General features: G+C 40.6%; 41 protein-coding genes and 1 pseudogene (2 of these 42 cut by a window edge). 24 read left to right on the forward strand and 18 right to left on the reverse strand.

The window, feature by feature from the left end:
* The 7 genes and pseudogenes from Q0R88_RS06030 to Q0R88_RS06060 form a co-directional block, all read left to right on the forward strand.
* A pseudogene (locus Q0R88_RS06030) lies at positions 1–495 on the forward strand (TonB-dependent receptor) (it extends 2,904 nt beyond the left edge of the window).
* A gap of 13 nt (positions 496–508) precedes the next feature.
* A complete protein-coding gene (locus Q0R88_RS06035) occupies positions 509–2,425 on the forward strand; it encodes a RagB/SusD family nutrient uptake outer membrane protein (protein WP_295713683.1) in 1,917 nt (638 codons plus the stop codon).
* Positions 2,426–2,472: 47 nt separating this feature from the next.
* Positions 2,473–3,708 (forward strand): DUF4959 domain-containing protein, encoded by a 1,236-nt coding sequence (locus tag Q0R88_RS06040; protein WP_295713687.1) that lies wholly within the window; start codon positions 2,473–2,475, stop codon positions 3,706–3,708.
* Between the two features lie 19 nt (positions 3,709–3,727).
* Complete coding sequence (locus tag Q0R88_RS06045) at positions 3,728–4,957, forward strand: DUF4998 domain-containing protein (protein ID WP_295713690.1); 1,230 nt, start codon at positions 3,728–3,730, stop codon at positions 4,955–4,957.
* A 109-nt stretch (positions 4,958–5,066) separates the two neighbouring features.
* Complete coding sequence (locus Q0R88_RS06050; RefSeq protein WP_295713692.1) at positions 5,067–8,027, forward strand: discoidin domain-containing protein; 2,961 nt, start codon at positions 5,067–5,069, stop codon at positions 8,025–8,027.
* A gap of 81 nt (positions 8,028–8,108) precedes the next feature.
* Positions 8,109–10,385, forward strand: a complete 2,277-nt coding sequence (locus Q0R88_RS06055) for a glycoside hydrolase family 3 N-terminal domain-containing protein (RefSeq protein WP_295713694.1) — start codon at positions 8,109–8,111, stop codon at positions 10,383–10,385.
* Between the two features lie 14 nt (positions 10,386–10,399).
* Positions 10,400–11,998 (forward strand): glycoside hydrolase 43 family protein, encoded by a 1,599-nt coding sequence (locus tag Q0R88_RS06060; protein WP_295713697.1) that lies wholly within the window; start codon positions 10,400–10,402, stop codon positions 11,996–11,998.
* Between the two features lie 129 nt (positions 11,999–12,127).
* On the opposite strand, the gene Q0R88_RS06065 is transcribed toward Q0R88_RS06060, so the two are convergent.
* From Q0R88_RS06065 to Q0R88_RS06100, 8 genes are all read right to left on the reverse strand, one after another.
* Complete coding sequence (locus Q0R88_RS06065; RefSeq protein WP_295713700.1) at positions 12,128–13,105, reverse strand: helix-turn-helix domain-containing protein; 978 nt, start codon at positions 13,103–13,105, stop codon at positions 12,128–12,130.
* Between the two features lie 252 nt (positions 13,106–13,357).
* Positions 13,358–13,864, reverse strand: a complete 507-nt coding sequence (locus Q0R88_RS06070; RefSeq protein WP_295713703.1) for an RICIN domain-containing protein — start codon at positions 13,862–13,864, stop codon at positions 13,358–13,360.
* A gap of 1,251 nt (positions 13,865–15,115) precedes the next feature.
* A complete protein-coding gene (locus Q0R88_RS06075) occupies positions 15,116–15,640 on the reverse strand; it encodes a hypothetical protein (RefSeq protein WP_295713705.1) in 525 nt (174 codons plus the stop codon).
* A gap of 14 nt (positions 15,641–15,654) precedes the next feature.
* Positions 15,655–16,026: a GntR family transcriptional regulator gene (locus tag Q0R88_RS06080; RefSeq protein WP_295713707.1), complete on the reverse strand. Its 372-nt coding sequence runs from the start codon at positions 16,024–16,026 to the stop codon at positions 15,655–15,657.
* A gap of 23 nt (positions 16,027–16,049) precedes the next feature.
* A complete protein-coding gene (locus tag Q0R88_RS06085; RefSeq protein WP_295713710.1) occupies positions 16,050–16,946 on the reverse strand; it encodes a hypothetical protein in 897 nt (298 codons plus the stop codon).
* A 7-nt stretch (positions 16,947–16,953) separates the two neighbouring features.
* Positions 16,954–17,787 (reverse strand): ABC transporter ATP-binding protein, encoded by an 834-nt coding sequence (locus tag Q0R88_RS06090; protein WP_295713712.1) that lies wholly within the window; start codon positions 17,785–17,787, stop codon positions 16,954–16,956.
* 215 nt (positions 17,788–18,002) lie between these two features.
* The gene (locus tag Q0R88_RS06095; RefSeq protein ID WP_295713715.1) at positions 18,003–19,877 is read right to left on the reverse strand and encodes a CocE/NonD family hydrolase; all 1,875 of its coding nucleotides are present in this window, start codon (positions 19,875–19,877) and stop codon (positions 18,003–18,005) included.
* Between the two features lie 151 nt (positions 19,878–20,028).
* The gene (locus Q0R88_RS06100) at positions 20,029–20,511 is read right to left on the reverse strand and encodes a VOC family protein (RefSeq protein ID WP_295713718.1); all 483 of its coding nucleotides are present in this window, start codon (positions 20,509–20,511) and stop codon (positions 20,029–20,031) included.
* A 164-nt stretch (positions 20,512–20,675) separates the two neighbouring features.
* Here Q0R88_RS06100 and Q0R88_RS06105 point away from each other — a divergent pair, with 164 nt between their 5' ends.
* Entirely contained in the window at positions 20,676–21,731 is a 1,056-nt protein-coding gene (locus Q0R88_RS06105) for a proline iminopeptidase-family hydrolase (RefSeq protein ID WP_295713721.1), read from the forward strand.
* A 222-nt stretch (positions 21,732–21,953) separates the two neighbouring features.
* Positions 21,954–24,248 (forward strand): GH92 family glycosyl hydrolase, encoded by a 2,295-nt coding sequence (locus tag Q0R88_RS06110; protein ID WP_295713724.1) that lies wholly within the window; start codon positions 21,954–21,956, stop codon positions 24,246–24,248.
* A 97-nt stretch (positions 24,249–24,345) separates the two neighbouring features.
* On the opposite strand, the gene Q0R88_RS06115 is transcribed toward Q0R88_RS06110, so the two are convergent.
* The gene (locus Q0R88_RS06115; protein ID WP_295713726.1) at positions 24,346–25,377 is read right to left on the reverse strand and encodes a LacI family DNA-binding transcriptional regulator; all 1,032 of its coding nucleotides are present in this window, start codon (positions 25,375–25,377) and stop codon (positions 24,346–24,348) included.
* A 171-nt stretch (positions 25,378–25,548) separates the two neighbouring features.
* Between Q0R88_RS06115 and Q0R88_RS06120 the strand changes: the two genes are divergently transcribed.
* Positions 25,549–26,430: an inositol oxygenase family protein gene (locus Q0R88_RS06120; protein ID WP_295713730.1), complete on the forward strand. Its 882-nt coding sequence runs from the start codon at positions 25,549–25,551 to the stop codon at positions 26,428–26,430.
* Positions 26,431–26,704: 274 nt separating this feature from the next.
* On the forward strand, positions 26,705–28,396 hold the full coding sequence (locus Q0R88_RS06125; RefSeq protein ID WP_295713732.1) for a sodium/solute symporter: 1,692 nt from the start codon (positions 26,705–26,707) through the stop codon (positions 28,394–28,396).
* 70 nt (positions 28,397–28,466) lie between these two features.
* Here Q0R88_RS06125 and Q0R88_RS06130 read toward each other — a convergent pair whose 3' ends face one another.
* The 3 genes from Q0R88_RS06130 to Q0R88_RS06140 all read right to left on the reverse strand — a co-directional run bounded on the left by Q0R88_RS06130 (position 28,467) and on the right by Q0R88_RS06140 (position 31,749).
* Positions 28,467–29,804 carry a TldD/PmbA family protein gene (locus Q0R88_RS06130; protein WP_295713734.1) on the reverse strand — a complete coding sequence of 446 codons (1,338 nt, stop codon included), beginning with the start codon at positions 29,802–29,804 and terminating at the stop codon, positions 28,467–28,469.
* Positions 29,805–29,809: 5 nt separating this feature from the next.
* Positions 29,810–31,444: a TldD/PmbA family protein gene (locus tag Q0R88_RS06135; protein WP_295713737.1), complete on the reverse strand. Its 1,635-nt coding sequence runs from the start codon at positions 31,442–31,444 to the stop codon at positions 29,810–29,812.
* Between the two features lie 110 nt (positions 31,445–31,554).
* On the reverse strand, positions 31,555–31,749 hold the full coding sequence (locus tag Q0R88_RS06140; protein WP_295713739.1) for an RDD family protein: 195 nt from the start codon (positions 31,747–31,749) through the stop codon (positions 31,555–31,557).
* A gap of 96 nt (positions 31,750–31,845) precedes the next feature.
* On the opposite strand from Q0R88_RS06140, the gene Q0R88_RS06145 reads away from it, so the two are divergent.
* From Q0R88_RS06145 to Q0R88_RS06155, 3 genes are all read left to right on the forward strand, one after another.
* A complete protein-coding gene (locus Q0R88_RS06145) occupies positions 31,846–32,052 on the forward strand; it encodes a hypothetical protein (protein WP_295713740.1) in 207 nt (68 codons plus the stop codon).
* Between the two features lie 395 nt (positions 32,053–32,447).
* Entirely contained in the window at positions 32,448–32,810 is a 363-nt protein-coding gene (locus Q0R88_RS06150) for a hypothetical protein (protein ID WP_295713742.1), read from the forward strand.
* Complete coding sequence (locus tag Q0R88_RS06155) at positions 32,807–33,118, forward strand: hypothetical protein (protein ID WP_295713745.1); 312 nt, start codon at positions 32,807–32,809, stop codon at positions 33,116–33,118. Before Q0R88_RS06150 ends, Q0R88_RS06155 begins: the two co-directional genes overlap by 4 nt.
* Here Q0R88_RS06155 and Q0R88_RS06160 read toward each other — a convergent pair.
* From Q0R88_RS06160 to Q0R88_RS06175, 4 genes are all read right to left on the reverse strand, one after another.
* Complete coding sequence (locus Q0R88_RS06160; RefSeq protein ID WP_295713747.1) at positions 33,110–33,262, reverse strand: hypothetical protein; 153 nt, start codon at positions 33,260–33,262, stop codon at positions 33,110–33,112. The genes Q0R88_RS06155 and Q0R88_RS06160 overlap by 9 nt on opposite strands.
* A gap of 51 nt (positions 33,263–33,313) precedes the next feature.
* Positions 33,314–34,318, reverse strand: coding sequence for an IS1595 family transposase (locus Q0R88_RS06165; protein ID WP_295713755.1), 1,005 nt, complete (start codon positions 34,316–34,318; stop codon positions 33,314–33,316).
* 288 nt (positions 34,319–34,606) lie between these two features.
* Positions 34,607–35,080 carry an RDD family protein gene (locus Q0R88_RS06170; protein WP_295713757.1) on the reverse strand — a complete coding sequence of 158 codons (474 nt, stop codon included), beginning with the start codon at positions 35,078–35,080 and terminating at the stop codon, positions 34,607–34,609.
* A gap of 63 nt (positions 35,081–35,143) precedes the next feature.
* Positions 35,144–35,770 (reverse strand): DUF4159 domain-containing protein, encoded by a 627-nt coding sequence (locus tag Q0R88_RS06175; RefSeq protein ID WP_295713760.1) that lies wholly within the window; start codon positions 35,768–35,770, stop codon positions 35,144–35,146.
* Between the two features lie 163 nt (positions 35,771–35,933).
* Here Q0R88_RS06175 and Q0R88_RS06180 point away from each other — a divergent pair, with 163 nt between their 5' ends.
* From Q0R88_RS06180 to Q0R88_RS06210, 7 genes are all read left to right on the forward strand, one after another.
* Positions 35,934–36,929, forward strand: a complete 996-nt coding sequence (locus Q0R88_RS06180; protein WP_295713762.1) for a MoxR family ATPase — start codon at positions 35,934–35,936, stop codon at positions 36,927–36,929.
* Between the two features lie 306 nt (positions 36,930–37,235).
* Positions 37,236–38,111: a DUF58 domain-containing protein gene (locus tag Q0R88_RS06185; protein WP_295713765.1), complete on the forward strand. Its 876-nt coding sequence runs from the start codon at positions 37,236–37,238 to the stop codon at positions 38,109–38,111.
* A 45-nt stretch (positions 38,112–38,156) separates the two neighbouring features.
* Positions 38,157–39,677: a BatA domain-containing protein gene (locus Q0R88_RS06190; RefSeq protein WP_295713768.1), complete on the forward strand. Its 1,521-nt coding sequence runs from the start codon at positions 38,157–38,159 to the stop codon at positions 39,675–39,677.
* Positions 39,670–41,796 (forward strand): DUF4175 family protein, encoded by a 2,127-nt coding sequence (locus Q0R88_RS06195; RefSeq protein ID WP_295713770.1) that lies wholly within the window; start codon positions 39,670–39,672, stop codon positions 41,794–41,796. Before Q0R88_RS06190 ends, Q0R88_RS06195 begins: the two co-directional genes overlap by 8 nt.
* Before the next feature lie 6 nt (positions 41,797–41,802).
* Positions 41,803–43,593 (forward strand): hypothetical protein, encoded by a 1,791-nt coding sequence (locus Q0R88_RS06200; RefSeq protein ID WP_295713773.1) that lies wholly within the window; start codon positions 41,803–41,805, stop codon positions 43,591–43,593.
* A 29-nt stretch (positions 43,594–43,622) separates the two neighbouring features.
* A complete protein-coding gene (locus tag Q0R88_RS06205; RefSeq protein WP_295713776.1) occupies positions 43,623–45,260 on the forward strand; it encodes a TldD/PmbA family protein in 1,638 nt (545 codons plus the stop codon).
* A 7-nt stretch (positions 45,261–45,267) separates the two neighbouring features.
* On the forward strand, positions 45,268–46,599 hold the full coding sequence (locus tag Q0R88_RS06210) for a TldD/PmbA family protein (RefSeq protein ID WP_295713779.1): 1,332 nt from the start codon (positions 45,268–45,270) through the stop codon (positions 46,597–46,599).
* 71 nt (positions 46,600–46,670) lie between these two features.
* Here the strand turns inward: Q0R88_RS06210 and Q0R88_RS06215 are convergent, their stop codons facing one another.
* A complete protein-coding gene (locus tag Q0R88_RS06215; protein WP_295713782.1) occupies positions 46,671–47,540 on the reverse strand; it encodes an alpha/beta hydrolase in 870 nt (289 codons plus the stop codon).
* A gap of 187 nt (positions 47,541–47,727) precedes the next feature.
* Between Q0R88_RS06215 and Q0R88_RS06220 the strand changes: the two genes are divergently transcribed.
* The 3 genes from Q0R88_RS06220 (at position 47,728) to Q0R88_RS06230 (ending at position 55,219) form a co-directional block, all read left to right on the forward strand.
* The gene (locus tag Q0R88_RS06220) at positions 47,728–48,591 is read left to right on the forward strand and encodes a LysR family transcriptional regulator (protein WP_295713785.1); all 864 of its coding nucleotides are present in this window, start codon (positions 47,728–47,730) and stop codon (positions 48,589–48,591) included.
* Between the two features lie 140 nt (positions 48,592–48,731).
* Complete coding sequence (locus Q0R88_RS06225) at positions 48,732–49,595, forward strand: glycoside hydrolase family 16 protein (protein WP_295713788.1); 864 nt, start codon at positions 48,732–48,734, stop codon at positions 49,593–49,595.
* 290 nt (positions 49,596–49,885) lie between these two features.
* Positions 49,886–55,219 carry a PKD-like domain-containing protein gene (locus Q0R88_RS06230; protein WP_295713791.1) on the forward strand — a complete coding sequence of 1,778 codons (5,334 nt, stop codon included), beginning with the start codon at positions 49,886–49,888 and terminating at the stop codon, positions 55,217–55,219.
* A 25-nt stretch (positions 55,220–55,244) separates the two neighbouring features.
* Here the strand turns inward: Q0R88_RS06230 and Q0R88_RS06235 are convergent, their stop codons facing one another.
* A protein-coding gene (locus Q0R88_RS06235; RefSeq protein WP_295713795.1) for a DEAD/DEAH box helicase crosses the window boundary here: on the reverse strand, positions 55,245–57,671 show its 3' portion. It continues 966 nt past the right edge of the window; the window shows 2,427 of its 3,393 coding nt (coding positions 967–3,393); its start codon lies beyond the right edge, outside the window; it ends in the stop codon at positions 55,245–55,247.

Raw genomic sequence — 57,671 nt, forward strand, 5'->3', positions numbered from 1 at the left:
TATGGTTACGGACTATCTGTACAATATAAAAACTTTGACCTATCCGCTTTTTTCCAGGGACAGGCAAGAGTATCATTTTTTATAGACCCCAACCAGGTTAGCCCGTTTGTACCAAGCCAGGAAGCTTATGTATACGGTAATACGCAATTGGTAAAACAATTTGCGGATGATCATTGGTCAGAAGGTAACCAGAACTTGTATGCAACATACCCAAGGTTAGGAACAACCAGGAGCGATATTGAAAACAACCTGCAGGCCAGTACGTGGTGGCTGCGCGATGGGTCTTTTATGCGGCTTAAATCGGCAGAAGTGGGCTTCTCTTTACCTGCATCAGTATCAAAAGCATTGGGTATAAAAAGCTTAAGGGTTTACTTCAACGGTTTAAACCTCATTACATGGAGCTCATTTAAACTATGGGACCCCGAACTTGGTGGTAACGGTTTTAACTATCCGATACAAAAAGTATACAATATTGGTGTAAATGTTAATTTATAAAATGAACATGATTATGAAATTTAATTATAGATATTTCTGCCTTTTAGTATTGATGTTATCAGGCACTTCCTGTAAAAAATACCTTGATGTGGTGCCGCCGAATGTGGGTACAATTGATTACGCTTTCAGAAGCAGAAATGAGGCCGAAAATTATCTTTTTACCTGTTATTCGGCATTGCAGCAGCAACTTAATGATTTGAACAGAAGCCCTGGTAATACCACATCTTCCGAAATTATTTTTCCGCTTGACCTGCCAAGCAACCCGATTGATATCACTGGTTATACCTTAATAACCGGTACGCAAAACGTAGGCAACCCCGGGTTGAATTTCTGGGATGGTTCTGGCAATGGTACGGCACTGTTCCAGGCTATCAGGAAATGTAACACCATGTTGGAGAACATTGATAAGCCCTTGGATCTTACTGCTGCAGAAAAGAAAAGGTGGATTGCGGAAACAAAATTCCTCAAAGCTTATTACAATTATAGCCTTTTCAGGCTGTATGGCCCCATTCCGCTTATTGATGTGAATTTGCCTGTTGAAGCGTCAACTGCCCAGGTTAAGTACAAGCGTCAATCTGTTGATGAGGTAGTGAATTATATAATTGCACTATTTGATCAGGCCATTCCCGATCTTCCGTTGACGATTGAAAACCCGGCGAAAGAACTTGGAAGGATAACCAAACCGGCGGCTGAAGCTATTAAAGCTGAGGTATTGATGACTGCTGCCAGCCCGCTTTTTAACGGTAATCCCGACTATGCTAACTTTAAGGATAAAAGCGGCAAGGCATTGTTCCCTGCTGCTTATGATGCCACCAAATGGCAAAAAGCGCTTGATGCCTGTAAAACAGCTATAGCCGATTGCCAGGCAGCCGGCCTGCATTTGAATACCAACTTTATTCCTGCAGGTGGGGTTACCAATCTCCCTGATTCTTTAAAGAGGGTATTGACCTTTCAGAATGCACTCACGGAGAAATGGGATACGAACCCCGAACTAATTTATGCCCTAAGTAACGACTGGCATGGACAGGAATATTGTATCCCGAGGTTAACGCAAAAGGCCAATCAAAATGAGGGACAAAACCCGGCTTATTTTGCTGTGCCAATTTCTACCACCGAACTCTTCTACACCAATAAAGGAGTTCCCATTGACGAAGATAAAACCTGGGATTATGCCAACCGTAACCAGTTAAGAACAGGCGATGCAGCCAATTTCTTTTATATAAAACAAGGATATCAAACTATAAAGGCCCATTTTGATCGTGAGCCAAGATTTTATGGCAGTATAGGCTTTGATGGCGGTATTTGGTTTGGCGATGGTGTTTTAGATGCCAAACAAGCCCGTTTTGTACCAGCCAGGGGGATAACCGCAGTTGCAGGGCCCAAGAACCCGCAAAAAACAAATATTACCGGCTACTGGCCCAAAAAGCTCGCCAATTATCTTACGGTGTATGATGATGGTTTTAACTGGGTAACCTATTCAATGCCGGTAATGCGTATGGGAGGCTTGTACCTGTTATATGCAGAAGCACTGAATGAAGTAAACGGACCTACATCAGAAGCCATATCATACGTTGACCAGGTACGTGCACGGGCGGGTTTAGATGGTGTAGTTAGCTCATGGGCAAATTATTCTAGAACTCCCTCAAAACCAGAATCTAAAGAAGGCTTAAGAGCAATTATTCACCAGGAAAGAAGGATAGAGCTTTGTTTTGAAGGACAGAGTGGCTGGGACTTACGCCGGTGGAAAGAGCTTCAATCTGTTTTGAGCGCGCCGTTAAGAGGCTGGAGCATACAGGAGGATCAGGCGATCAATTATTATCGTGCCCGCAATGTGGAAATACCTGTTTTTAATACCAGGGATTACCTGTGGCCAATTTCAAGTACTGCTCTTGTGGTAAATGATAACCTGGTGCAAAATCCTTTCTGGTAGAGCCGGGTGTATGTTTTCAAATAGTATAAATCATTAAAAAGAAAATCATGAGCGATATTAATATAAAGCATATATACATTTTTTGTTGTATGCTTATGCTTTCGGCAACATGTTTGGTTTCGTGTAAAAAGAGCGATAACTATAAAGTTCCCGGAACAACAGATAAGACAAAGCCCGGCATTGTTACCAATGTTAAGGTGAAGAATTTTAAAGGCGGAGCGGTTTTAACTTACGCTTTGCCGGCAAATGATAACCTGTTATATGTAGTTGCCGATTATAAGATTAACGGTAAGGTGGCCAGGCAAACCAAATCAAGTTTTTTCCTGGATACGATCAGGGTAGACGGTTTTCAATTCAGTAAGGAATATACGGTTACATTGCATGCGGTAACCCGGGCCAATATACAATCAGATCCAGTTACTGTTACCGTTCATCCGGATACGCCATATTATCAGTCTATCCGTAAATCATTGAAGCTTGCAGCAGATTTTGGAGGTATCAATATCCAGGCCTTTAATCTCGACAAAAGATCGGTAGGGATTAACCTGGTGACTATAGACCCGGTAGATAACAAATTTGTGATCAGCGATCAGCACTTTACATTTTCGGATACCATTAACTATGCGGTAAGGGGATATTCTACAAAACCAGCAAAATTTGGCGTGTACGTAACAGATCAGTTTGGCAATGTTTCCGATACTTCAATAGTTACCCTTACGCCATTATATGAAGAGTTGCTGGATAAAAAGAAGTTTTTTACCTACCCCATGTTTAGTGATGGTTACATTGGCTACGGCGGTATACTTCCATATTTATGGGATGGCTTGATAAAAGAAGGTCCCGGCTCTTCGCCATGGCAAACTACTGTAGGTGCCACTTACAAAAGGTCGCAAGGTACTTTTGGCGTAGGGCGAACCTATAAACTGAGCCACTTTGTAATGTGGACAAGAGGTTACGGTTACGCAAACGCCAAAGTTTTTACCATATGGGGCTCAAATAAGGATAATCCCCAGGATGCAGAAACAGTTAAAGGCAATAAACCCGGTGCGGTTATAGGCGATTGGACTGTTTTGGGCACTTATCGCTTCCCTGATCCGCCATCAGGTCTTCCACAAGGGCAAACTAACGATGCCGACCAGGCATTTATTGACAAGGGAGTAAGTTTTGATGTGCCTTTCAGTGCCCCAAGTGTGAAATACATCCGGGTTGTTGTAGACGAAACCTGGTTTGGCCTTGAATATACCTATATGCAGGAATTATCTTTTTATGGAATTCCACAGTAATTTTTAAACCATAATAGACATGAAGATCAGTTTTAAAAATATAATATGGTTGCTTTTACCGGTGATCATATCGGGGTGCTCAAAAAAGAATGAGAACTATAAAGCCCTTATAAAAAATGGTGAAATCCATTATCCTGGTGTAATTGCCAATACAAATTACAGGGCCGGAAATTTACGTACCATGCTGTTATGGAACCCCAGCCCCGATCCTAAAATTGCCAAGTATGTAGTTTATTGGAACAATAAGCAGGATTCACTTACAGTTTCGGCAACAAGCCATGATCCTTTAGATACTGTTAAAACGCTGGTTTCTAATTTAAAGGAGGGTACCTATAATTTCAACGTGTATTCTATAGATAGCGAAGGCCATGTTTCCATATCTACCAGTATAAATGGGGTAAGGGTGTACGGGCCTATTTACCTCAGCGGGATTTTTAACAGGGGATATAATGCTGATACCCCTTTTCTCGTAAATCCTTTGGCTGGCTCTGTTAAGCTAAAATTCAATGCACCGGATTCTATCAATTTGAAAACAGTTATCAAATATGTTAGCAATACCGGGAAGACTAACACGGTGATATTAAAACCGGATAGTAATACCATAACGCTAAACGATTTTAAGTTTGGAACCGATATTACTTACCAGTCAAGTTATTTTCCGCTTAAAGGTGCAATAGATACCTTTACGGTAGCCAATGCCGGTACTTATCCATTTGTAAGACTTTACGGGGATGTATCAAGCGCTTACATTAAAAATCCGGGTTATCCTTTTATAAGGGGCGATAACGGTCGTAACAAATGGGGAACACCCAAAGACTGGCAGTGGACGCCTAACGTTGTAAATCAAACCAACAACGGTAACGGTGGTGGATGGTCCAGCGACTATGGCGGCGTTGTACACGTTGAAGCTAAAGATTATAGTGGCGATCCTGTTGTTAACGGCAAAGTTTATCAAAGTTTCACCATACTACCGGGAAGTTATGAACTTGATTTTTCAACTGCGGGCTATGGCGGTACTATAGACGCGAACGAAATGGTTGCTTTGGGATCAACATTACCTGATATTGATAAATTAAAAGGTAACGCCAACGTGCTTGCCATATTTAACGGAAATCAAAACAACTTAGGCGGCAAACACACGCTTTCATTTACAATTACGCAAAAAACTACCATTTGCATAGGCTGGGTTATAACAACGGGCTCATATACCTATATGCAGTTTACCGGAGTAGCCTTGCGCATTTTATAATATATCAGCTTAATATCTATTTGTATTCATAATCCTTCAGTATGTAACAGTGCTGAAGGGTTATATAATGAATATCAGTTTCAAGTTTCTTATGAAACAAACCCTAACTATGATAAAATCTTACCAGTATTATTCAAAACTCGTAGCCATCATATTGATGGTTATAGGTAGTTGCCAAAAACTAATTGCCCAATCCAATATTGTTTATCTTAACAGTTCAAAAGACCGGTTATGGAAAGTAAAACCCCAGGCCGATGCTGCGGGCGATGAAGACAAAATAAAATCAGTTGGTTATAATACCGATAACTGGGTTCCTGCAATAGTGCCGGGAACAACCTTTGCTTCATATGTTGCTGCCGGGTTAGAGAAAGACCCCAATTTTGGCGATAATATTTACAAAGTTGATAAAGCTAAATACGACCGAAACTTTTGGTATCGTACCGAATTTAAAATACCGGCCACATATTCTAAAAAAAATATCTGGCTAAATTTTAAAGGCGTAAACCGCAAGGCGGATATCTACCTGAACGGAACACTGCTTGGCAGCCTTGACGGTTTTATGCAACGCGGACACTATGACATCAGTGGGTTGGTAAAAGGCAATGAAAAAAATGTGCTGGCGGTATTAGTTTATCTGCCAAAACAACCATTGGCAAACGTGGGTAGTCCCAACTATGTTTCAAGCGCGGGCTGGGATTGGATGCCTTACGTCCCCGGACTAAATTCGGGGATCACTGACAATGTTTACCTGAGTAATACAGGTGACGTAACAATCAAAGACCCATGGATCCAGGCCAAACTACCAACCAATGCACGGGCTGACTTGTCAATCGCTTTAGAGGTTAACAACAATGCGGCTACCTCACAGGCTGCAATCATCAAAGGTGTGATTACGCCCGGAAATATTGAATTTTCAAAAAAAGTATATATTGATGCCCATGGAACCACAGATGTTAAGTTGAACAAACGCGATTTTGAGCAACTGATGATCAACAGTCCTAAACTGTGGTGGCCAAATGGCTATGGGGAGCCCAATCTATACAATTGCAAACTGAGCGTATCAGTCGGCGATGAGGTTTCTGATCTGCAGAACATCAAATTCGGGATAAAAAGATATAGTTATGATACACTGGGTCACGTGTTGCACCTGGCCATCAATGGTGTTAAAGTATTTATTAAAGGCGGCGACTGGGGCATGTCAGAATATATGCTGCGCTGCCGTGGCGCGGCGTATGATACCCGGGTGAGGTTGCACAAAGAAATGAATTTTAACATGATCCGTAACTGGATAGGTTCTGTTACAGACGACGAGTTTTACGATGCCTGCGATAAATACGGTATCATGGTATGGGATGATTTTTGGCTGAACGCCAATCCAAACCTACCTGCCGACATCAATGTGTTTAATGCCAATGCCATTGAGAAAATAAAACGTTTCCGCAATCATCCGGCCATTGCGGTATGGTGTGCAGAAAATGAAGGCTGGCCCGAAGCCCCGCTAAGTAACTGGCTCAAGGAAGATCTGGCTACTTTTGACGGCGGCGATCGCTACTACCAGCCCAACTCGCATGCTGAAAACCTGACAGGCAGCGGTCCCTGGGCGAGTAAAGATCCACGGTATTATTTCACAGCTTACCCAACTGGGCTCGGTGGCAATAAAGGCTGGGGCTTACGTACCGAACTGGGCACTGCCGTTTTTACCAACTTTGACAGCTTTAAAAAATTTATGCCAAAGGATAAATGGTGGCCACGTAATGAAATGTGGAACCAGCACTTTTTTGGCCCGCTGGCTTTTAATGCCGGTCCGGATCAGTATGATGAAAGCGTAAACAGCTATGGCGCGCCAAAGGGTATTGAAGATTATTGCCGCAAGGCCCAGTTTGTAAACATCGAAACTAATAAAGCCATGTTTGAGGGCTGGCAGGATGCTATGGGCGAAGATGCTTCGGGGTTGATGACCTGGATGAGTCAATCGGCATACCCATCAATGGTATGGCAAACTTATGATTATTACTATGACCTTACCGGTGCTTTCTGGGGAGCCAAAAAGGCCTGTGAGCCATTGCACATCCAGTGGAACCCGGTAACCAACGCCATCAAGATCATCAATACTACCCGTGCCGATGTGGAAGGTTTAACAGCCACAGCCGATGTATACAACCTGGATGGACAAGTGGTTAAACAATATAGCATTTCAAAATCAGCAGATGCACCGGCTAATAGTGCCGGAGAAGTTTTTGATATCAAATTTAATCCCTATAAAGCCGATCTGGCTAAAGGTAAAAAAGTGTATGCTTCATCATCAACCAATGGCGATGCCGGAGCGGTTAATGATGGCAACATCAGCACCCGCTGGGCCAGCGAATACAGGGATGGCGAGTGGATTACTATCGATTTGGGTAAAGATGAAGTAGTAAACGGTGTTGGTCTTACCTGGGAAGATGCTTATGCCAAAGCATTCAAGATCCAGGTATCCAATGATGGCAACCACTGGCACGATGTATACAGCACGGATGACGGACGACAGGGAGAGCAAAAGATCATGTTCCCGGAGGTAACCGCAAGGTATGTAAGAATGCAGGGGGTAGAAAGGGCTACTTACTGGGGTTATTCGCTTTACAATTTTGAAGTTTACCAGGGCGATGTAGCCAGTGAAGGGTTATCAGGTGTACATTTTATCAAGCTAAAACTAACGGACAAAGCAGGCAAACTGGTATCAGATAACTTTTACTGGAGAGGGAACAAGCGCAAGGATTATACCGCTTTAAACACGCTACCTAAAGTGGATTTAAAGGTTACCTATAAAACGGTTAAGGCCAATGGCAAATACTTTATCACAGCTCAGGTTACCAATCCGGCATCATCAAAGGCAGTAGCATTTGGGGTTAGGGTGCAAGCCCTAAGGGCGTCAAACGGGGAGCAGATATTACCGGCTATTGCGAATGATAACTATTTCAGCCTGATGCCGGGCGAAACCAAAACTGTGAAAATTGAATTTGATGCCGATGTTTTGGGCGATGACAGTATCAAGCTTACCGCCGATCCTTATAATAACAATATAAACCGCTAAGCATTTTAACTAATTGATATACGGTGGGGCAATTAGCCTCATCGTGTATCTTTTTAAATGTTGATTTATAATATAGATAGTATGAAGAAGTTTTTTTTGGGTTTTACATCCATTGTTTTGATAACAACAGCATCTTTTGGTGCTGTGAATAAAGATCCCGATAAGCCCTTATACAAGGAAAAAAATGCGGCCATTAAAGATCGTGTTGAAGATTTGTTGAAAAGGATGACCTTAAAGGAAAAGATAGCGCAGTTGCAAAATAGGGCTTCGGGAAAATCTGATGAGATCGAAAATATTTTTAAAGGTGAAAGTTATGGGTGCACTCATGAAATGAGCATGAACGCCACGGATTGTGCAGAGATGTATCAAAAACTGCAAGCTTATATGCTTACAAAAACGCGGTTGGGTATTCCTATCCTCACCGCTGCCGAGGGGATTGAAGGGATACTGCAAAACAATTGCACTTTGTTTCCGCAGGCTTTGGCACAGGGCAGCACGTTTAATCCAGCGTTGATTGGCAGGATGACGACGGCCGCAGGCGAGGAGGCAAAGGTGATAGGGATACATCAAATTCTATCTCCTGTACTTGATATTGCCCGTGAGCTCCGCTGGGGCAGGGTAGAGGAGACTTTTGGAGAAGATCCTTACCTCATAGCCCAAATGGGTGTGGCTTTTGTAAATGGTTACCAAAAGTATAATATTACTTGTACCCCCAAGCACTTTATGGCCCACGGCTCTCCCTCGGGCGGGCTAAACTGTGCTAATGTGAGCGGCGGCGAACGCGAATTGAGGAGCTTGTATATGTACCCTTTTAAAAGGGTGATTGCCGAAACCAATCCCTGGTCCATAATGTCGTGCTACAGTTCATATGATGGAGTGGCGCTATCAGGGTCACATTACTACATGACTGATATTTTACGCGGCGAACTGGGCTTTAAAGGCTATGTATATTCGGACTGGGGATCAGTTGACCGCTTGCAAACCTTTCACCATGCAGTGGATACACAGGAAGACGCCGCCAGGATGTCTTTAATAGCTGGTGTAGACTTTGATGTCGATGGTGCTTACGGAACACTGGAAAAAATGGTTGGGAACGGTAAGCTCGATCTGAAATTTATTGACCAGGCCGTACGGAGGGTGTTAACCGCTAAATTTACGCTCGGCCTGTTTGATAACTCATATGGCGATCCGGCTAAAGTGGCTAAAGTAGTTCGCAATGCAGATCATATAGCCCTAAGTAAAGAAGTGGCTGATGAAAGCGCTGTTTTACTTAAAAACAACAACAATATTCTCCCTTTAAATTTATCAAAAATACAATCGATTGCAGTTATTGGTCCCAATAGTGATCAAACTGTATTTGGAGATTACGCATGGACAAACCGGGACACCAAGGAGGGGGTTAGTTTATTGCAGGGCCTTGAAGAGGTTGTTGGTGATAAAATTATATTACGCCATGCGGAAGGCTGTGATTGGTGGAGCCAAAACAAGGCAGGTATTCCTGAGGCTGTTAAAGCAGCCGAGGCAAGTGACCTGGTTATTGTTGCCATCGGTACACGCAGTACATTTCTGGGGCGCAGTCCTCAAAATTCCACAGCGGGGGAAGGGTTCGATCTTTCCTCTCTTGAACTACCGGGTGCCCAGGAAGACTTGTTAAAAGCAATTAAGGCCACTGGTAAACCTATGGTTGTGGTATTTATTGCGGGTAAGCCACTGGCTATGCCTTGGGTAAAAGATAACGCCGATGCCGTGCTCGTTCAATGGTATGGTGGCGAAAAACAAGGCAGAACACTGGCAGATATTCTGACAGGTTCAATAAATCCTTCGGGGCGGTTAAATGTTTCATTTCCCCGTAGTACAGGCAACAGCCCCAGTTATTATAATCACTTCATAACAGACCGGAATGAACCTTTTGATCGTCCCGGTAGCCCTGAAGAGCCGAAAGGGCATTATATTTTTGATAAACCAGACCCGCTTTGGGATTTCGGCTATGGTTTAAGCTACACTACATTCAAATACCAGAGTTGTACCTTAAAAGATTCTGTTTTTAGCCCGACAGGTACGATTAAAGTTGATGTGGAAGTTGAAAATACAGGCATTCGGGATGGTAAAGAGGTTGTGCAGCTTTATGTGAGGGATAAGGTGAGTTCTGTTGCTACGCCAGTGCAACAACTTAAGGCATTCAAAAAAGAACTCATCAAAGCCGGCAAGCGGACAAAAATAACACTCGAAGTTCCTGTTTCAGAATTAGGCTTATATAACGATAAAATGCAGTACGTGGTTGAGCCTGGCGAATTTGATATCCAGGTGGGTAGTGCTGCAGATAACATATACTTTCATAAAACCATCACTGTAAAATAATCAAAAATAACCTGATGTTGATTTCCTTAAAACTATATTTAATTACAGCCTTAACTTTTTTAATCCTGCTGTTTAACGGGCTAACTACCTGCGCCCAAAAAAAATCGGCAAAGGCTGGCGCCTGGGGCGATCAGTTAAACGGTACTTTTAAAAACCCGATACTTAATGCCGACTACTCCGACCCCGATGTGATCAGGGTTGGCGATAGCTTTTACATGGTTTGTTCAGATTTTCATTTTATGGGGATGCCAGTTTTAATATCAAAAGACCTGGTTAACTGGAGTATTGTAGGTCGGGTTTACGACAGGCTCGATATTGATGATAAGTATAACACGATGGATAAATACGGCAGCGGCAGCTGGGCGCCATCAATCCGCTACCACAATGGTAAGTTTTATGTTTATTTCTGTACGCCGGATGAAGGCCTGTACATGAGCACCGCTACAGATCCAGCGGGTAAATGGGCTCCTTTGCACGAAGTTAAAAGAACAGGTGGGTGGGAAGACCCCTGCCCGTTTTGGGATAGCGACGGGCAGGCTTACCTTGGGCATAGCAAGCTGGGCGCTGGTCCGATTATTATGCATAAAATGACCACCGATGGCAAACAGTTGCTTGATGAGGGTACAACTGTTTATGAAGGCCCAACATCAGAAGGTACCAAGATTTACAAGCGAAACGGTTATTATTATATTATTATTCCTGAGGGAGGTGTGGGTATCGGGTACGAAACCGCTTTGCGATCAAAAAACATCTACGGTCCATATGAAAGAAAGATTGTATTGGAGCAGGGCAAAACCGGGATAAATGGCCCGCATCAGGGAGGCCTGGTAGAATTAAGATCGGGCGAATCATGGTTTATACACTTCCAGGGTGTGGGTGCCTTAGGCAGGGTTTGCCACCTTGAACCAGTTAAATGGGTGGACGATTGGCCTTTAATGGGCATTGACAACGACAAAAACGGTGTAGGTGAACCAGTAAGCATATATCCCAAACCCAATACCGGTAAGCAAGCAATAATAAGTGCCCCACAAACGTCCGATGAATTCAATAGCAATAAACTGGGGCTGCAATGGCAGTGGAATCATAATCCGGTTAACAACAAATGGTCGGTTAACCACCCTAAAGGTTTTCTATCGCTTTCGGCAATGAAAGCGGGTGATAACAAGCATGCTAAAAATACAATAACCCAGAAGCTAATGGGTAAATCAGGCAAAATAACTACCCTGCTGAAATTAGACGAAATGGCTGTTGGTCAAAAGGCTGGATTATGTCTGTTAGGTGGAAATATACAGGAGATAGGTTTGATTAAAACAGATAGTACTGTGAATATTTACGCAGATAATAATGGGAAAATAACCATGGGCGCAATTATTAAACAAAACCATGTTTATTTACGGGTGATTCTTGATTTATATACAAAGCACACATTTTTGCAATATAGTACAGATGGTAAAGTGTTTACCCGGTTGGGTGATGAGTGTAGTTTGTCTGATTACAATTATTGGAAAGCGGTAAGGCCTGGATTGTTTTCTTACAACACGGTTCGGGATTTAGGTAATGCGAAGTTTGATTGGTTTCATTATGAATACGATGGCCCCAATGGAGAGCTGTAATGAACAGCTTTGCACTTCAATAGGCTACTGAACAAAATAGTCATGTTTAGTTCAACAAATTGAATTGTTTCCAGGTCTCTAACTTTTAAGGAAAGTTAGAGACCTGGAAACTCCTGTAATAAGGTTGTATCAGTTCAAATACTCGCGCTGGTATTTATTTCTGTAATCAATAGGCGAGAGGCCCGTTATTCGTTTAAATGTGGTACGAAAAGCTTTATTATCAGTATAACCCACATTATACATCACTTCGTTCACATTATCGCGGGATGTTTCCAGGCTTACTTTTGCTGCTTCGATCTTTACCCGCTGAATATATTCAGCAACAGTATTAGCTGTAGCTTTTTTAAAGCGGCGTTCCAGGTTTCTTCTCCCTAAAGCAAACATAGATGCCAGTTGTTCTACACTTATTTTTTCCTGGTAATTCTTTTCAATAAATTCCTGCGCCTTTTTTATGGGATCATCCGCATGATCTTTTTGTCCCTGGAAAATGATAAATGACGACTGGCTGGTACGTTCCATTTCAATGGCGAAAACTTTGGAGCTCAAAATAGCCATGTCTCTACCAGCAAATTTCTCTATCAGGTATAAAATAAGATTGAGATAGGAGAAGGCCCCGCCACTGGAATAAATACCTTGTTCGTCGGTAATTATCTTTTCAGTAACCAGGTTAACATCCGGGAACATTGTTCTGAATTGATTGGCGGCCATCCAATGAGTAGCACACCTTTTGCCCTTCAATAAGCCGGTTGAAGCCAATAGGAATGCCCCCATGCACAGGCTGGCTACCTCGGCGCCATTGTTATATTGCTCAATTATCCATGGAATAAAGGCTTTGTTATTTTCAATTGCCGCAGTTATTTCTCCATCAAGAGCAGGGATGATGATGAGGTTGGTTTCCTTTACATCTCCAAATAAAACATCGGCATTGGCTGTAAAGCAGCCGCCGCTAACAGGTGTTTCTTTTTCCAGGCCAACCAATTCAACCTTAAAAATAGGGTCTTTGCCCATTGCCAGGAAAAATTGGTTTACTTGTGTAAATAACTGTCGCGAACCTTCAAGGCTTCCTAAAATGGCACCTTTGGGCACTAAGATGGATATATGCTTCATATATCAAAAATAAAATAAAGAGCTATTGTAAACAAGATTTATTATTAACTCCAATCTTACTTATAATTAACATCTTTCCTCGTTTTTATAAAAAAATTAATTTGCAATTATTTCAATATCAGCGCTATTGATGTCCGTGCCTTGATGTCATACCCTGATTTGTTTTATTGCCCGTGATATTATTCATAAAGATACCTGTGTCATCATAAGTAAACGTATTAACAACAAGTCAATTCACAATTTTGGAGGTATTTACATAGTAGGTGCCTGTTCGTAGATGTACCATGTCTGTTCGGGTGTGGGCCTTTTAGCGGCCAATATAATGGCTGAGTTTGCTTTCCCTTTAATATCGGCGGGAGTAACGTAAAGTTCGGTTCCTTTTAATTTAATAAGATAGGTGTCTTTTTTTACCCCGATAAATTCATATTGCTGATTGGGCGATCCCTTTACAAATGGCTGCTCTTCGAACGGAATATCAGCATTAATTTGCTGGCTCGCGGGTTGAAAGGTTTTGTTGGTTAGCAGGTTTTGCAATTGGTAAGTATTTGCTCCTATATTTTTAAAACTCCAGGTCATGCACTTCCAGTTTTCGGGATAATACATAACCAATGGCGTGCCGTTGGCTGATGCTGCATCTTTTACACGTAAAAGCATCCCTGTTTGTACATTTTTAATAGCGTAGTTTCCTTTAATGTCCTGCGAAAACGCAAGGAGCGAAGGGAGCATAAACACAATTAATAACTGAAGTGATTTTTTCATAGGTATTTAAATGAGGTTAGTTTTTATTCAAACGGTTAGTTTATTTTAATTGTTTCGTAATTGAGCGCAATATAGTTTTTGGCATGCTCACTATTAACTATTTAAGCAGATTTTATTGAGTAAAGCAAGGGGTGTCATGTGTTTTGTCATGGTTTATGGTGATTTTTTGTCAGTTTATTTGCTGTGTGTCATGTGGGGTGACAAATTGACAAAAAAAATTACAAAAGGCTAAGGGTATTAAAATTGCTTAATTCAAGGCTTGTTTTTCTGTTACAATTCTTATTTCAGCTTTATTTTTATCTAAAAAGAGCTTTCAAGTCACTATTTTTTTATTTTTTGGGTATTAAAGCCTTGATTTTTCATTATGTCAGGTTTTTGTATCATTAATTTGTAAGTTTTTTAGGATCTGAATTTTTACCTCATAAAAATGGACTTTATTTTTTTTTATAAAAAAAAAGCACCGCTAATTTTTTCAAAACCTACAACAATTTTTGTGAAACATTTTTTTTGACGAATTTAATTTTTAGCCTTTTGAGAGGCAATATCTCCGCATTTTTTGTGGCATGTTTTTAGTCGAATTACGTTCAGGAAACCGAAAATGTTTATCACTTAAACCCATTAAAATAAGGGAATTATAGGGTAAATAATAGTGCTTCCGCAAGCTATTAAAAATATAAAATCACTTTAAAAATTAAAACTATGTTAATCGTATTAGAAGTTGCAGCATTTTTAGCAGTTATCATTTTACCTTTAATTCCAGCTAAAAAAGTTGCGAAATAAATAAGGTATCAGGTAACCATCAATAATTCAACAATCACTTAAAAAATTAAAACTATGTTAATCGTATTAGAAGTTGCGGCATTTTTGGCAATTATCATTTTGCCTTTAATTCCAGCTAAAAAAGTTGCAAAATAATTAGGGTATTACATTCAGTTGTAAACAAAAGATGGATAGCACTTGGGCTACCCGTCTTTTTTTGTTTATAGGTTTAGGTAAATTTTTAATGCAGCTGTTTTTGTAAATAGCTTGCTTTATCGGTTATCTCCATTGTAGCTGTGCCGTCAACTTTGCCGGCATAAAATTGCTGCACCGGGTGCTCCTCCAGGTTGAGGCGGCTTTTGTCAAGTAGCGAATAGTTGAGGCTCTTAATTTTATTATTTTTGTAAATGGCAAAATAGGAACTGTCTTTCGCCGCCAGGCTTAGTTTGTTAACATCTAAATTATTGATATCATAGTGGCCTCCTCCTGTAACTATAAATTCAGGGAATCAATGTTTGATGGCTTATCCCTAATCATTACATCTGCAGAATTTGCGTTTACAGATAGGACATGATCGCCTTCTATCTCTACCAAATTGCCACTTGGTGCATAATCGTTAAAATCGCCAAGATTACTGTGTTTAGTCATTATTTCAAAGGAAATAAAAAGCGTATCGTTTTTCACTGTCGCCTTCACATTCTCCTTATACCGTTTAATAACATTTACATAGTTACCAGGCTGATGATCTGCACTCCCGATATTAATAAAATTGCCAATAGATAATCTTGGTCTCCAGTAGGTAATGCTTCTGCGTTGTATCGTACCCCCAAAGCCACTAATCACAATTTGCTTAAACGGCGCCATTTTTTGTCTTACCAGCGTGTTGGACTCGTCAAGGTAATAGTCGCGGGCAAAATTGCCACTTTTAAATTCATTTCTTAACAAAACGTTGTATGCCACTAATGATATTGGGATACATGAAAAAAATATGATGAGTAATTTGGTGCTTGTTTTCATATGTGAAAAAAGGTTTAGTTGTTTTTCTGATTTATAAATTGTTCATACCTGTTCTGCAATTCGGTAACCGGGATGCTGAGCAATTGCATTTTTTTGAATAGCAAGGGCAACTCCTCGTTCATAAATTGTTGTTGCCGTGTTTTTAAAATGCTTTTTGCAGCATTAGCTTGCGCAAAATAACCCATGCCACGTTTAGTATAAATTATTTCCTGGTGCTGCAAATATTCGTATGAACGCATTACAGTATTGGGGTTTACCTCCAGCATAACGGCAAGCTCACGTACAGAGGGGATCTTTTCATCCTCCTTCCATACTTTTAATTGTATTTTGTCGCAAACATAATCTGCTATTTGCAGGTATATGGCTTGTGTGTTATTGAAATCCATGAGTTTATTTAACCGTTATAGGTTTACAATTCTTTTTCTTTGAGCCTGAGCCAGGTAATTATCCATAAAAAGGGCATTCCCAGGTAAAGCAATATCAAAAACAAGGTATTATATTGATGATGCAACTTTGTTTGAGAAGTTGAATAGCTAGCCCCCTTTACATATTTGTTGTAACCGCCATAATGTACTACCATATCTGCGTAGGGATAAGCATCAACGTTGGGCTGAATGTAATGTGCCTTTACTGTTTCCTTATATATAGGTTTATTAGCCTCATTGTAAACGGTTTCACGCACCTTGACATCAAATCCTGTCTTAACATCAGTATCTATTATATACTTTGCTGCTATTGGGTTTATAATGCGTAATCCAAAAAATACCACTATCACCATAATCAGCGATTTTATAAACACGTAGCGCTTAAACAATACCGAGCCTAAAAGCGCCACAGTTTGCAGCATAAAATAAGTGACAAAAAGATCATTAGCGTTATCATCCCATTCCAGCTTATACAAGGTATTAGGTTGGTGGGCAATGTTATTATCAATGTAATGCCCAATCATAATCAATGGATAAACCATCACAAAGTAAACAATGGGAAATATCACCATACAGTAAATTACGGCAACGGTAAGTTTTTCCAGGGCCGATGCAGGCAGGGTTAAAGCCTGGATGCCTTTTACTTTTTCGTTAAACTGGCTTAAAATGGTGGATGTAAATACACCTCCTGTGGCTATTGCGCCCCCAAATAATATAAATTGTTGTGTGCGTGTTTCTAAGCCCAGGCGCGACGACATGTTAAATACAATGATTGCTCCCATAATGCCTGCTATAGCCAGTGTGCCTAAAATATATAATTGCTGGTTCTCCGCCCATTGTTTACGGATTAGTAACCATATCCTGTGTATTGAAAATTGCATGTTTGTATTAATTAAATTGTGAAAGCACCAGTTGTTTCTCGCTGAGCAGGGCATTGAAAAACATTTCCATATCCAGCCTTGAGTTCTCCTTTTTATGATTGATAGCTACAACCGCATAGCCTTTTAAAGCGCCTTCATTGTAAATAGGAGAGGCAACCTCATCAAGGTTGATCACTTGTTTAAAGGCCAGCTTTTCGGTGATGTTTTCAACAGGTTGATTAAGGATGATCTGTTTATCTTCCAGTATCAATACATAATCAATTAAGCTATCCAGATCTTTTACCTGGTGTGTGCTGATGATGATCAGCTGGTCATCTTTAATAACGCCGGCGATGATCTTTCTAAATTGCTTTTTTGAGGGGATATCCAGTCCGTTTGTTGGCTCATCCATAAGTAGTACTTTTGCCTGTGTAGCCAATGCAAAACTTATCATCACTTTCTTTTTTTGACCATAGCTCATATCCTGAAGTTTGTGTTCCTTCGGGATATCAAACTCTAATATAAAGCGGTAAAACATATCCCGATCAAATGCCGGATAAAATGGCGCGTAAATATCGAGGTAGCTTTTTATGGATACGTTTGGGAGGTAAATTTCCTCTGGCAGTAAGTAAACCTGTTGCAAAAATTTAGGATCTCTGCCTGCAGGTATTTCGCCGGATACCTGGCATGTACCGCTAACAGGGAAAAGTAATCCGCATATATTATGCGATAAGCTTGATTTGCCTGCTCCGTTGCGACCAAGCAAACCATAAATGTGGCCCGGCTTAATCTGCAGGTTTAAATTTTCAAGTACCATCTGTTTTGGACGGTACCCAAAGGTTAGGTTTTTAATATTAATCATGATGGTTTGTGTTTCAGTGTACTACTATATTAGTACACTGCAATAATAGATTCTATTTTTTATAATTCCAAATATTTACTGGAATTATTATTAGGTTAAAAGAGGTGGACAGGGGCGGGGATGGCCGGGAGAGTAAAGGATGAAAGCAGCTATAATAGAAAAGGGTTAGTGAAGATATTTTCACTAACCCTTTTTACTACTGGAGTTATAATCAATTACTCAAGCACTGTAATTTTTACTGATGATTTATTTTGAGCATCATGGTAAATACGGTTGGTTGCTTTTTGAAAATCAGCATCTGTGGCCTGGTATATATCAACAAACTTTTGGGGGTTACGGTCAACCAGCGGGAACCATGAGTTTTGTACCTGGATCATGATCCGGTGCCCTTTCCTGAAAGTGTGGCCAACATCAGGCAACGCGTATTTTACTTCGGTTACTTTACCTGGTACAAAAGCCTCGGGTTTCTCAAACGAGTTGCGGAAACGGCCTCTGAAAACTTCACCCCTTATTAGCATTTGATAGCCTGCAAGGGTTACATTTTTAGGGTTGAGTATAGGATTGGGGTAAGTATCCGGAAAAACGTCAATTAGTTTCACAACATAATCAGCATCGGTTCCTGTGGTTGATGCAAACAGATCGGCCATTACCGGGCCGGTAAGGGTCATATCTTCGGTAAGTGTATCTGTTTGGTAAACCTTAACATCCGGCCGACGGCCGGCAAAGCGTTGATCATCCAGCATGTACTCTCTTGTACGGCCTTTTTGAATGCCATCCTGGTAAGGAACCGGTGCATTCGGATCGCTTACATATTCATCAAAGCTATCGGTTGTAGCCGGAGCGCTGAACGATAGTTTGCCATCGGCTTGAAAGTATAGCGTTTTTTCTGTTGTGTTTTTTGGTGGCCAGGTATCAAATTTTTTCCATTGATTGCTACCTGTAATAAATATAGTGGCTTCGGGTAGGTCCATAGTACCTTCATCCTTTAGGTAGTAATTAAAGAAAGGTAATTCTACATTTTCCCTAAACCACTGGCTGGTGTTTGATCCAAAGTTTTGGTCGGCAAAAAGAGTTCCGTCTTTACTTTCCCAACCGCCATGGAACCATGGGCCCATAACCAGCATGTTTTTGTGGCTTTGCGGGTTTTGTTTTTCTAAGGCGTCGTAAACATGTAAAGCACCAAAACAATCTTCGGCATCAAAAAAACCGCCAACAGTCATGGTGGCCGGTGTGATGTTCTTTAAATGTGGACGGATGTTCATGGCCTTCCAAAACTCATCATAATTTGGATGCGCCATCAGGTCGTTCCAGAATTTGATAGAGTCGCCCATGTAATGTTTTTTGAAGTTTGGCAAAGCGCCCATCTCCAGGTAAAACTTGTAATTGTCTTTAAATACGGGTTTAATATTGCTTTTAAACTGTTTTGGGGTAATTGGTTTAGGGCGTGGTACGCCAAAGCCGGTGTAAAAGTTAAATGCATCCATCATCATGAATGCGCCATTATGGTGAAAATCATCGCCAAGAAACCAATCTGTTACCGGCGCCTGGGGCGATACTGCCTTTAATGCAGGGTGCGCATTGGGCAATGAAGCGGTTGAATAAAAGCCGGGGTAAGAAATACCTTCAATGCCAACCTTGCCATTGTTGTTAGGTACATTTTTTACCAGCCAGTCTATCGTATCATAAGTATCGCTGCTTTCGTCGATATCAGTTTTCTTTTTCTTTTTATCGTTAATGGGGCGCACATCTACGTAATCGCCTTCGCTCATCCACTTTCCGCGAACATCCTGGTAAACAAAAATAAAGCCTGATCTGGCAAACAGCATGTTTTGACCTAAAGTGCGCCTGTACTCGTTTTCGCCATATGGCGCAACGGTGTAAGGCGTACGCGTCATCATGATAGGATATTTTTTAGATTGATCTTTTGGAGTGTAAATGGAAGTGAAAAGTTTTTTACCGTCGCGCATGGTAATATACTTTTCCACTTTGGTATAGTTTTGCCTGATGTAAGTGGAATCTTCAGATGATGATTGTGCCCGGGCGAAGGAAAAATACATAGAAAGCCCTAAAAGAAGTAGCATTTGTTTCATAAGTCAGTCAGTTAATTTACCCGCAATTTAACAAATTGACAGAATTTTGGCTAAATGTTACCTTATTGTTACAAGAATACTATAAAATTGTAAAAAAGCCACCCGCATATGTTTCGGGTGGCTTGATTTCATCACGAGGTTATTACCAAAACTATTTGCCCTCCGCAGCATCCCTTAAATCCTGAATAATTATCTTATCCATTTTCATCATGGCTTGCATCACTCTTCCCGATGTTTGAGGATCGGTATTATATAATAGTTCACCTAACGCGCTGGGCACTACCTGCCATGACAGGCCAAATTTATCTTTCAGCCAGCCGCACCTTGATTTTTCGCCTCCGTCTGATAATTTATCCCAAAAATAATCTACTTCGTCCTGGTCTTTGCAGTCAACAAACAGCGATATGGCTTCGTTGAATTTAAACATTGGGCCGCCGTTTAGGGCCATGAATTGTTGGCCGGCCAATGTGAATGTACCTGTCAGTACTTTTCCTTTTTCACCGGGGCCGGTATTACCATAACGGGCAATGTTTCCTACTTCCGAATCTTTAAATATGGAGGTGTAAAAATTTATGGCTTCTTCTGCCTGGTAGTCGAACCATAAAAACGGGGTGATCTTCTGTTTAATTTCCATAATAGCTGTTGTTTATCATTGATTTATACAAATATACCTGTATCAACATCAAACTGATACGGTGCGTATGAGACAATTTGGGGGGCAATATGCGGCATTCATGCAAACAAGTTTTTAAGTCGAAATTTAATTATTAGCTTTATTTCCTAATCAAACCAAGTATAATGAGAAGTTATTTTAAAGCCTTTATGCTAATCGCCTTTACCTGCCTGTGTGCCTGCAAAGGACCGGGAAGTGCCTCAAAAAACGATAACAGCTTAAGTAATTATTTTCAGGACACTACAGTTGGTGTAAAAACAGGTGGAGTGCAGGTTGTAACTATCAATACCCCCAAAGGTAAATTTCATGTATGGACAAAAAAAATAGGTAATAATCCTAAAATTAAACTGCTGTTGTTAAACGGCGGCCCCGGTGCCACACATGAGTATTTTGAATGTATGGAAAGCTTTTTACCAGCCGAAGGTATTGAATTGGTCTATTATGATCAGTTGGGTTGCGGTAACTCTGATAACCCTAAGGATACATCCATGTGGAGTTTGCCCCGCTATGTGGAAGAGGTAGAACAGGTGCGCCAGGCTTTAAAGCTGGATAGTAGTAACTTTTATCTGCTCGGTCATTCATGGGGTGGCATCCTGGCCATGGAGTATGCCCAAAAGTACCAGCAGCATTTAAAGGGCCTCATTATATCAAATATGATGATGAGCATCCCCGATTATGGTAAATATGCCAATGATGTACTGGCTAAACAGTTTGATCCAAAAGTTTTAGCACGTATAAGAGCAATTGAAGCTAAGGGTGATTTTAAAAATCCTGAATATATGCAATTGCTGATGCCGAATTTTTATGCCAAACACATTTGTCGTATCCCCCTTGATCAATGGCCCGAGCCGGTGAATCGCTCTTTAGGTAAAATGAACGAATCGTTATATGTAACCATGCAGGGGCCAAGTGAATTTGGTGTTGCCGGTAAATTGGTAAACTGGGATCGTGTGGCCGATTTGCCTAAGATTGCTGTTCCGATGCTGAGCATTGGAGGGCAGTATGATACCATGGATCCTAAACACATGGAAATGATAGCCAACAAAGTTCAAAATGGGAGTTACCTGTACTGCATAAATGGCAGCCACATGAGTTTGTATGACGACCAGCAAACTTATATGAAAGGACTAATTAAGTTTATAAAAGGAGTAGACGCCGGTGAAAAAAAAGTTAAAATATAGGGTTGAATAATAACCTACACAACCCAAAGCTTAATGTTAACTAACATAGATTATTGAACCGGACTGGTGCGCAATTATGCACCAGTCCGGTTTAATATTTTATATACGGTTCATGATAAAGTCAATCTCTTCCAAACTTTATTTGAAAATAGGGTGTTTATGGAAATAAAAATTAGAGATTTGTCTTGAAACCTAAATAGGTGTAAACCACATTCTATTGATATGATATCTATATTCTACATGAAATTAAAACGAAGTGCGCTCCTGTTAATGCTCTTTACAATGCTTTTTGAAGCGGCTAATGCACAGCAAGTAGCCTCAAAAACACATAAGGACGAGGTGGATTTTGTTAATCCATTAATTGGCACAGCTATTACTGGCTTTGCAAAGGGTTTGGATGGCGGCGGCACAATGCCATGCGTAAATGTACCTTTTGCAATGACTAATTTTGTGGCACAAACCGGCGAAAGTAAAATGGGCCGCATGTGCTACCAATATGAAGATAAATCGGTAATTGGTTTATTGGCAACGCATCAGCCCACCGTTTGGATGGGCGATTATGGTTATGTATCCATTATGCCACAAATAGGCAACCTGCGTGTTTTGCCTAAAGAGCGCAAATTATCCTATGATCATAAAGACGAGGTAACCAAACCATATTACTATTCGGTAAAGTTAAAAGCAGATGGCAACACCAGGATCAAAGCCGAAATTGCGGGTGCCAATACCTGTGGTATGTTCCGTTTTACCTTTCCGGCTGCCGAAAAAGCTCACCTCATAATTCAGGGCATTAACCTTAATCCCGAACTTAAAGATTGGGCAAATGATTATGCGCCAAGACTCAAAAAACTAAAAGGCTATGTGCATGTAGATACCATTAATAACGAAATAACCGGCTATAACCCCGACAGGCAATCTTCACAAATTGGGCCCGAGCTTAAAAACTTTAAAGGTTACTTTATTATTAAATTTGATAAACAGATCCGAAAATATGGTACCTGGGATAAAAGCACCATAAAAAAAGGCAGTAAAGAGCAATTTGGAACCCGGATGGGTGCTTTTATTTCCTTTAAAACTATTACCAATACCGTAATAAAAGCTGTTGTGGCTACTTCTTTCATCAGTATTGATCAGGCACGCGCCAATCTAAAAAAGGAAATTCCTGATTGGGATTTTGATAAAGTAGTTAAGGATACCCGTGATAACTGGCAAGAGCAGCTTAAAGTATTACAGGTTAACGGGATCACAAACGAGCAAAAGACTATTTTTTACACCGCGCTTTATCATACACTTTTATTTCCAAGGCAATTTTCTGAGTATGGCAGGTATTACAGTGCTTTTGATGACAAGGTACATAACGGCGTTTCTTATAACGATTATTCTCTTTGGGATACTTTCCGGGCGTTGCACCCGTTGCTTATATTAACTCAGCCCGAGCGTGTCAATGGCATGGTGAAATCACTATTACAAATGTACCAGGAAGGCGGCTGGATGCCCATGTGGCCAAACCCAACTTATACCAATATCATGATTGGCACACATGCCGACGCTGTAGTGGCAGATGCATATGTGAAAGGTTTCCGTGGCTATAGCACCAAATTAGCTTATGAAGCTTTGCATAAAGATGCTTTTGAAGCCCCGGATGGCAACACTCAAAAGAAATGGGGCGACCGCGACCTGTGGACCAGCTTTGAAGCAAGGGGAGGGCTTACTTATTACCATAAATTAGGTTTTATTCCGGTGGATAAGGTGAGGGAATCAGTTTCGCGCACTATTGAATACGGTATTGATGATTATTGTGTGGCTCAATTGGCCAAAGCTTTAGGAAAAACAGAAGATTATAATCAATTGATAACCTGGAGCGGCAATTACAAGAATGTATATAATAATTCCACCGGTTTTATGGCTCCACGTAACTCAAACGGACAATGGTCGGCCAAGCCGGATAGCGGCTTTACTGAAGGTACCAAATGGACTTATACTTTTGGTGCTATGCACGATGTACCGGGTATGATTGCCCTGATGGGCGGCGAAAAACCGTTTGCTGATAAATTAACACATAACTTTAATGATGGCCATTACCGTGCTGATAACGAACCAGGTCATCATTATATATACCTGTTTAACTACTGTGGGATGCCATGGAAAACACAGGAGTTGGTAAGACAAAATACTTCATGGCAAAATTACAGGAATGCCCCGGTAGGCATCAACGGAAACGACGATTGCGGACAAACGTCGGCTTGGTATATATTTAGCACCATGGGTTTTTATCCCGTTACACCCGCATCAGGATATTATAGTATTGGCGCGCCGCAATTCCCTTACATTGCTTTAACGCTGCAAAATGGCAATAAATTGGTTATTAAAGCCACAGATCTGTCAACACAAAACAAATATGTAAAGGAAGTTACGTTTGATGGTCAACCCATCAAAAATCATATGATATCTCATGAGCAGATTAGTCATGGAGGTACCTTGGCCTTTAAAATGACAAGTGTGCCGCAGAAGGATTAAATAATTAGTGATTTAGTGAATTGGCGAGTTAGTGAATAATCTGCAGATTGATTTTAGGCAAAGTTCTCAATCGCTAATTCACTAACTCGCCAATTCACTAATTAAAAGCGGTTGATGCCCTTACCACCAATTTTGAGGGCAAAACTATTTCTTTATTTGTCTCCACATACCTGCCGGATAGGTGATCAAATAACAGTTGGGCAGCTTGTTTACCCATATCATAGGCTGGTTGCAAAATAGTAGTAAGTGGAGGGTTCAAAATAGGAGCGGTGATCTGGTTGGTAAAGCAAGCTACTTTTACATCTTTTGGAATGTTTAGCTTCATTTCATCACATGCCAGGTAGGTTGAGGTAGCCAAATGCTCAACGGTGGCTATTATACCATCGGGTTTCACCTTGGCTAGATGTTCCTTAATCACCTCTACATTTTCGTTGTTATATTTATTGGAGCAGGTAACCACACTGGATTCCCTGGGGTGAATTCCCTTTTCTGCCAATGCCTGTTGGTATCCTTCTTCCCTGGCTGATAGGATGGATGGATATCCTTTTATGGTGATCAGCGATATGTTTTTACACCCGGCGTCTAACAAATGGTTTGTGGCCGTATAGGCGCTGTTAAAATCGTCGGTGGTGATTTTAACGGATTTAATATCGTCAAAAACTCTGTCGAAAAATACAATCGGAATACCGCTGTCCTGTAATGTTTTAATATGTTTGGTATCCTCTGTATTGCTGGCAACAGACATAATTACACCATCAACCCGCCCGCTGGCAAGCTCACCAAACATATAAGCTTCGCGCTCATAGCTATCATGAGTTAGATAAATTAAGGTGTGGTATTTTTTTATGGCTACAACACTTTCAATGCCGTTAATTGCCTGGCTAAAAAAACTATCGGCAATCTCTGGGATGATGATAGCGATAGTATTGCTGGCCTTTTTACGCAGACTGCTGGCATAAGGATTGGGTACGTAGTTTAATTTACGCGCTTCCTCTATTACCCTCAATTTGGTTTCGGGGCCAATGTCATGGCTATCCCTCAAGGCTTTGGATACTGTAGCGATAGATACGTTTAACACTTTGGCGAGTGCCTTCATATTTACTTTATCGCTTTTGATTTCGCTGGCCATAGATGTTAAAGGTATATTAAATTAAAAAAGAAAACACTGCTAATTTAGTTAAACGTTTAAGCAAATAAATTAACCGTTTTTAATAAATGTAATGTTTAAAATAAAGAAATTTGGATAACACAGCCGCAAAGGATTGTTTACCAATTGCATTTCCTTTTAAATTATAACATTATGAGCAAGCTAAATGAAACCCCCAACCAAGGCCCTTTAAGTTCAATAGATGAATGGGAAGATGATATTTTAGATCGCTACCCCGATGCCGAAGCCATTGCCGCCGGGCGGGATACCGAAGCCTACCGTAATTACGAAGCTAATTTAAAGGATACCGTAAGAGAATTTTATCGTCTTCAGCATATTAATCAAACCTATGATTTTGTGTTACAGAAAAAGGATCAGTATTTAAAATTCGATAAAAAAGAAATGTCGGTTTGGGATGCCTTTGATTTCCTGAATCAACTGGTTGATGACTCAGATCCGGATACCGATCTTGATCAGTTACAGCACCTGCTTCAAACTTCAGAAGCTATCCGTGCCGATGGCCGGCCAGACTGGATGGTGTTAACCGGTTTGTTTCATGATTTAGGTAAAGTGCTGTGCCTGTTTGGGGAGCCCCAATGGGCTGTTGTAGGCGATAGTTACCCGGTAGGCTGCGCCTTCTCTGATAAAATTGTATTTTCGGAATACTTTAAAGATAATAAAGACCACCACGATCCCCGGTATAATACCAAATACGGAATTTACGAACCAAATTGCGGTTTAGATAACGTACACATGACCTGGGGACACGATGAATATATTTACCACATGATGAAGCCTTACCTGCCAGAGCAGGCTTTGTATATGTTGCGTTATCATTCCTTTTACCCGCAACATCGGGAAAACGCTTATAGTCACCTGATGACTGCTCATGATCATCAATTGTTTAAGGCAGTAGCACAGTTTAACCCTTATGATCTATATTCTAAAAGCCCGGTACCACCAAATTGGTCAGAACTGCGTCCTTATTATGAAGATCTTGTGGCTAAATATCTACCTTCAACCCTCAAGTTTTAACAGAAGCATTAGTTTTTACCAGATACTCCTGTTTATATAATCTGCATTATTAGTGCAATAAACAAAGTGCATAAAGTATTTGTAAATAATACTTTATGCGCCTTGTATGGATTATTTATTTAGATAATCCGGTGGCTTTAATTGTTTCAATTTACGAAATGCTTAAAGCTGTGTTGTTGACATTTAATGTGATGTAAAACCTTGCCAATCCGTTTTATTTTATAGATTTGAAAAATGAACCGGGCATAACCTAATCCCTGTTACAAAAACAAACATGCTGAATCATATTTCTATAGGCGATCTTATCGTCTTTTTTGTGTATTTTTTATTGGTATCAGTTTACGGATACATGGTTTATCGTCGTAAACAAACGGAAACCAATTCCAGTTCACACAGTTTTTTCCTGGCCGAAGGCACACTAACCTGGTGGGCAATTGGGGCATCCATCATTGCATCCAACATCTCTGCAGAGCAATTTATCGGAATGAGTGGCGACGGCTTTTTCGCCGGCATAGCAGTAGCGGTTTACGAATGGGTAGGGGCAGCCGCGCTGATCATCGTAGCGGTATTTTTTATGCCCGTGTATATAAAAAATAAAATATACACCATGCCGCAATTCCTAAAAACAAGGTATAACAGTGGCGTGGCATTGGTAATGTCGATATTTTGGTTGTTCTTATATGTTTTTGTTAACCTTACTGCTATATTATATCTCGGAGCATTAGCAATCAATAGTTTATTGGGCGGGCAATATCTCCATGAGATCATGATCGGCCTGGCTATATTCGGTGTTATTATCGCTTTGGGTGGCATGCAGGTGGTTGGTTATACTGATGTAGTACAGGTTGCTGTGCTCATCATCGGTGGGCTTGCTATTACCTACTTGTCGCTAACCATAGTAAGCGACAAATTCGGCTTTGGTCAGAATGCGTTAACTGGTTTAAAGTTAATTTTAAAAGATTCTCCCGACCATTTCCACCTCATATTTAAGAAACCTGCTCACGGCTCATCTGTAGAAACCATAAGTAAATATTTGATTTTACCTGGTTTTGCCATGTACGCCGGCGGACAATGGATCAGTAATCTTAATTACTGGGGATGTAATCAATACATCACACAACGTGCATTGGGCGCAAATTTACACACTGCCCGTACCGGTATCCTGTTTGCAAGTTTATTAAAGATACTGATGCCTGTTATTGTGATGTTACCAGGTATAGTAGCTTTTGTTTTGTACAAACATGGCCATTTACCTATGCTGATCAACGGCAGCAAAGATGGTGCTTATTCGGCCATACTATCCTTCTTACCTTCGGGATTAAAGGGCTTGTCATTAGCAGTATTAACAGCTGCCATTGTAGCATCTATTGCAGGTAAGGTGAATAGTATTGCCACCATTTTTACGCTGGATGTTTATAAAAACTATATGAGCACAAAAGCCACCGAGCGTAATATGGTGTGGGTTGGCCGGATTGCTATAGTTTGCAGTTTAGTTATCGCTGTGGCCTTTACCTGGAACGATATGCTGGGTATCAGTGGTGAAGGAGGATATACATTTGTTCAAAAGTATTCAAGCTTTGTTAGTCCGGGGGTTTTAGCCACTTTTCTTTTAGGGATGTTCTGGAAACGTACCACGGGTGAAGCAGCTATCGTTGGTATATTAACCGGCTTTGCAGCGTCTGTGTTTTTTAACCAGTTTGCGGTTAAAGTTTTTGGACCGGAGACCTGGCTTTACTCAGCATTTCCAAATGCTTCCGGGCAGTTTGAAATACCATTTTTCATATCACTCAGCTGGTCGTTTTTGATCACATTCATCGTAATGGTTACAATGAGTTTAGCCGGACCACTAATCAATGCCAAAGCGATATATGTAGATAAGGGAATGTTTAAGCTGAAGGCCTCATCAATAGTTCTTATTGCTGTTATACTCCTTTTTCTATCAGCTATTTATGTGAGATTTTGGTAATAGTTCTTACACAACAAAGCCCGGTTCTTGAGTAAAGACCGGGCTTTGTTGTATAAAATGGATTAATTATTTAAACCGCATCCGAAAGTGAGGTAAAAGTAAAATCACGGATCCTCATTGGCGGTATCAAAGCATTTTGTGAGGATTCTCCGCTCACTGTACGCTCTGGTTTGCCTAAAGCATCGAGGTTATTTAGCATGATAACCGGGCTTTCATTAAACCTGAGGTTTTTTATCGGGAATTTAATCTGTCCGTTCTCGATATAAAAAGTACCATCGCGGGTAAGCCCGGTAAATAATAGTGTTTGCGGATCAACCGGGCGGATGTACCATAACCGGGTAACCAGGATCCCTTTTTCGGTTCCTTTTATCAATTCCTCTAATGTGGCAGTACCTCCATCCATAATAATACTATCAGGATAAGGTGTTGCTTTTACGCCCTGTTTTTGAGCCCAGTAGCGGGAATAATTTAGATTTTTAACCACACCCTTCTCTATCCACGTAATCTTCTCCTGCGGCCTGCCATCGCCTGTCCAACTGCTTGTTGGTAGGTCAGGATGAGAAGGGTCTGAATAGATATTCACCCTTTCATCAACCATTTTTTCGCCAAGTTTGGTTTTGCCTCCTGGTTTGCTTAAAAAGCTACGGCCTTCGTCGGCGCTACGGGCATCCAGGCCTCCATACAGCTGTTCAAGCAATACTATACCTGCGGCAGGTTCCAGTATAACTGTATATTTGCCGGGTTCAATTGCTTTTGCTCCTTTTGAACCGGCTGCTTTTTGAGCTGCTATCTTGGTGGACGCCAACGTATTCAGTTTGCTTACATCATTATATCCTTTAGTTGAATAGCCAGATCCCGTACCATCCTCAGAACGTAACGTTACCGAGAAATTGATATCAGTAGATGTATTGTATGCAAATAGCCCATGTGAATTCATCATCGAACTAAAACCCGCGCTATTCTGTAAGAAACCTGCAGCTATGAGTTTATTGTCTTTTGCTATTTTAAGACTCTGATCAACCATATCTGTACGTTGAGCAGGGGTAACCGCGGCAGTTTCGGGCACGAATGTTTTTGAACGCGGCGCGTAAGTTTGCGGACCTAAAAAGGAAACAAACTCGGGGTTTTCCGGCGCCAGCTGTGCCAGCTCCTCTGATAAGCGTACAGCTTTTTCAACAGAAGCATCATCATATTCATTGGTGGTAACTACACCCAGCTTTTTACCAAATGCCGAAGAAATAACCATATTGGTTTGACTAAGGGCACCGCTGGTTGAAACGGTATTACGGGCATATCTTATATTGCCGGAGTCTGATCCTCCAAAATTAATTTCACATTCATTGGCTTTAGAGTAGCTAAGCGCTTTTTTTAATATTGCGCGGCATTCATCTTCACTTAATATGGCCATAGTATTTAAATTTTTCTTGCTGTATTAATAACGTTAACTCCTTTAAACAGGGCTGTTGATGAGCCATGAGATACGGCGCTGGCCTGCATAGGCTGCCCTTTTCCATCAAAGAATGAGCCACCCAAACGGTAATCATGCTGATCACAAACTGCCGCGCATGAATTCCAAAACTCCTGTGTGTTTGATTGGTAAGCCACATCATTCAGCATACCTACAATTTTACCGTTCTTGATCTCATAATAAAGCTGACCACTAAACTGGAAATTGTAACGCTGCTGATCGATAGAGAAGGAACTATCACCGATGATATAAATGCCTTTCTCTACATTTTTGATCATGTCATTTAAACCCATTGGAGTTTTGCCCGGCTGTAAGGATATGTTTGCCATACGCTGGAACTGTACATCCTGCCAGCTTTGTGAGTAGCAGCATCCCTGCGATTCTTTAAGTCCAATGATATGCGCCTGATCGCGAATGGCCTGGTAATTAACCAATACACCATCTTTGATTACATCCCATTTTTTGGCCTCAACACCTTCATCGTCATAACCAACCGCACCCAATGAACCGGGCTGGGTTTTATCGGCAACGATGTTTACATTTTTGCTGCCAAAATTAAACTTACCAGATTGCCATTTATCCAGGGTAAGGAAGCTTGTACCGGCAAAGTTGGCCTCATAGCCCAAAACGCGGTCAAGCTCGGTAGGGTGACCAACTGATTCATGAATAGTTAACCATAGGTGACTGGGATCAAGTACAAGATCATACTTACCAGCTTCAACAGATTTTGCCTTTAATTTTTGTTCGGCCTGTGTAGCTGCAGCCCGTGCATCCTCAATCATATCATAACGATCACGATAAAGGGTCGTTACACCTTTTATCTTGTCACTTTCGCGCGGGATCATGTATTCATAACCCATACCACGCGGGGCACTTAATGATTGGCGGGTTTCAAACTTACCGGATTTAGAATCTATTTTGGTGACCGCGAATGTTGGCCAGATCCTGTGGATATCCTGATCGATGTATGAACCATCTGTAGAAGCGAAGTATTTTTGTTCGTTAACCAAAAACAGTATGGAATTTACATAATTGGCGCCACCTTTCATCGCGGCGTCATTAACAGAAAGCAAAAGGTCTGTTTTTTCTTTCATCGGCACCTCAAACGCGTTTCTTTCAATCGGCGTTTTCCAGGTTACTTCACCATGGCCTTTTTGGGCTATCAATTGCACCGGGTCGGTTTGGATGCGGGCATTTTCTTTGGCTATAGATACGGCCAGTTCGGTAGCTTTGGCTATGCTATCGTTGTCCAGCTTATCTGTAGCAGCAAATCCCCAGCAACCGTTTGCAATAACGCGGATGCCCATACCATATGATTGGGTATCAACAATATTTTCCACTTTGTTTTCGCGGGTAACCACAAACTGGTTAAGATAACGACCTATACGCACATCGGTATAAGTTGCGCCTTTAGACCGGGCTGCATTTAAAGCCACATCGGCCATTCGTTTTTTCAAGGCCACATCTACCGGGCTCATATCATGGCCGGGTAACACGGGCGAACCGAAAACGGGGATCCTGCTAAGCATGGATGCGCTAATGCCCATTCCGGTGAGGTAAAGGAAATCTTTTCTTTTCAATGTCAGTCAGTATTAGTTCCTAAATATAAAGAGTGAAGTTTGGATATTAAGTGTTAGTTAAGATTAATTGATTTTTTTGTACGAAAGCCATTGAAAAATTGCTTGACCAATTAATAATTGATCTTTCTTACAATATAAGTCTTTGCCAGTTCATCATGCCAGCCTTGTTTTAGCGTACTCCATAAAATATTGAAAAATCCAAAACCAAAAAATAAACCGGATAAAATTTTACTAAGGTTACGAACCAAAGCCCTGCCAAATTTAATGCGCCGGCCATTGATATCAACAACTATTAATTTAGGCAATTATATACAAAGCTAACCCAGCGGCCAGCCATTAATAAATTTTGTTATTTGTATTACAGAGTGTAACTTGTGGGCTAACCAATAAACACCTAATTTATGAAAGAATTTATCGAAGTAGATACTGTTAATGGTGGTGCCGCTACTATAGCTGTTTCTTCTGTAGCAGCAGTTGAAAAACACTACACGGGATCAAGGATAATCCTAAAAGAAAAAATTGAGGGTAGTGATAACAACGTTGTTATATTATCTATTTTCGACCCTTATTTTATCTCCGGCCTAATAAAGAAGGCTCAGGAACAATAATAGTGTTGTTTGGAATTAGTGTTTTCACAATGTCTAACACAAAATTGACTTCTTCTGTCGTGCATCCAGATAACGACTTTAGGATGTTAAGCGCCTTGGCTTGTTCGGGTGTTGGTGTTTGATTTTCCATGATTTTATATTTATAAAATGATTATGCAAGTTGACACTGTGTAATCTATATTTACATATGTTAAGAATACAAGGGATGTGTTCTTTCAAGAAATTGTACTGATCCATATTGCTGCTCGAATTACGACCTCTAAGCACCACGCAATATATCGATGTAGTACGCTGTCATGGCGTAGCTGTATCTTTATGCGTGGAGGGCGTCGTAACCCTGAGTAGCTAAAGAGATTTGCAGTTGCGCCATATTTTTTTAACTCAAATTACGACAAATGAAAACCTTATCAATGATGACCGTTTTGGCTATTTTATTGATGGGTGCGTGTAAAAAATCATCAACAAGCAACCATCAACAAAAAATAGTCGTGGTTACGACTATTCCAAAATCAACAACATTTCAAGTCAAAGTTACAGACAAAGCAACGGGTGAACAGTTGTTAAGCGTTACTGGTGCAACCTCTGATGGTACATATTCTGTTACGAATGAAAGTAATACTGATTTAAGTGTACAGTATAGGTTTATAACCCAAGGTCAGTCCATCGGGCAAGGCACCCTTGATATTACCTGTAATGGACAATCTTTATTACACGCAAATGGCGGTTATAGTGATAATTACACTATAAAGGTTCCATGAGTTTAATAAAAGAAACATTCGAATCTTACTCTACCGATTTCTTAATTGATGTGCTTATCAAGTACCGGGGCAACTATGAAAAAGATGTTGTTCCGGTAGTAAAGGAGATATTAATAGAACGAGGTTTACATCCGGTTTTGATAGACATCACAGATGCGCAATTTAAACGAAATAAAAATCCTTTATACAGGCTAAATCAATGGTGGAGATCTCAAGATATGGATCAGAGATACCAATTTATATTAGCTGCAATAGTTGTTGTTTTAAGCGTGGCTGGAACTATACTTGAAAAGCACCACTTATTGTAGTTTGCGATTCAATGGAACGGGAGTGGTAGGCTTTTTAAGCATCCTGTCAATAGCGTGGTCGAAGTTTTTATCTCCGCTGGTTTGTTTTTTTTGTTGTGGGGTGCTCAAAGGCTCCTGAACAACTGTTTTCTTATCTGTACTCATGATGTTAAACGTTGTTGATTCAAAGGTACAGATAGCATTACACATTGTCAACTAAGCGGCAATTAAATCTTTGTATTTTAAACGTATGGCCATATTACTAATGGCGTGGTCTATTTGCTGCTGAGCGGCCAAATGCCTGTAATTATATCTGAAACTAAACTCTTGTACATATCTGTCTTGGTGCTTCCTGCTTACCCAATGGTGGGTGGCCTGTATGGTTAGCTTTAAGTGCTTCCACCCGCACTCCATAGCATTGGAGGTATAGCCGGAATCATTAACATATTGCTTGCGGCCATGATCTACTACCTCATGTTGGTAGCTATCACTAAGACCATTGTAGGCCATCCATTCATCTGAAACTATAATACTACCAATAACAACATTGGAGCGAACTAATGGCTGTATGCTTACTGTTTTGGTATCCTTGATTGTCCAACATTTCACATACGCATGCTTATCGATAATTTTTTCATTGACTATTTTACCGGGGATAACTTTATGTTCACGTTCAACAAAGTGTCGCTCTTCTGTTTGGAGCAATCCTAACACCGGAGTTTTATCAATGAACGCCCGGCCCTGGTTATGTTCAACTTTCTTATCCCAATGCCTATTCTTATTTTTGCCACCTACAAACGTTTCGTCCGAGGCAATAGTTCCCTCAAGCTGCACATCAATCTCGTTGCCAAATACAGCACGTAATCGCTGGAGTATAAACCACGCTGTTTTTTGTGTAACCGTGATATCCTTGGATAGCTGAATACTGCTAATGCCTTTCTTATGCAATGTTAGGTATATCGCTACAAACCATTTGATAGTAGGTATTTTACTTGCTTCCATCATGGTGCCTGTTTTAGCCGTGTAGATACGACGACAACACTTGCACTTATAACGAATGCCATCTTTGAATACATCAGCAGTGGTGCCATTACAGCCCTCGTGTGGGCATATCATCACGCCATCAGACCAACGGCGGGACGCTAAATATTCATGGCAAGATCTTTCAGTAGGGAATCTTAGTACAACATCAATGATGCTTTTAAACTCGGTAGAAAACATGGTAGTAGGTGGTGGACGGTATAATATAAAGATAGATAATATTTCGCTGTTTTCAGCTCATCAGTCAGCACTCACATGCTGATACATTATCAAACAGGTAATACAATACCGGGCGCATCAAGCAAGCCGTTCTTTCGTATATCTGTTGTTCGATCCCGCTATTTGCGTTCACCCTGGTACTGCTCGCAGGTGCATCAATCAATTATCGTGATTAAGATAAGCGCTGTTCGCTTATTTCGTCCTCGCAGGACTCGTCAGTTAATCTAACAGTGATTTGGTTGGTTTAACCTAATGGGTTACGTTTGTATATAATTGCCTTAATTTACATAGCGCCTTGCCAATGCTTCCCTGAATTTTTGTTGATTCAAACGCACTATGGTAAAGCATAAACATTATTACACCTATCAACCTGGTTACCCAAATCTCGTTTTCATTATCTGAATTGATGTATATGGATGTAAGGCTCTCTAATACGCCAACTAAACCGCCTATTATGGCAGCCAGTAAAATCAATATTACGTAATCAATGATGTATGCCAGTAAGCGCCAGCCAAAATTAGCTACATTGCGTTTATCAGGTAAAAATATCCCTAATGATTTGAAATATTCTTCAAATTCGGGCATATCAATTGCGCTCTGCCAATCATCTGCCAAAGGCGAAAGTATAAGTTGATAGGCCTCAATTTCCATATCCATTATTTCGATATGGGTATAGGGACCTTCTTTTTCACCCTGCTTTAATAAGTAGTATTCATTGATCATTAATCCGCCTGGTTAGGTTTTGGGAAATTAATGAAAATACAAATTAAAGGCAAGCTATAGGTATTAATAATTTAAGGCGTACATAATAATATTTACGCCGAACTTGGTATTATCTTCGACCAGGAAACGTTTATTCCTGAAATCGTAATCCCATTCACAGCCATAATCTTTACTGCTGTACAACACTGCAATACGACCATTAATTTCTATTGCTTTCAGGTAATCATGAACCAGGTCGTCGCCCCAGCCATTTAATTCAAAACTGGTGGTTGGCGGTCCTTTATCAAAGGAGAAAAAGGAATGATATATTTTATGGTTATTGGGAATCTTTTTAAGTGCCGTGGGGCCAAACAGCGATCCCATTTGCGCCTCGAATGATTTAGCAAACAACCCATCTATATCATGGTTGCAATCATCTACAAAAATAAAACCACCGTTCTCGGCATATTTTTTAAAATTGGCCCGTTCCCGGGTGTCAAATTGTACCAGTTTATGCCCGCTCAAATAGCAAAATGGATATTGAAATATATCATTGCTGCTTAAAGGGATTACCTTTTCCTGCTGTTCGATGGGTACGGTAGTATATTCCAGCAAAGAGTTAAGCAGGTTTGATGGCATGCGCTGATCGGTATCCCAATCGCCCGAATGGTAACTTAACCTGGTAAACGTAAATTTTCCGCTGAATGCCATCTTGTTTAAAAAGCTTAAAAGTAGTACAATATTTTATGCTGAAATCACTTTTGTTTGCTTAGCTTGTAAAGTTTTAGATACTTTATTTGATTTTTAATAAAAAATAATGGTAATTACTTAAAAGGGTAATATATTGTGACGGTACTTTAAATACGTATTGAATTTGGAACTGACCGAAATTAAGATAAAAGCTCTGCTTGCCAAGTTACCGCAGTTAAAAAGCGAAATACAAAAGGTAATTGTAGGGCAGGATGCCATATTGGACGAACTGCTCGTAGCATTTTTAGCCGGAGGGCATTGTTTATTAGAGGGTGTACCTGGCCTGGCCAAAACACTCATTGTAAAAACCATGTCGCAGGCGCTGCACTTAGCGTTTAGGCGCATTCAGTTTACGCCCGATCTGATGCCAACCGATATCATCGGTACAGAAATATTGGAGGAAGATCACGCTACCGGCAAACGTTTCTTTAAATTTAACAAAGGCCCTTTATTTGCTAATATTATATTGGCAGATGAGATAAACCGTACTCCGCCAAAAACACAGGCTGCTTTGCTGGAAGCAATGCAGGAGTTTGAAGTAACGTATGGCGGGCAAACTTATCCGCTGGATAAGCCTTTTTTTATTCTTGCAACCCAAAACCCTATTGAACAGGCCGGTACTTATCCCTTACCAGAAGCCCAGTTAGATCGTTTTTTATTGCTGATAAAAATTGGGTACCCAACCGAGCAGGAGGAATTTGAAGTATTGAACAGAACAACGGGTACAAAAAAAGCAGATGTTAAAGCAGTTATCACCGCCGAAGAAATTATACAGGCACAGGCCCTGGTTAGGCAGGTAACGATAAGCGAAGATCTTGTAAAATATGTAAGCCAGATGATCCGTGCCACACGCCCAGATACTACAAGCGTAAACTATATAAAAGAATGGGTTCGTTGGGGAGCAGGCCCACGGGCGGGGCAGGCGCTGATATTAACCGCAAAGGCGCGTGCATTATTAAAAGGAAGATACGCGGTTTTAATGGAAGATATTCATGCTATGGCACCGGCTGTTTTAAGGCACCGGATATTGATGAACTTTAAGGCCGAAGCAGAGGATATAACATCAGATAAAGTAACTGCGGAGTTGATAAGGGCGATAATCAGGCCGAAGGCGCTTTAAGATGCGTTATTGCGAATTTTAAAGGTTTGTCATCCTGAGGAACGAAGGATCTATTCGCACACTGTACAGGGCGAAGAAGTATGGCGAATAACATTTTAAAAGCTTTGTCATCCTGAGGAACGAAGGATCTATTCGGAGACTGTACAGGGCGAAGCATCATGGCGAATAGCAGATCATTCACTACGTTCAGGATGACAAAAGCTTTTTTAACACGTTCTGGATAAGGGCGACGCAATGACCTAAGCTTGATAATAATTAGTAAGACAAAATAAATCCAAAATCGAACATCCCAAATCCGAAATCAAAATGCTTGATCCGAAAGTATTAATGACCATTAAGGATTTGCCATTACTGGCGAAAACGGTTATTGATGGCTTTATGAATGGGTTTAATAAAAGTAAAGTTAAAGGCCCCGGTCTGGAATTTAGCCAATATCGCAGTTACCAGCCTGGCGATGACCTGCGCTGGCTTGATTGGCGGATGTTTGCCCGGAGTGACAGGTATTACATCCGGGAATCAGAAATAGAAACCAGTATTTCTGTAAGATTCCTGGTAGATGCAAGTGCGTCCATGAATCATGATGACAACGGGATTAAGAAGATAGATTATGCGCGTTTCCTTGTTGCATCATTAGCATGGTTATCAAATTTGCAGGGGGATTCTGTTGGCTTATACGTTTTTCGGGATGGCAGTTTATTTTCTTTGGCTTCCAAACCCGATCCGCAACACTTGCAACGTCTGTTATATCACTTGCAGGAGGTGAAGCCGGCAGGTACCTTTACGCAACCTGTACATTATAAAGAGTTGTTCGCGGGCGATGGCCGCAAAGAGTTACTGGTTTTTGTTACCGATATGTACCAGGCAGGGGATGAGATCAGTAGATTATTGGATTCATTATCGGCGCTGAAACACGAAGTTGTAGTTTTTCACCTGATGGGGAAAAATGAGCTCGACTTTGATTTTAAAAGTTATTCAACACTGGAAGACCTTGAGACCGGGCAAACCGTAGAAGTAAACGCAGAGCAAGCTGCCCAATACAAAGAAAAGTTAAGTGCCCATTTAGAAAATATCAGGATGCAATTGTTAGGAAAGCATATTTATTACCGGATGATAAGCACAGCGCAACCCTTAGATGAAGCCCTGCGTGATTTTTTGGTTCAAAGGAATAAAAGCAAATTTTAAACCGTAAAACGGCTTTCAAACCCATCGCTACAAAATATTATACAAATGCAGTTTTTAAATCCCATATGGTTGTTTGGTATTGCCGCGATAAGCATCCCGGTAATTGTTCACCTGTGGAATATAAAACCCGGTAAAACTTTAAAAGTTGGAAGCATAGCACTTATAACCGCTGCTGCCCAAAAAAGCAGCCGCAGTTTTAAGCTGAATGATATTCCTCTGTTCCTGGTTCGATGTCTCTTGTTATCGATACTTGCTTTGCTGTTAGCGGCACCCATTTGGCGGCAATATCTTTCATCAGGCAAAACAAAAGGCTGGATACTTATTCCCAAAGAGAACATAAATGAAAGTTATGGTAAGTATAAAATATCTATTGATTCGTTAATCAAAGCTGGCTATGAGTTTCGTTATTTAAATAAAGGTTTTGAAAAAGTTAATTTAAATAAGATTCTCATTGATAAAGTTTTAAGAGATACATTTAAAGTAACAAACTACTGGAATTTAGTAGCTCACTTAAATAATCAACTGCCTGCCACTGTTCCTGTATATTTGTTTACGCCAAATCAGGTAAGATATTTTAACGGTAATAAACCATCTGTATCGCTCAACCTGCATTGGCAAACCTACACTCCGGCAGATTCATTAAGCACCTGGATTGAAAGCGTGTGGTTTACCAATGATAATGCAATTAAAGTTGTTAAAGGTAGCAGTAAGCCTTCGGGAACTTATTTTACAAATTACATGATTAAATCAGCGGGGGACCCCAACTCGCCTTTTATGGTGAATGTAAAAAAAGGTGATCCACTTATAAGTTTAAAAAACAGCACGCAGCTTCCTGTTGCTATTGATACCTCCGTTTTAAGGATAGCAATTTATAGCGATAAGTATGATGCTGATGTTGCTTACTTAAAATCGGCCCTGTTAGCAATAAGCAGTTTCACGCAGCGTAAAATTGTTATTAAACAATTTAATGACCCGGGAAAATTACCAATAGGGAATGACTGGCTTTTTTGGTTGTCAGAAAAGGCCATTGATAAGAGCAGTCTACAGAAAACTGCCCGCATATTAAGTTATGAGCCGGGCAAAGTAAGCAATACTGCATCCTGGATAAAAACAAATGATCCTATTGCATTGGCCGGCCAAAACGGAAAGCCTGCATTATATAAGCTGATAAAAAATGATGCTTTAAACAGGCAACCCATTTGGGTTGATGGATATGGCAACCCGGTTTTAAGTATGAATAAAAATGGGAGCGTAATGGCGTATCACTTTTATTCCCGCTTTAATCCTGCATGGAATGACATGGTTTGGGATGATAATTTTGCAAAGTTATTGATGAGGTTAGTTGTATATAACTCTGATTATAAAATATTTAATATAAACGATCGTAGGGTTTTAGATCGTCGGCAATTACTGCCAAATATTATTTGGTCTACCCAAAATTCCAGTTCAGAGAAGAAAAAGATACAAACAGATCTATCGCATTATTTCTGGCTAACATTAATCTTGTTATTTTTAATTGAAAGATGGATGGCCCACAAAAACAAACTACTACCAGTAAATGGATAAGCGCACAGGCCTATATAAAATTGGTGCAATTCGCAAATGGTACATCGGCAGTCAGTTAATTGCTGATGTACTTTTTGCTGTTGCTTTTTCTGTCATCGTAAGCGCTCTGGTAACTGATGTATTTCGAGCTTCCGAACTTTGGGTATTGCTTTTATTTGTTTTAAGCATGTTGATTCTGTTATTCGTGCGGAAATCGTGGATGGTAAAAGATGGAGTTATTTCTAACTTTCTTGATCAGCATTACCCGGAACTGGAAGAAAGCAGTAGCCTGGTCTTAAAATCGGGCGATGAGCTAAACCTGCTCGAAAGATTACAACTGGCAAAAGTGGAAGGTTATTTGCAGCAAATACCGCAATCACATCCTTCATTTTTAAAGCGAATTAAACTGGCGTTACTTTTACTAATCGTTGCTTTAGGTATAAATTGGCTGGCAAGAAAGCACCATTCATTGGTTTCCATTGCTAATCACCTTGCCATATCTTCAGAAAAGTCCAAAGTTCCTGAAATTATATTGCCCGAAATCTCGGCCGTGAATGTAACTGTCAATCCACCGGCTTATACAGGTAAAACCAAACGTGAGCAGGATAAATTCACCTTAAATGTAGAAGATGGTGCAACCGTAACCTGGAAAATAACTACCAATGTTGCTGTAAAGCAGGTTTTGCTACTATTCAATGATAAAGAAATAATTACTTTAAAAAGCTTAAGCACTGGAAAAATCCAATGGCAAGCCCAAAAGCAAATCACCAAACCAGGGTTTTACCAGGTAAATGTGGATGGTAAACTTTCTGATCTGTACCAGGTGCAGGTAATAACAGATCAGCCGCCGGTAATTCATATTAAATCGCCAAAACAATACACCTACATAGATGCCGGAGAGGCCAGGAAGATAAGTATTGATGCCGCTATCAACGATGATTATGGTGTAGGCAATGCCCTTATTTTTGCCACTGTAGCTAAAGGCAGCGGTGAAGCGGTTAAGTTTAAAGAATATAAGCTTGATTTTTCTACGTCGTTCAGTGGTCATCAATCGCAGTATAATCTGCAAAAATTGGTCAACCTTCAAACATTGGATATGGAACCCGGCGATGAGCTTTATTTTTATATTCAGGCAACTGATACCCGTCAGCAGCAAAGCAGAACGGATGTTTATACGGTATCTATACAGGATACAGCGCAACTATTAAGTATGGATGGCATGCTGAGTGGGGTAAATCAAAAACCTGAGTTTTTCAGGAGTGAGCGGCAGATCATCCTCGATACAGAAAAGCTATTAAAAGACAAGGACAGTGTTAGCACACAGAAATTCAATAACAGGAGCAATGATCTTGGGGTTGACCAAAAATTACTTCGCCTGCGCTATGGTAAGTTTTTGGGAGAGGAATCTGAATCGGATATCAATCCGGCTGACGAAAAGAACGATCCTGTTGGCGATATCAATAACTACGGAAACGCGGCTGTAATATTGGATAAATACACCGATAAGCACGATAATGCAGAGGACGCCCAGTTTTTTGATCCTGAATTGAAAAAACAGTTGAAAGCAACCCTAACCGAAATGTGGAAAGCTGAGTTACAATTGAGGCTGTACAAACCACAGGAAGCTTTGCCATTTGAATATAAAGCATTGCGCCTGCTAAAAGACCTTCAGCAAAAATCAAGAATGTATGTGGCCAAAACTTCCTACAATCCCCCGCCATTGAAATTGGAGAAACGCTTGAGCGGCGATTTGTCGAAAATTACTGAACCAGCATATAAACAGGATATTAAACCGGGAACAGATCAATTTGAAAATTTGAAAAAAGCAGTGGCAATATTGGAGCAGCTAAAAGTTAAACCACAATTAAATGAATTAGATGAACATGTGTTGGCGCTTGCAAACCAACAAATTAGCTTAAAGGCGTCGGCTCAACCGGGCATTTATTTATCGGCATTAAGTGCCATGCGCAGGATATTATCAAAGCAGGCGAATGTTAAATTGTATGATATAGCATTAGTTGAAAGGGCAATTCAAAAAACCTTATCGCCACCTCAAAAAACGCCTGCATCCACTCAAAATTCTATAGATATGGGCTTATCGCAGGAATATTATAAAAACCTTAACCGTTTAAACCGATAGCTGCAAATGAACTGGAACACTGGCGTTATCATTACTTGCATTTTACTGGCGTTTTTTGTGGTATGGAAGGAATATGCACGCGGTAATAAAGCGCGTTTATTGCAGCGTATTATCGCGGTTGTTGCAGTAGTTGTTGCAATTGCCTGTATTGCCTTACCGATAACTTATCACGCTGATATTGCCAAACAGGATAATAGCGAAGCTGTGTTGTTAACAGAGGGATTAAACACGGATAGCTTGAACCTATATAGTGCAGAAAAGCTATTTACCCTAAACAAGGATATAAAAAACACTATCCATAAAGCGGTATTGTTAAATAATGTAGATGATTTAGTAAATGATTTTAAAATAAGCCGGTTACGAATTTTAGGCAATGGTTTATACGCGGAAGATCTGCAGCAATTAAACCATTTACCTGTTATATTCAATTTAAATCAGGTGCCGGTTTATGATGGAATTACCACCATTAGCTGGAATGAAAAACTAAAGATTGGTGAAGAATTAAACATCCAGGGGAGCTTTAGAAATTCATCTGCAAAAAAAATAAAACTTATACTGAAGGGATTAAGTACTGGTTTGGACTCAATTAGCATAGGAACAGATACGTTGAGCTCATTTAACCTGAGTACTATACCTAAAAGCGCTGGAAATAACATATATCGTTTACTGGCTATTGCAGGAACGGATACTATTGAAAGGGAAACTATTCCCGTACAAATAGAGCCGGTAAAACCTTTAAAAGTATTGATATTAACCGCATCGCCCGATTTTGAAATTAGGTTTCTAAAGAATTGGTTATCTGAAAAAGGCTATTCCATTGCTGTTCGCTCCGCCATTAGCAAAGATAAATTCAACAAAGAGTTTATTAACATGCAGCAGTTTTCACTTGATCATCTTTCTGCTTCGTTGCTTGGCCATTTTGATGTTTTAATTGGAGATTTAGCGGTGCTAAAAACGCTTAATGGGGCAGATGCCGCTGTATTACAGCAGGCGGTAACCCAAAAAGGTTTAGGTGTAGTTATTAGGGCCGATAGTACTCAACGTTCAAACTCATGGCTGCAACGCGATTTTCCTTCTGATAGGTTGGCGGGAAAAGATCCGTTACCTGTATCGCTTATATCGCAAGGTAAAACAGTAAAGTTTGCCAAATTAAACGCGGGCATGGTGTACATTAGCAGTCAAAATAATACCCAATCATTGGTAAGCGATGAGCATGGGCGTATTTTAGCTGCCAGTATATTAGCAGGTGCCGGAAAGTTAGTATTTACGCCTTTAAATAATACCTTTAGCTGGGTGCTGAATGGCAATAAAAACGACTATGCCAACTTATGGTCGTTATTGATCACTAAGGCTGCACGGGCTACACCGGTGGCCGAGCATTGGAGTATATTATCGGCCATACCATCGTTGTCAAATCCGGTTCAGCTACAATTGGAAACCGCTACAAATCCTTCATCAATAAAAATTGGCGAGGCTGACATAGCCCCGTTACAAAATAGCCTCATGCCTTTTGAATGGCGTGTTAGTTATAGGCCGCAGGTGTCCGGATGGCAGTCAGTAAAACAAGCTAACGGACTTTTAAACTGGTTTTATATATACAAAGATGACGACTGGAAAATTATCCGCACATTGAGGAGGCTGGCAGATACGAAAGCCTACATTACTAAAAATGCAATTAGTTTAAATGTAACGAAACAGATACACGAAAAAATCACGATTGCTGTAAGTAAAATATATTTTTATGTTTTGCTTTTGATAGCCTTTGTGTATTTGTGGGTCGAGGCTAAATTTTTGTAGCTATTAAATACTAAAAGGAGGAATATACTTTGAGAAGACGTGACTTTATTTATTTAACAGGCATGGGGGCCGGAGCAATGATGTTGCCCGGCATGAACGCGCTTGGTAAAACGATTGATCCTTTGCAGGCGCTGGAAGGCGTTGATGTAAAAATCAAAAAAGAACTTGCCGATGTGGCTTTAAACACAGCTAAATCAAACGGTGCATCATATGCCGATGTGCGCATTGGCCGCTATCTTAACCAGTTTGTGGTTACCCGCGAAAACAAGGTGCTCAATGTAGCCAATACCGAATCATACGGGATAGGTATCCGTGTTATCGCCAATGGATGTTGGGGTTTTGCGGCAACCAATGATGTAACCAAAGAGGGTATGGCCAAAACCGCTTTAAAAGCTGTGGCGGTAGCTAAGGCTAACGCTAAAATTGGCGGCGCACCAGTACAGCTTGCCCCTCAAAAAGGTTATGGCGAGGTTAACTGGAAAACACCTTTAACAAAAAACGCGTTTGAAGTGCCTATTAAAGAAAAGGTAGATTTATTGTTAAACGCAAATGGAGTAGCTATGGCAGGTGGGGCCAACTTTGTAAATTCCATCATGTTTGCGGTTAACGAGCAAAAGTATTTTGCTTCAACAGATGGTTCTTATATCGATCAGGATGTTCACCGGCTTTATCCAAGTTTTACGGTAACTAAAATAGATCCTACAGCGGGATCATTTGAAACCCGCCGATCATTAAGCTCGCCTGTTGGAATGGGCTATGAGTATCTTGATCCCTTGGAAAGCGAAAAAGTTTTGGGTGTAACTACCCGCTACAAAAAGCGCTACGACATGATTGAGGATATGAAGTTTGCGACCAAACAGGCCGGCGAAAAGTTAAAAGCAAAGTCTGTTGAGCCCGGTAAATACGACCTGGTTCTTGATCCATCACATTTGTGGTTAACTATTCACGAATCCGTTGGTCACCCAACCGAGCTTGACCGCGTTTTGGGCTACGAGGCTAATTTTGCCGGTACCAGTTTCCTTACGTTGGATAAATGGAAATCTGGCAAGTTTAACTTTGGCAGTAAGGCGGTAAATATTGTGGGCGATAAAACCCAGGTAGGCTCATTAGGTGCGGTAGGTTATGATGATGAAGGAGTAAAATGTAAAAAATGGGATATCATTAAAGATGGTGTTTTGGTTAATTACCAGGCTATCCGTGACCAGGCGCATATCATTGGTTTAAACGAATCGCAGGGATGTTGCTACTCGCAAAGTTGGCAGGACGTACAATTTCAGCGTATGCCAAATGTTTCCCTGCAGCCGGGGAAAACGCCTTTAAGTGTTGATGAAATGATCAAAAATGTAGAAAAAGGTGTTTACATTATTGGCGATGGTTCTTTCTCGATAGATCAGCAGCGCTATAATTTCCAGTTTGGTGGTCAGCTTTTTTATGAGATCAAAGAAGGGAAAATAGCGGGTATGCTTAATGATGTAGCTTACCAGGCCAATACGCAGGAGTTTTGGAATTCATGCACACAGGTTTGCGATGAACGCGATTATCGTTTAGGCGGTGCTTTTAATGATGGTAAAGGGCAGCCTGCACAATCAAGCGCGGTATCACATGGCGCATCAACAGCGCTGTTTAAGGGAGTTAATGTAATTAATACTAAAAGAAAGATCGGATAATTGAATTATGCCAATATTAAATAAAGAAGAAGCACATGCTTTATTAAAGAAAGTGCTTGCCTATTCAAAAGCCGAAGAATGCGAAGTAACCCTTAACGGAAGCGAAGGCGGCAACATCAGGTACGCATTAAACGCTGTATCTACAGCAGGTGATATTAGTACTATCGGATTAGCAGTAACCTCTGTTTTTGGAAAGAAAGCAGGCACAACCACCATTGATGAGTTTGATGATGCCGCCCTGGAAAGGGTAGTGCGCCGTTCAGAAGAACTTGCGCAGTTAGCCCCGGCCAACCCGGAATACATGCCGATGTTGGGTCCTCATGATTTCCCCGATTCTATTACATACAATGCAAATACCGCAGGCATGACGCCTGATAGCCGCGCAGAATTGGTGGCCAAAAGCTTATCAGTTACCAAAGAAGCTAAGCTAACTGCCGCTGGTTTCCTTGAAAATTCAACAAGCTTTAATGCGATGATGAATTCAAAAGGATTATTTGCCTACAATAAAGGTAACGATGTTACTTTTTCTGTAACTACACGTAATGAGGCTGGTACAGCTTCGGGCTATGCTGCAAAAGGCTTCACTGATGTAAAAAAGCTGGATACTTTTACTGCTACCAAGGTGGCCGCTGGTAAATGCCAGAGCTCATCAGGTGCAAAAGCTATTGAACCAGGAAAATATACAGTAATACTGGAACCTGTTGCGGCTACTTACATGCTGGAGAACATGTTCCGTTTTGACGCACGTAGTGCGGAAGAAGGACGCAGTTTTTTAAGTAAGAAGGGTGGAGGTACCCGTTTGGGTGAACAACTGCTAGACTCTAAAGTGAACATTTATTCGGACCCATTTAATCCCGAACTACCGTCATCAACATGGAGCGGTGACGGACTGCCGCGTGAAAAGACAATGTGGATAGACAAAGGCGTGGTGAAAAATTTGAGTTATTCGCGGTACTGGGCCGATAAAAAAGGTGTAAAACCAATGCCCGGTCCTGGTAATATCATTATGGATGGCGGCGATGCCAGTATTGAGGATTTGATTAAAAGCACCGAAAGAGGGATATTGGTTTCCCGCCTTTGGTACATCCGAATGGTTGATCCGCAATCATTACTCTTAACAGGACTTACCCGTGATGGTACATTCTATATCGAGAATGGCAAGATCAAGTTCCCGGTAAAAAACTTCCGCTTTAATGAAAGCCCGGTTATCATGCTTAATAACCTTGAAGCTTTGGGTAAACAAGAGCGTAGCATCAGTGTGGAAAGTTACAGGAGTTACCTGATACCACCTATGAAGATCAGAGACTTTACATTCAGCTCGCTATCTGACGCGGTTTAGTTGATAGTAAACTAAAAAGGGGGATGTATCATTAGATAATATCCCCCTTTTTTATACTCCCTTTATTCAGTTTACTTTGGCAGCTCCGCTAAGAAGTTTAAAATATCATTGCCAATTTCGGCAACATTGGTTTCAAGTGCGAAATGACCAGTATTGTAAAACTTAACTGTAGCATTTGGATCATCGCGCTTATAAGCTTCTGCACCCGCTGGCAGGAAAAATGGATCCTTATTTCCCCAAACAGCCAGCAACTTTGGTTTATATTCCCTGAAATATGATTGGAATTTTGGATACAAAGCAACGTTAGTGCGATAGTTCAGTAACAGGTCTAATTGAATATCGATATTTCCCGGCCGATCTAAAAAATGCTGATCTAAGGTATAAGATTCTGGAGCTATTAATGATGGGTCAGCTACCCCTTCATGATATTGATACCACGTTGCTTCTTTTGATACAAATTCTTTAAGTGCATCCCTGTTTTCCTGTGTTGGATTTTGCCAATACTTTTGTATCGGGTTCCATCCGGTGCTTAAACCCTCTTCATATGCATTACCGTTTTGAGATATAATGCCGGTAATTTTTTCGGGATTTGCCAATGCCAGCCTATAACCGGTTGGGGCACCGTAATCAAATACATAAATAGCAAAGCGCTTAAGTCCTAATTCATCAATAAATGATTGCATGGTGTTAGCCAGATTATCAAAAGTGTATTCAAACTGATCATGAGCTGGTGCATCAGAATAACCAAAGCCCGGCAAATCCGGAGCTATAACATGGTATTGCTTGCTTAAAATGGGAATCAGGTTCCTGAACATGTGCGATGATGTAGGATACCCATGTAGTAAAAGTATGGTTGGGGCTTCTTTGGGTCCGGCTTCTCTATAAAAAATGTTCAAGCCTTTCACTTTAATGTTGCGGTAATAAACTGAATTGGTTTCCATGGTTTGTTTTTTTGAGTTTTTAGTTTGGGCCGAGAGCTGGCTATTAAGTGAACTTATACTTAAAGTCAACATTATTAACGACATGTGAATTGTTTTCATGTATTTTATTTGCTTCATCAAAACTAATACTGATATTTGATTATTGAAAACGATTAATAAAGATATTATTGATCATAATTAGTGATTTATGAATACACACGACCTGAAAATATTTGAGGCTGTTGCTTTTAATGGGAGCTTTACAAAAGCTGCAGAAGCCATGTTTACCGTTCAATCAAATGTTACTGCCCGTATTAAAAATCTTGAGGAAGAATTTGGAGCAGATCTTTTTACACGTTCTTCCCGTAAGGTTACACTCACAAGCGCCGGTGAAACCTTAATGCATTACTGCAAGCAGATCAGCCACCTGGTTGATGAAGCCAAAAAGGATATCATGAAAGCCAACCAAATTACCGGGCAGCTTAAAATTGGTTGCATTGAAACTACTATGGCCCTTAAGGTGCCCGATATTTTAAACAAGTTTTCAAATGCTTATCCCGATGTGGAAATGGAGTTTAAATCAGAAATGCGCCACGGCCTCATCAGCGATGTGATTAATTATAAGCTTGATGCAGCCTTTGTATCAGGCCCTATCAACTCGCCGGAACTGGAGCAGATCCACATTAAGGAAGAACAACTGGTTATCCTTGCATCCGCCCGGCGATTTAAACTTGAAGAGATTCTGGCAAATCATCCGCTTAAAATAATTGTGTTTGATCAGGGCTGCATTTTTAGAGCCCGGCTCGAATCATGGCTTAGCGCAAAGGGGATTATTAATTATAAAAGTATCGTGGTAAATTCCCTTGAAGGTATCATCAACTTTGTTGAAGCGGATCTCGGCATCAGCATTTTACCAACCGAGCTTATTGACCAATATTACGCCGGCAGAAAATTAACTACGTTTGCCATAAATAAGGAACTTGGAACCATGACAACTGTATTAGCGTTCAGGAAAAATATACCTCAATCAAGGGCGTTAAAAGCGTTCATTGAAATGTATTGTACCAACTAATTAAGGCTTATTATTTTATGAGTTGGATGAAATTTGTGATATATTGATCTCATTAAAAAAACAAATAAAAACAACTGAATACCTACTGTTATCTTTAATCGCAATTATATATGAATTATCAAAAATGCAAGTATTGTTTCATGCTTTTCCTTTGTCTCACTTTTGCACTATCGCGGGTGTGTTTGGCTCAAAAAAAATCGAAAACTATAAAAACAGGGAATGGAGTTATCTTTTTTGACGATTTCACTGGCAATAAACTTGATCGTAACAAATGGAATGTTGAGGTAACCGGGATGCATGTTAACAATGAGTTACAGGCATATGTAGATACCGCTTCTACCATATTTATAGTGAGCGGAGCCGCAGCGGAAGGTGCTAAAAACGGAGCTTTAGTGTTGCGTCCACAATCGGTGCCTGGTTTTAAAACTAAGGATGGACAGAATTTCGATTTTATATCGGGCAGGATAAATACGCGCAATAAATTTGATTTTATGTACGGCACGGCTGAAGCAAGAATTAAGTTGACAGATGGTTCGGGACTTTGGCCTGCGTGGTGGATACTGGGCAATGGTATGTGGCCCCAAACCGGCGAAATAGATATAATGGAATATGTAGGTGAGAAGGATTGGGTTAGCGCGGCCGTACACGGGCCGGGATATAGTGGTGAAACACCTTTTGTAAACAGGCAATATTTTGATATTAAAAATGATGTTACGCATTGGCATGTTTATGCTGTTGATTGGACACCCGATAACCTTGATTTTAAATATGATGGAAAGTTGATGTTCAGAGTAAACCGGCATATGGCTGAACATTATGGTAAATGGGCCTTTGACAATAAAAAATATCTTATCTTAAATTACGCCTTAGGTGGTGCTTACCCGGCAAAAATAAACGGTGTAACTGAACCTTATAACGGAATGCCCGCTTCTACAGTCAACCTTATTAAAGCAAATAAGGCAAAAATGTTAGTTGATTGGATTAAGGTCACTAAAAACCATTAATAAGCTTTGCTTAATAATTAATTGATTAAAAAACCGGTTAAAAATAGCCGGTTTTTTTTTTATCAATTAATTATTGAAATAATATGGCTGAATGTCAATTAATTAAAGCAAAATTAATGAATATCAACAAACCAAAATCGTATTTTTACGTAGAAGGGGTACCTGATTATTTTACAACGATGTTTAAGACAACGTGTCAATGGTTGTAAAATTATATACTCTTTTTTTTGAGTAAAGTACACCTTGACCTGATATCAAAAAAGCTAAAAACTAAAAAGATACTAAGGTTAATGAAGAGCCGCTTACTTATATTTATTTTTTATTTGTTATCAATTCCGCTGCGAGGTTATAGTCAGTCATGTACGTTAAATGTAAGTATTTCATCTTCTGAGCCGGCAATTTGTGCTGGCAATACCCTTGCATTAACTGCTGTACCTACTGGAGGATCTGGTTCGTATAACTATGCCTGGAGCACAGGTGAAACAATTAATCCTATACATGTTAATAAAGCAGGTAAGTATACAATAACAATTACTGATAAAGTTTCGGGATGTGTTGCTCATAACGATATCACCATTAATGTAACACCAACACCAAGCGCGCCAGGTGTTAAAGGCGGCGGTATCGTTTGCCAGGGAAATAGTGCGCATCTTGAAGTAACTACGCCCGCAGATTCCTATCAATGGTATACCCAGCCTACGGGCGGCAACTCGTTTCATAGCGGTCCAACTTATGATACAGATCCTATTAGAGGGGGTACAGTATTTTATGTGGAAGCAACAGTTGGAGGGTGTACAAGTTTAAGAACTTCAGTTGTCATCAATGTTGCAAGCAGACCTGTAACTCAGAATGCTCAGGCATGCTATGGAACTCCTGTTACATTATCTGTAAGCGGAGGTGATAATTTTAGGTGGTACACTTCAATTAGTTCAACAAATGCAATAAATACAGGGCCAACGTTATCAATTGCCGCATTAACAAATACGGTGACTTATTATGTGGAGGCGGATGTAAACGGCTGTGTTAGTCAGCGTACGGCAGTTACCGCTACGGTAACTGCCGCACCAACGGTACCTACGATTACAGGTAATAATCTTGCAATATGTGCCGGATCTGTAATTACTTTACATGCTACTACACCTGCTGGTGTTGTTGAATGGTATAATACTCCGTCTGGAGGAACACCATTGATATCAAGCCCGGATTATACAACACAGCCGCTTACCGCTAATACAACTTTTTATGTACAAACTTCTTTAAATAACTGTGAAAGTTCCAGGGTTCCGGTTACGGTAACTGTAAACCCCATGCCGGCAGCGCCGGCACAACAAACTGTGAATGCATGTTATAATAGCAGTGCACACCTCAATGTGGGTGCAACAACCGTTATCTATCAATGGTATGCGGATGCAGGTGGGAAGCATTTTTTGAAACAGGGAAACACTTATGATACACCTGTATTAACTCATGATGTTACTTATTATGTAATGACAATTAATGCCGGATGCAGCAGTGCCCTGAGTCCAGTAAATGTTATTGTATCACCCCCGGTTTTGGCTCCATCTGTATTGACCCCGCCAATTACCTGTTATGGATCATCCGCAGAACTAACAGTTACGTCCCCTGGTGGTATTTACCAATGGTTTAAAACTGCTACAGATAATAATGCATTGCCAACTACCGAAAATGGCAAGTTTACTACACCGCCATTAACTAATACAACTACTTATTATGTTCAAACAACGATTGGAGGATGTACAAGTCCCAGAACGGTTGTTGAAATTCCTGTTTTTGGACAAATACCTACACCTTTAACGCATGATGCAACTACTTGCGCCGGTAATTCAGCAACACTAACAGCAACAGGCGCAAATGGAGACTACATGTGGTATGATGCAGGTGGAAATCTGGTGAATGCCGGTAGCATATTTAACACACCGGCGCTAACAGCCAATACCAGTTATTATGTACAAGTTACTGTAAATGGTTGCACAAGCCAACGGGCTATTGCTAATGTAATTGTTAGCCCTTTGCCAAACGAGCCAATTGTGGGTTCCGATGTCACAATTTGTCCGGGTAATAAAGCAAATCTTTCAGCAAGTGTTCCTGCAGGACAAACCATTAAATGGTATGATGTACCAACAGGCGGCTCTTCAATTTACACAGGAAACGCATATACAACCCCCTTATTATATAATAATACAACATATTATGTTGAAAATGTATCGGGTACATGTAGCAGCACGCGCAAAGCTATAAATGTAATTATGGACGTTACCAGCACAAGGTTTCAATATCCCTCAGGCACCGTAGCAACCACAGGAGCAAACCCCACACCTTCCATTCTTAATCCTACGACGGATGATGTTTTTAGTGCTGCGCCTGCTGGTATAGTTTTTTTAAATAATAGTACCGGTCAAATTAATATTAGTGCAAGTGCACCAGGCACCTATAGTGTTACACTTACCAGTAGTGGTGCCTGCTCGGGTGCCTACACCAGTAGTATTACTATTTCTGATATGCCCAAGACAGATTTTACATATAATACTCCGATTTGCAGAGATGGTGTAAATCCTTTGCCAAGCTTTCTGCCGGGCGCAAGTGCAGGTGTTTTTACTGCTACTCCGGTCGGCTTGGTTTTTGCAAATAAAAACACAGGCGAAATAGATCTTGCAAATAGTAAATCCGGAACCTATTCGATAACAAGCACCATACCACCAAGTGGTAATTTTGCCGGGGTATTTTCATCATCACCTATAACTATTGATGAACCAGTTAGAGTAAGTGCGGGGGCCAATAGGAATGTTCCGATAAATACCCCGGTTACATTAGAGGGAATTATAAGCGGGGCTACCGGAACATGGTCAGGTGGAGCAGGTAGTTTCTCCGATGTGAATGATCCACATGCCGTATATACTCCGGCATTAGGAGAGAGCAATGTGCAGTTGACCTTTTTATCAAATAACCCGCCAGGTCCTTGCCAGCGCAAATCCGCTTTAGTAACTATTGTATTTAATAATATGCCCCCGGCGCCAACCGTGAAGCCAGCCGGGATTTGCGCAGGAACTAGCACCATTTTAAAAGCAACTGCACCTGGTGGCACATATAACTGGTATAAGGATGCTACAGGTGGGAGTAGTCTTCGTTCAGATCCTAATTTCCAAACCCCGGTGCTTACGGCAACCACTACTTATTATGTAGAAACAACATTTAATGGATTAACCAGCCCACGAACTCCTGTAACTGTAACAGTTTATGATATACCACCAACGCCTGTTTTAGCATCAGATATTGTTACTATTTGCAGCGGCGGTACAGCGCAAATTATTGCCAGTGGTTCGCCCGGTACATACCAGTGGTTTAATGAAACCGGACAGCCAGTAGCTGTTGGTAATACTTTACAAACCACACCACTAACCACTACTACGTTTTACACAGTACAGAGTGTGATTGGGCAGTGTGTAAGTGCTATGAAAAAGGTAGTTGTACAGGTTAATCAAGTACCCAATATAACCAGTTCATTATTTGATTTTGTTTGCAGCAGCAATCCATTAAACTATATTATTACCGCAGATCTTCCATCAGCCACGTTCCAATGGGAGCGTTCAGCGGTGCCAGGTATCAGTAATCCTGCGGTATCCGCTCAAACATCCAATGCTATTACGGAAACATTAATTAACACCACACCTAATTTAATAAATGTAACTTATGCGATAACCCCCATTAATGGCGATTGTATAGGAACTCCTGTGAATTATGTGGTAACTGTTTATCCAACACCAACTGTTACCAGTTCGGCACAAGATGATGTTTGTTATGGTACTACTGATAATTATGTCATAAAATTCAATACTCCTACAACAAGATTTAGCTGGAGCAGGGCTGCGATACCTGGGATAAGTAATGTGGCAGTGTCTGGCCAGGCAGCAGAAACCATACGGGAGGTTTTATTTAATACAACTAACGCCCCACTGGATGCTACCTATATTATTAATTATAAAACAAACGATTGCGACGGAATACCATTTAACCGGGTGGTAACTGTTTACCCGCAGATTAATATAACAAGTAATGCGTTATCGTCAAGCTGCAGTAATACTCCTCAGGGGTATACTATAACATCAAATGTGCCAACGGCAACATTTGAATGGCAGCGAAAGGCTGTAGCAGGCATAAGCAACCCAGCAGCTACTAATACTGGGCCTTTGATAGATGAAGCTTTAACTAACACAACCAACACAGCTATTAGGGTTACTTATATTATAACACCAACTGCTTATGGGTGCACTGGGTTACCTTTTACGCACACTGTAATTATAAATCCAAAGCCGGATGTTCCTATTGCCAACAGCAATTCTCCTATTTGTGTGGGAAGTACAATACAATTAAATACTCCTCCAATAAACGGGGCTTCCTATATGTGGACAGGGCCGAACGGATTTTCATCAACATCTCAAAATCCCAATATTCCCGCGTCAGAGGCAACTGCAGGAACGTATAATCTATTTGTTACGGTAGGCGGTTGTACAAGCGATGGCAGCCCTGTTACTGTACAGGTAAACCAGCCACCGGTAGCAAAGGCTGATGGGCCTCGTCTTGTTTGTACTGCAGTAACATCCATTGCACTTACCGGCTCGGTAACAGGCGGTACAACAACTGGTGTATGGACATCCAGCAATCCTAAGGGCAAGTTTTTGCCATTCGCTACCCAGGTTGATAATGTGCAATATATACCAACACAAGAAGAAAAAGCAGCAGGTTCGGTTATTATAACCTTATCATCAACAAGTAAAGATGATTGTACAATAAGCTCCTCCAGCCTGGTTATCACTTATGGACAGGAACCTGGTGCCGATGCAGGCCCTCCTAATATAGATGTTTGTTCGCAGGATACCCGTATACCTTTGGCTGGTAAAATACTTGTACCTGGCGCAAGCGGCTTCTGGACAACATCCTCAGGCGATGGTAAATTTGAATCGGGAAATCAACCTAACGCTGTTTATTTGCCAGGTGACAATGATAAAAAAAATGGATCTGTTGTATTAACATTCAACGTTAACAATTCTGGTCAATGTTTTACACCATCTGATTTTGTAAAAATAACGTTTTTTGGTCCGCCGGCATTAACTACAGAACATGTACGGTATGTTTTAAAGGATAAAACTATTACACTACATCCAAATGTAAATGTAAGTGATGAAACAGTTACCTATTTATGGAGTCCTAATATTAATATCAGTGATGTTAATGTTAAAAATCCGGTTATAACGGGGGATATAGATCGCACCTATACACTTGTGGTAACAGATGCTTTGGGATGTACAACCGCTGATACTACACATATCATAGTATCACCGCAATTATTTGTGAACAATGCTTTTTCTCCTAACGGAGATGGGAAAAACGATACCTGGGAGATAGCTGGCCTGATAGCTTTTGAAAATTCAACTGTTGATGTATATAACCGATACGGCACTCAACTATTTCATTCAAAGGGCTATGGCGTCCCGTGGGATGGAAAATCTAATGGGCAACCTGTACCGGTCGGTGTATATTACTTTATTGTAGATACCAAAGTAAACGGCGGCCAAAAATTTACAGGGTATGTAACTATTTTGAGGTAAGCCAGAAAGAAAGCGGAGTTTCGATTTAACCTAATATTTTCAACAGATCTGTTTTTGAAAGTGATTGAAGGAAAGAGGAATCGGTATTTACCAGGTTATCTGCCAAACTCTTTTTAAATTCCTGCATCTGCATAATCTTTTCCTCAACGGTATCCGGACAAATCATCCTTACTGCAACCACATGTTTGTTTTGCCCTATACGGTGCGAACGATCAATGGCCTGGTTTTCAACTGCCGGATTCCACCATGGGTCTACAATGTAAACATAATCGGCTTCGGTTAAATTTAAACCGGTTCCGCCAGCCTTCATGCTGATAAGAAATACGCCTACTGCCGGGTTATTTTGAAATTCAGTTACTGCGGCTTCGCGGTTGCGGGTGCTGCCCGTAAGCCAGCTAAAGCCAATTTGCCGGGTTATTAATTCTTTTTTGATTAATTCAAGCATCGAAACAAATTGCGAGAATACCAGTATTTTATGCTGTGGCAATTTGCTTTCTATCTGCTCAATCAGCATATCAATTTTCGCAGATTCATTACCTGGCGGCTTTTCACCGGTGATTAACAACGGCGAATCACAAAGCTGCCGTAATTTTGTTAATCCCTTGAGCACGTTCATTGGCGTTTTCCTTAATTCATCACTGGTTGTTGCCGATATAAACTCACGGAATTCCTTTTCGTAGGCGTCGTAAATTTTGCGTTGTTGTTCCCGCATTTCGCAATACAATACCATTTCGGTTTTTTCGGGCAATTCGGCAGCTACTTGTTGCTTTGTTCGTCTTAAAACAAAAGGCTTTATTTTGTTTTGAAGTTCTGTCGCCCGTTTGTGGCTTTTAAATTTATCAATGGGTACAGCATAGATATCTTTAAAGTATTGCTTGGTTCCCAAAAGGCCGGGGCAGGCAAAAGAAAGCTGCCCGTAAATATCAAAGGTGTTGTTTTCTATAGGGGTGCCGGTGATGGTAATCCTGTTTCGCGATTTTAATAAGCGGGCAGCTTTATAACGTTGCGAATCGGGATTTTTGATCTGTTGCGATTCATCAAGGAATACATAATTAAACTGATAATTTTTCAAAAAGCCAATGTCAGCAAGCAATGTTCCGTATGAAGTTAATATGATTTCATATCGGGAAAAATCATCTATGCTTTTGATCCTGTCGGCTCCATAAATGGTATGAACTCTTATAGATGGTGCAAATTTCTGTACTTCGGCCTGCCAGTTAAAAATAAGCGAAGTAGGTACTACCAGCAGGTTAGTATTATGATTTGCCTTTTTACGCTGCAAAAGTATAAAAGCGATGATCTGCATGGTTTTGCCCAGACCCATATCATCAGCCAGACATCCGCCAAAATTAAAATCATCTAAAAAGTTAAGCCAGTTTAATCCATGTTTTTGATAGGGGCGAAGGGTAGCGTGCAAGTCCGGCGGAACTTCAGTATCGGCTATCGTTTCAAAATTTAATAGTTTTTCGCGGTATGTTCTTAGTTCTGCCTTAACTTCCTCATCCATAACCTGCTGATCAAATAATTCGGCAATGGCTGTATAGTTTATTTTATGGATGCTTAATATGTTTTCGTCCGTTATCTCGCCTGCATTAAAATATTGAGCGAACTTTTCTATCCATTCTAAAGGTAAAATGCCCAATGTTCCATCATCCAGTTGCACATACTTGCTTTTATTACGCACTGCTTTCTGTACACGCTTTAAAGTAGTTTTCTTATTGCCAAACCTAACACCTATTTCGGTATTGAACCAATTGATGCCACTTAGCACCCTTATGGTGATATTTACTTTATTAGGGTTTAGTTTATTCCCTTCCAGTTCATTAAACCCTAAAACTGTAATATGATGCTTTTTCCAATCTTCAAATACATTTAAAAACCATTCTTCCTGTAAAAAATGCCTTTTATGCAGATAAAAATAATGCAGGTCATTATCCAGCTGCTCGGCAAAGTAGGGATGTTGTTTGATAAGCAGGGCGGTCAACTCAATTTCTGCTTCGTTATCCCGCTCAACAATAAACTCATTGCCTTTATGATCAACCCCATGGATTGTACGCTTTGTCCGCACAGGTATTTCGGCCTCACCATAGCGCATTACGGGAATAATCATTACATGGCTTCCAAAATCCGAAAGATAAATGATCTGTTCAGTTTCATTGGTAAATCCTTGTTGTTTTAACTGAACGGCAGTAGCCGGTTTAACATGCTGGTAGGCAATACTTATCCTATCCTCAAGTTTGATTAGCAAATGAGTTTTAAACTCTTTGTATTTAGAGTGATGGATAAGCAGGTTTTCCGGACGTTTCCGCATCAGGTCAATGATACCTAATAACTGCACGTTATCGGCAAGGTAAAGGGTGTCATTAACTAAAATAAAATAATTAAACTTAATGCTTAGGTCTTTTAATTGATGTGAAATTCCATTGATTTTAAGCTGACCAGAAAATTCATA

This window comes from Mucilaginibacter sp. (genome assembly GCF_025362475.1).
In the GTDB taxonomy this organism is placed as follows: domain Bacteria; phylum Bacteroidota; class Bacteroidia; order Sphingobacteriales; family Sphingobacteriaceae; genus Mucilaginibacter.

What these genes read in the sequence shown, in the direction of transcription:
- Q0R88_RS06035 (WP_295713683.1), top strand. Translation starts at nt 509, where the DNA reads ATGAAATTTAATTATAGATATTTCTGCCTTTTAGTATTGATGTTATCA.
- Q0R88_RS06040 (WP_295713687.1), top strand. Translation starts at nt 2,473, where the DNA reads ATGAGCGATATTAATATAAAGCATATATACATTTTTTGTTGTATGCTT.
- Q0R88_RS06045 (WP_295713690.1), top strand. Translation starts at nt 3,728, where the DNA reads ATGAAGATCAGTTTTAAAAATATAATATGGTTGCTTTTACCGGTGATC.
- Q0R88_RS06050 (WP_295713692.1), top strand. Translation starts at nt 5,067, where the DNA reads ATGATAAAATCTTACCAGTATTATTCAAAACTCGTAGCCATCATATTG.
- Q0R88_RS06055 (WP_295713694.1), top strand. Translation starts at nt 8,109, where the DNA reads ATGAAGAAGTTTTTTTTGGGTTTTACATCCATTGTTTTGATAACAACA.
- Q0R88_RS06060 (WP_295713697.1), top strand. Translation starts at nt 10,400, where the DNA reads ATGTTGATTTCCTTAAAACTATATTTAATTACAGCCTTAACTTTTTTA.
- Q0R88_RS06065 (WP_295713700.1), bottom strand. Translation starts at nt 13,105, where the DNA reads ATGAAGCATATATCCATCTTAGTGCCCAAAGGTGCCATTTTAGGAAGC.
- Q0R88_RS06070 (WP_295713703.1), bottom strand. Translation starts at nt 13,864, where the DNA reads ATGAAAAAATCACTTCAGTTATTAATTGTGTTTATGCTCCCTTCGCTC.
- Q0R88_RS06075 (WP_295713705.1), bottom strand. Translation starts at nt 15,640, where the DNA reads ATGAAAACAAGCACCAAATTACTCATCATATTTTTTTCATGTATCCCA.
- Q0R88_RS06080 (WP_295713707.1), bottom strand. Translation starts at nt 16,026, where the DNA reads ATGGATTTCAATAACACACAAGCCATATACCTGCAAATAGCAGATTAT.
- Q0R88_RS06085 (WP_295713710.1), bottom strand. Translation starts at nt 16,946, where the DNA reads ATGCAATTTTCAATACACAGGATATGGTTACTAATCCGTAAACAATGG.
- Q0R88_RS06090 (WP_295713712.1), bottom strand. Translation starts at nt 17,787, where the DNA reads ATGATTAATATTAAAAACCTAACCTTTGGGTACCGTCCAAAACAGATG.
- Q0R88_RS06095 (WP_295713715.1), bottom strand. Translation starts at nt 19,877, where the DNA reads ATGAAACAAATGCTACTTCTTTTAGGGCTTTCTATGTATTTTTCCTTC.
- Q0R88_RS06100 (WP_295713718.1), bottom strand. Translation starts at nt 20,511, where the DNA reads ATGGAAATTAAACAGAAGATCACCCCGTTTTTATGGTTCGACTACCAG.
- Q0R88_RS06105 (WP_295713721.1), top strand. Translation starts at nt 20,676, where the DNA reads ATGAGAAGTTATTTTAAAGCCTTTATGCTAATCGCCTTTACCTGCCTG.
- Q0R88_RS06110 (WP_295713724.1), top strand. Translation starts at nt 21,954, where the DNA reads ATGATATCTATATTCTACATGAAATTAAAACGAAGTGCGCTCCTGTTA.
- Q0R88_RS06115 (WP_295713726.1), bottom strand. Translation starts at nt 25,377, where the DNA reads ATGGCCAGCGAAATCAAAAGCGATAAAGTAAATATGAAGGCACTCGCC.
- Q0R88_RS06120 (WP_295713730.1), top strand. Translation starts at nt 25,549, where the DNA reads ATGAGCAAGCTAAATGAAACCCCCAACCAAGGCCCTTTAAGTTCAATA.
- Q0R88_RS06125 (WP_295713732.1), top strand. Translation starts at nt 26,705, where the DNA reads ATGCTGAATCATATTTCTATAGGCGATCTTATCGTCTTTTTTGTGTAT.
- Q0R88_RS06130 (WP_295713734.1), bottom strand. Translation starts at nt 29,804, where the DNA reads ATGGCCATATTAAGTGAAGATGAATGCCGCGCAATATTAAAAAAAGCG.
- Q0R88_RS06145 (WP_295713740.1), top strand. Translation starts at nt 31,846, where the DNA reads ATGAAAGAATTTATCGAAGTAGATACTGTTAATGGTGGTGCCGCTACT.
- Q0R88_RS06150 (WP_295713742.1), top strand. Translation starts at nt 32,448, where the DNA reads ATGAAAACCTTATCAATGATGACCGTTTTGGCTATTTTATTGATGGGT.
- Q0R88_RS06155 (WP_295713745.1), top strand. Translation starts at nt 32,807, where the DNA reads ATGAGTTTAATAAAAGAAACATTCGAATCTTACTCTACCGATTTCTTA.
- Q0R88_RS06160 (WP_295713747.1), bottom strand. Translation starts at nt 33,262, where the DNA reads ATGAGTACAGATAAGAAAACAGTTGTTCAGGAGCCTTTGAGCACCCCA.
- Q0R88_RS06165 (WP_295713755.1), bottom strand. Translation starts at nt 34,318, where the DNA reads ATGTTTTCTACCGAGTTTAAAAGCATCATTGATGTTGTACTAAGATTC.
- Q0R88_RS06170 (WP_295713757.1), bottom strand. Translation starts at nt 35,080, where the DNA reads ATGATCAATGAATACTACTTATTAAAGCAGGGTGAAAAAGAAGGTCCC.
- Q0R88_RS06175 (WP_295713760.1), bottom strand. Translation starts at nt 35,770, where the DNA reads ATGGCATTCAGCGGAAAATTTACGTTTACCAGGTTAAGTTACCATTCG.
- Q0R88_RS06185 (WP_295713765.1), top strand. Translation starts at nt 37,236, where the DNA reads ATGCTTGATCCGAAAGTATTAATGACCATTAAGGATTTGCCATTACTG.
- Q0R88_RS06190 (WP_295713768.1), top strand. Translation starts at nt 38,157, where the DNA reads ATGCAGTTTTTAAATCCCATATGGTTGTTTGGTATTGCCGCGATAAGC.
- Q0R88_RS06195 (WP_295713770.1), top strand. Translation starts at nt 39,670, where the DNA reads ATGGATAAGCGCACAGGCCTATATAAAATTGGTGCAATTCGCAAATGG.
- Q0R88_RS06200 (WP_295713773.1), top strand. Translation starts at nt 41,803, where the DNA reads ATGAACTGGAACACTGGCGTTATCATTACTTGCATTTTACTGGCGTTT.
- Q0R88_RS06210 (WP_295713779.1), top strand. Translation starts at nt 45,268, where the DNA reads ATGCCAATATTAAATAAAGAAGAAGCACATGCTTTATTAAAGAAAGTG.
- Q0R88_RS06215 (WP_295713782.1), bottom strand. Translation starts at nt 47,540, where the DNA reads ATGGAAACCAATTCAGTTTATTACCGCAACATTAAAGTGAAAGGCTTG.
- Q0R88_RS06220 (WP_295713785.1), top strand. Translation starts at nt 47,728, where the DNA reads ATGAATACACACGACCTGAAAATATTTGAGGCTGTTGCTTTTAATGGG.
- Q0R88_RS06225 (WP_295713788.1), top strand. Translation starts at nt 48,732, where the DNA reads ATGCTTTTCCTTTGTCTCACTTTTGCACTATCGCGGGTGTGTTTGGCT.
- Q0R88_RS06230 (WP_295713791.1), top strand. Translation starts at nt 49,886, where the DNA reads ATGAAGAGCCGCTTACTTATATTTATTTTTTATTTGTTATCAATTCCG.